Raw genomic sequence first — 52,773 nt, 5'->3', positions numbered from 1 at the left:
TCGGCGTGGAAGTCCTTGTAGAAGCCGCGCAGCTCGTGCACGTCGCCCGGGCTGGTCCAGGACTCTTCGGTCCAGCTCTCCTGGCCGGTGGTGGCGAAGACGAAGGTCTCCTTGCCCTGGTTGAGCGGGAAGGTGACGATCTGGCTCTGCGGATTGGGACCCCACCACTTGGTGAAGGCCTCGATCTCGGGCACGTGCTTCACGCGCTCGGTGGGCACCACCGAGCGGAACGACACCACGCCGGTGAAGCGCGGGCTCTCTTCGCCGAACAGGGCGGTGCGCACGCGCGAGTGGATGCCGTCGGCGCCCACCACCACGTCGAAGCTGGCTTCGCTGCCGTCGTCGAACTGCAGGGTCACGCCCGCGTCGTTCTGGCTCAGCGTCTTCAGTCGCTTGTCGAACGCGATCTGCTCGATGGGGAACTGCTCGGCCAGCGCGGCCAGGATGTCGGCGCGGTGGATCGTGACCTGCGGCGCGCCGTACTGCTCTTCGGCGACGTTGCCCATGCCCAGGCGCGAGGTTTCCTTGCCCGTGTCCCAGTCGCGGCTGATGCGGAAGGTGGGCTGGGCGCCGGTGCGGCGGATGAAAGCGCCCGCGCCCAGGCCGTCGATGGCGCGCACCACGTTGGGCGTGAGGTTGATGTCCGCGCCCACGCGCGAGAAGCCCTTGGCCTGCTCGAACACGGTCACCTCGTGGCCCTGCTTGCGCAAGGCGATCGCGGCGGCCAGACCGCCCACACCGCCGCCGGCGATACCGATTTTCAAACTGCTCATGGGGCTGCTCCTGCAATGTCGAAGCGTGCATTGTTGAGCGCGGGCCCCGCGCACTCAACCGCTTGGGCGCCTGAAATGGGTACGATTCGTCCATGGATGTCCTCAGCGAAGTGCTCGCCATCTGCCGCGCCGAACGCGCGGTCACGGCCCGGTTCCACCTGTCTGCACCCTGGGGCTTGCATTCCAATGGGGTGTCTGGCGCCGCCATGATCCGCATGGCGCGCGGCGCGCCCTGGTGGGTGGAGGCGGCCGGCGGCGGCGGGCCGCTGCGCGTGGAGCCCGGCGATCTGGTGATGATGCCGCTGGGCGCGGCCCACCGCATGGGCTCCGCGCCCGACGCGCCCACCGTGCCCTTCGCCCAGCTGCTCACCCAGCGCACGCCCGGCGCGCGCGACGAAGCGCCGCTGGACCTGCGGCACGGCGGCGGCGGCGAAGGCTGCGAGATGTTCAGCGCACTGCTCTGGTTCTCGGCCTACTGCCGGCACTCCGTGCTCAGCGTGCTGCCGCCGCTCATCCACGTGCGCGCGAGCGAACTGCCCACGGCCGTGATCCTGGCTGCGTCCATGGAAACACTCGTCACCGAAACGCTGGACCAGCGCCCGGGCTGGCGCCTCTCGGCCAGCCGCATGGGCGAGCTGCTGCTCATCAACATCCTGCGCGGCCACCTGCTGCGCGGCGCCGGCCCGGTGGAGGCCAACTGGTGGCGCGGCCTGTCCGACCCCGCGATCGCGCGCGCCATCGCCGCCATGCACCGCGAACCCGCGCGCAGCTGGACGGTGGAGACCCTGGCGCGCGAAGCCGCCATGTCGCGCTCGCGCTTCAGCGACCGCTTCAAGGCCCTGGTGGGCGACACGCCCATGGGTTACCTGGGCGGGCACCGCATGGCGCTGGCGGCCGAACAGCTGGAAGCCGGCCACCTGCCGCTGGCCCAGGTGGCGCAGGACGCGGGCTACGAGTCCGACAAGGTGTTCGCGCGCGCGTTCCGGCGCTGGTCAGGCCTGTCGCCCACGGCGTATGCCAAGCGCGAGGTGGCGCGGCGCACCGCCATGACCGATCCGCACACGGCGTCGGCGGGGGACTGACTCAGGGCGCGATGGGCGCCACGGCCAGCAGGTGGTTGGAAAAGCTGGTCTCGGTTTCGCAGCGCCAGGTGGCCCACAGCTTGCACCCTTCGGCCGACCCCATGTCCAGCTCCAGGGCCAGCCAGTTGCGGGCCGCCATCACATGCTTGTCGTGCCCCGGGAACGGCATCACCTCCGCGACGTACTGCACGTCGATGTTCTGCGGCTGCTTGGCATGGCTGTTCAGCCACGACAGGAACAGCCGCTCCATCACCCCCATGAGCGAGGGATGCACCACGGCCGACGAGGTGAACTGATGGATCTGGGACCAGGTCTCCGTGGCCGGCAGGTCCTTGCGGTAGGCCGTGCCCCAGGCCGCGACGTGCACATCGCCGGACACCAGGGACACGCGGATCTTCTTGTCGCGCGCGAGGTTGGACAGCACCTCCAGCAGGCGCTTTCGCTCGCCCTCGTGGTCGTCGTGGGACCAATGGTCCTTCAGGTCGTCGGCATTGCTGTCGGTGACGTGCTCTTGCCCGAACTTGTCCATCAGCAGCTCGGCCAGGGGCAGCTTCGGGTGCACCACGGGCACCGAGGACATGAACAGCAGGTGCTGGCACGCGCTCTTGGGTTGGGTGCCCGCGTTGCCGGATGCCAGGCTGGTCGTCCATTTCTTGATCTGGCCCCAGGTGTCCGAGCCCATCACCTGCGCCCGCGAGCGCTCGGTGCGCAGGTCGGCCGCCACGATGGCCACCGGCCCGATGGCGTGCGCCGAGGTGAAGCCCGGCTGGCCATCCAGCAGGGGCAGCGCCAGCGCATCCTTGGCGAGCACCTGGCTCCAGGCGATGGGTTTGAGCAGCGGGTCCTGGCGGGAAAAACCCGCCGGCGTCGTGTCTTCCAGTTCGGGCAGATCTTCCAGCGCATGCTGCATCTGGAACACCCAGAAGGCGCGCCGGGCTTGGCGGAACAGCGTCTGGAAAAGCGGGCTGTTCTGCATCTCGCAGCTGTACGAACCCCAGCCGTCGAAGATGTCGTGGTCGTCCCACATCATGATGGTGGGCATGGACGCCATCGCCGCGCTCGCATCCAGCGCGGGCGTGGGCGACGACCAGGGCTTGCGCTCAGCGGGCAGCCAGCGGTGCTTGTACAGCCCGAAGTAGTAGGCCTCGATCTCGCGCTCCAGGGCCTTGGTGACCTTGAAGTCCAGCTGCGCCTGCCGGGGCAAGGCCACCCACTGCCGCAGGGACTTGATGTCTTCCCAGATCGAGTCGAAGTAGATCTGGTCGCCCCCCATGAGCATCAGGTGAAAGCGCTGCAGGCCTTTGTCGTGGATGCGCGTCTCGTGCCACAGCTGCTCCTTGTCCAGCAGCTTGACTTCACCCGCACCCTTCTTCCTGCGCAACGCGCGGTCGTGGCTGTAGAGCAGGTCTTCCCACACCGCATCGGACGTGCGGATGAGCTTGCGCATCACGGCCGGGTCGGAAAACCCGTTGCACGACACATAGGCCATGCGCGGCGAGAAATCCTTGCCCGGCACCGTCATGCGCCACGTCGGTCCACCCGGCACGCCGTAGCTCACCGTGCGCTCGCTCTTCAGGACCTTGCAGGAAACGTCGTAGCGCAGATAGCGTTCGCCGGGGATGGCCAGCAGCTCCTTCGGTGCGGGGCAGGCCTTGCCGTCCACCTCCAGCACAGGCACGGCCGCGCCCGCCTTGAGGCCCACCAGCGCGCTCACCTTCCAGACATCACCCTTGCCGATGCCGCGGAACGACAACACCGGCCCCAGCAGAAGATCCTTTTCATTCATGGTCGTCTCCCCTTTCAAACATCCATTTCTTTGGCCACCACCTTGACGATGCGGGCGCGAGACACCGCCCTGCGCGCCACCAGCGCCGCCTCACCCGTCTGCTGCAGCCACTCGAAAAACCGTTGGCTCGCGTGGCGCGTCTGCGAGTCGTCGCGGCAGTTGGCCAGGAAGGCGAACTGCACCTTCTGCACGTCGTCCGCCACGAACACCCCGAAGGGGCCGCTCACCACCGTCGCGCCCGGAAACCCCAGCAGCGAGGTGGCCTGGGTCTCCGTCGCGCCCCGGTGGCAGGCGATCAGGTGCAGCGGCCCGTGCGCCGAAGCCAGCAAGTCGATGCGCTGGTGATCCTCCAGAAAGGGCCGCCCCACCAGCTCGCGCGCGGCGGCCACGCTGAACGAGGCCGGAATCGCATGAACCACCACCGCCACGTCCTTGCCATCCAGCTTGACCACCACACCGTCCAGGGCCGCGCCGACATCGAAGCGCGTCGAGGCACCCGCCTGCACGCCGCGTTGCGCCAGCGAGATCACGGCATCCGAGAGCGCTTCGAACACGCGCTTCTTCGCGTCGGCCACCGTCTTCACCTCGCCGCCCCGGAAGGCCGTCTGCCGCGAGAGATAGTCCTGGAAGCGCCGGTTGCGCTCACCCGCCGCGCCCTTGGCCTCGGCCACGGTCGGCAGCGCCACCAGGCGCACCTTGGCCTGCGCCGAGCGAAGGCCTTCCATGTACTCCGCGTGGCAGATGCCGATGTCCTGCTCGCCCGCGGCCCAGCCCGCGTTGCCGTTGCTCAGCACGATAAGCACATCGCAGTCGCGCACGGCCTGCAGGCAGGCATCCCAGCTGTCCTGCGTGCCTTCGGCGGGCGGCGCGTCTTCGTTGATCCAGACCTCGAACAGCTTTCGCCCCAGCACCTGCGCGGACTCGATCTCGGCTTTCAGCGCCTGGCGCAGGTCCGTCAAGGTGGTCTTGCTGTCGGCGGGGAAGGGGTCCAGGCAACGGCTGGAGAGCATCACGCGGATGAGAGACTTGGCCAAGAGGCGTTCCTTGTTGTTGTTGAACCTGGCGGATCGGCCCGCAGGTCTTGCGCCAGAGGACGCTGCTGGATTCTGGGCAAGATTTCCCTCGGCATCAACCGCTGGCGCCCGTTTCGCCGCTGCTCTTCCCCCATCTGTGCATGTCAGACGCGGCGGTAATTCACCTCGACGGCCAAGGCCTCTTCGCCGGTGGGCGAGATGTTGTACATGCGCAGGTCCAGCGTGTCGTCGTCCGGCTGATCGATCGCGGTGCGCCAACCCCAGCGCGGGCCGCCCTGGCCGTCGGCGTAGCTGCCCAGCATCGACAGGCGCGGGTCGCCAGGCGTGCTGGTGCTGAACATGAGGGACGTGCCCGTGCCGAAACTCTCGGCCCACGCCGACTCGTAGCGGCGCTCGTCGAGGTGATGCGCGATCAGCGCCACCCCTTCCATGGGCTCACCGCCGCAGTGGCCGCTGTACTCGTGCAACAGCACGCGGCCACCCAGCAGCACGCGGATGCTGCCGCGCTGCACCGAGTCTTCGGCCGGCTCGCCCGGCTCGAACCAGAGGCGAAAGCGCCCCTGCCACTGCCCGGCCATGCGCGCCAGCTGGGCGTGCACGCCGCCCGCCAGCGAGACTTCGAATTCCTTGCGACCCATGATGTCTCCTTCCGAACCGACCGGCTACGCGCGGGCGCGGCGCCGGGTGATCTCGATCGCGGCGATGCACACCGTCAACCACGCCACACCAAAGGCGAAGCCGGCGACCACATCGCTCGCCCAATGCACCTGCAGGATCACGCGGCTCCAGCCGATGCTGAAAGCCAAGGCCGAGGCCAGCAGCACGCTGGGCAGATGCCAGCGCGGCGGCAGCAAGCGCAGGCACAAGTAGGCCAGCATGCCGTACACCACCAGCGAACCCGAGGTGTGCCCGCTGGGAAAGCTGTAGCCATCGGCCTGCGCGAAGCCGTGGTCGTGCAAGGGGCGCACCCGCTCGAAGATGTGCTTGAGCACCCGGTTGAGCGCGCCCGCACCCGCGCACGCCACCACCCAGCCCAAGGCCAGCGAGGTGCGCCGGCGAACGAGCAACAGCACACCCACGCCGCTCACCAGCAGCGTCAGCGGCAGAGGGTCGCCCAGGTGCGTCAGGTTGCCGAAGAAGCGCAGGGCAGAAGGCGGCAGCTCGCGCGCCAGGGTCTCGGTCAGCCGCACATCGAACTGGCCGATCTCCTCGTCCGCGTCGAACACCTCCAGCATCTCGGCGAACAGCGAAGCTGTGGCGACCAGCACACCCGCGCCGAGCGCGAGGCACACGCCCAGCAGCAGCGGGCGCGGCCAGCGGTCCCAGGCGGCGTAGGGGCTGTAGCGCCTGAAGCCGATGACGAAGGCGGTGACGGCGATGAGCACCAGCACGAGGGCGGCGGCGAGCATGGGGACCGCGTGGCGGCCGAGCCATTCGGCGCTGGCGAGGGCTTGGGTCAGGTCGTTGTCCATGGGTGCTGGTGCTCTCCTGGCTGGATCGTCGCGGCTGCGGTCGATTTTTGCACGCGAGGCCCGCCCGCAAAAAGCGCGGCTGTCCTACAGCCTCGCGCTCCGGCATTGCTCACCATGTCCTTCGATACGTTCACGGCGGCTGTTGAGACCTGACGCTGGCAGGTCGTGTCGATTTGTCCTGCTGTCGTTCGTCGTGTAGCTACAAGGTGCCCACAGGGGGCCCCTTGCAGGTCAACCCCACAGGAGTCTGATATGTCTTACATCGATGGTTTCGTGATCGCCGTTCCCACCGCCAACAAGCAGAAGTTCATTGAACACGCACGCCAGTTCGACCCGATATTCATCGAGCTGGGCGCCCTTCGTGTGATCGAGGGCTGGGGCGACGACGTCCCCGACGGCAAAGTCACCGACTTTCGCCGTGCGGTCCAGGCGACGGCCGAGGAAACGGTGGCCTTTTCGTGGGTCGAATGGCCGGACAAAGCCACCCGCGATGTGGCCATGAAGAAGATGATGGAAGACCCGCGCATGGACCCGTCCAAACCCGGCAACCCGCCCATGCCCTTCGACGGCAAACGCATGATCTTCGGCGGCTTCGAACAGGTGGTCGAAGTGAAGGCTTGATGGGGCGCAGCGCTGCCACTGGATGTTGCGCAGCGCGCACGCTCCGCTTCGCGAGCAGGCAGTGGAACGTCCCGTCTCGAGTTCTGTTGACAGCTTGATAAATATTCACCAAAATGGGTGAATGAATAACGCGTTGACGGCCAACCGACTCGACAACATGTTCGTCGCCTTGGCCGACGAGACCCGTCGCGCCATCCTGGCGCGGTTGTCCCTGGGCGAAGCCCGAGTGACCGAGGTGGCCGTGCCGTTCGACATCTCGCTCAACTCCGTGTCCAAGCACATCCGCATCCTGGAGCGCGCCGGCCTTGTCACGCGCCGCCGCTCTGGCCGCGAACATATCCTGCGTCTCGAACCGCGACCGCTGGCAGAGGCGTCGGACTGGCTTCAGTCGCGCCAACGCGACTGGGCGGGCCGATTGCAGCGTCTGCAGGCGCTGCTGGACGAGGAGGATGCAATTTCATCCCGGCAAACCAAAGGAGTCCATCGATCATGAAGAGCGAAGACCATCTCGCAGTTGCTGTCCATCACAGATTCCGCCAATCGGCCGAGAGGGTGTTCGATGCCTGGCTCGATGCGCGCCTGGCGAGCCGCTTCCTGTTCTCGACTGAAACCGGCGAGATGGTCCGCTGCGACATCGACCCGCGTGTCGGCGGGCAGTTCGTGCTGACCGACAGGCGTCCCGACGGCGATGTGGAGCACACCGGGGAGTACCTCGTCATGGAGCGGCCACGGCGGCTCGTGTTCACATTCGGTATCCCGGCCGCATCGCCGACCTTCGACATCGTGACCATCGAGATCACGCCGGAAGCGGACGGCGGCTGCACGCTGCATCTCACGGCGGAGATGCAGCCTGAGTGGAAGGATTACGCCGACCGTGCACGCCAGGGTTGGGCCCAGATCCTTGCCAGCCTTGAGGCCGCGCTGCGTGAGACCGGCGCCTGAGCGAGCGCGGCAAGGCGCGCTTGGCGCCCGGCTGCACTCAGGCGTCTTGCGTCAATAGGCACCCATGTAGTCGCGCTTGCCGACCTCAACACCGTTGTGGCGCAAGATGGCATAGGCGGTGGTCACGTGGAAGAAAAACTGCGGCAGGCCGTAGTGCAGAAGATAGGCGCTGCCGATCAGCTTCTTTTCTTTGGGGGTGCCGGGGCGCAGCACGATTTCGCGGCTTTCACTGGCATCGAATTGCTCGGGCTTGAAGGAGCCGATGTGGGCCAAGGCCTTGGCGATCAAGGCTTGCAGGTCCGCGAAGCTGGCTTCCGTGTCGGGCCAGGAAGGCACCTCGGCACCCGCCAGGCGGGACGCAATGCCCTTGGAGAAGTCAGCGGCGATCTGGACCTGACGAACCAGCGGAAACATGTCGGGGAACAGCCGCGCTTGCAGCAGCGCGTTGGGATCAATATTCTTTTGCGTCGCGTGGTCTTCGGCTTTCTTGAGCACATCGGACAGGGCGCGCAGCATCTGCTGAAGGACGGGGACGGAGGCGTTGTACAGCGGGCTGGTCATGGTGAATTCACTTTTTATAAATTGGGGCACGTTCGCCGGGGCCGGCATGGCAGAGGCCTTGCCGACCCTGCAAGGCTAACAGCACAGGTCCAACCCGCACCGGTCACCGAGACCGGTGCCCGCGGCAGATTTTTCTTGCGCGCCACATGAATGCTTTCGTCGTATTGATGTACATTCTCCCCCGCTCACGAAAAAGGTGAGTCGGGCTTGAGAACCCGGAATCCCTTTGCGGCCAGAAGGCCGCTGTACACCGCTAGACAGCGGCCTTCATCATTCACGCTCGTTTTATGGCGGCCTGAATGGGAAGCCGCGAGGCTTGCCGGTTCTTCGCAAGGGGGTTCCCGGTTCTCAGCCCGTTCGGGCCGCCGCCACTCTGTGTTGTGTGGCGGCGGCTGTTCCTTAACGAACAGGGAAGGCAGGCACTTCATGCCCAGGCTGCAGCACAAGCAACAGAAGATTGCCGTGTTGATCGACGCGGAAAACGTCTCTCACACACTGATCCGTTCCATCCTGCTGCGCGCCGCCTGTTACGGCGCGCTCATCGTCAAGCGCGCGTACGCCGACTGGACGCGGCCCCACATGAGCCGCTTCAAGAACGTGCTGCTCTACAACGCGATCGAGGCGGTGCAGCTTTTCCCATACGCCAAGGGCAAGAACGCGGCCGACATCATGCTCAGCGTGGAGGCGATGTCGCTGGTGAACACGGGGCAGTTCGATGCGGTCTGCCTGGTGTCATCGGACAGCGATCTCACACCGCTGGCGTTCGGCGTGCGGCGCGAGGGGGTGCGTGTGTACGGCTTCGGCGCGCGGCAGACGCCACGGGCCTTCGTGGCGGCGTGCAGCAGCTTCATCTACACCGAGTCGATCGCGGCAACGGCCGAGTGAGGCACCGTCACCGTCCGCCGGCGTGTGTCCGGGGAATCCAGTACGCCAGCGAGCCCGCCGCCGCGAAGGCGATGAGCCCGGTGACGGCGATGCCAGTGGCCAGCGACAGGCTGCCGGCCAGGAACGAGAGCAGCACCGGCCCGCACGAGGCGCCGATGTCGGACATGAGGCGCCACACACCGAGGAAGTGCGCGCGGCCATGGCGTGGGGAATGGTCCGCGCCCAGGGTCATGATCATTCCGGAGCCGATGCCGTTGCCGAAGCCGATGGACAGCGAGGCCAGCAGCAGCGTGGTGAAGCCCGAGGTGAAGGGCATCAGCAGCAGCGCCGTGCCCATGATGACCATGGATGGCACGGCGACCCAGCGCCGGCCTTTGTGGTCCATCACCTTGCCGGCGGGGTAGAACACCAGCATGTCGATGCCGCCGGCCAGGCCGTAGATGAGCGAGGCCACGGCCGGCGCCAGCGCGAGGTGATCCGCCCACAGGGGTATGACCACCTGGCGCGAGGCGCGCACGGCACTGACCAGCACCACGCCGATGCCGAGCGTGAGGAACACCTGGCGGTGGTCCCTGAGCGTGGAGGCGATGGTGGTGGCCGCGGGCGGCGTCTGGCCGGCCGGCAGGTGAGGCATCTCCAGGTCCGGCACGCGCGCGCCGAGGGCGGCCGCCGCCACCACTCCGGCGATGCCGACACCGAAGGCGCCGGCCAAACCGAACACATGCACGGCGGCCGCACCGAGGAACGGGCCGATGAACATGCCGATGCGGCTCACTCCGCCCAGTGTCGAGAGCGCCCGCGCGCGGTACGCGATCGGCACGGCCTCGGCCATGTAGCTCTGGCGCGCCAGGTTGTAGACGGCCCGGGACATGCCCACCATGAGGCAGCCCGTGGCGAACAGCGCCAGGTGCGAGGTCCCCACGCACAGCGCCATGCCCAGGGCGCTCCAGAGGCCCGCGGCGACGATGGCCCAGCGCTCGCCCCAGCGCATGGTGATGAGCGACGCGGGAATGTTGTTGAGCAGCGAGCCCAGGCCCATCAGCGCGACGACCAGCGCGGCCATGGGCACGGAGGCGCCCAGCTCGCGCGCCACGAGCGGGATGATGGGGAGAATGGCGCCTTCGCCCAGCCCGAAGAGCAGGGACGGGCCAAAGACCGGCACCGCGATTCGCTTGAGGGAAAACTCGGCCGAAGAGGCGGTATCAGGCGGGGCAGGGGGAGGTGGCATGCGTGGCGTCGGGACTGGGATACGGCGGAAGAGACCTCATTGTCTTCTTCCGCTGTCCAGCTTGCCTCCAACGTGGGGCCAGGCGCAGGTTTCCACATTCCGTTTTCCCGCACAGAATACGCACATGGAATCGCGCCTTCTCGAATACATGCTCAGGGTGGGAGAACTGGGCAGCATCAACAAAGCGGCCCTGGACCTTCAACTCTCCCAACCGGCCTTGTCCCGCCATATCGCCGCGCTCGAAGAAGAGATGGGGACGAAACTTTTCACGCGCACACAGGGCGGCGTCGTTCCCACCGAGTCGGGAAAGCTGTTGATGGAAAGGGCCCGTCCGCTGCTGCAGCAGCTGTCGATGCTCAAGGAGGAACTGGGTGACGCGGCCGCAGGACAGCTGACCATCGGTGTGCCGCCTTACTGGCGCATCGTCATGACCCTGCCTTTCGTGCAGACCCTGCGGGCGACGCACCCCAAGATCAATCTTCGTGTGCACGAGCGGCTGGTCGACGTGCTGCGCCATCAGATGCTTGGCGGCCAGCTTGACCTGTGCATTCTTCCTTTCGATGCCGATCCCCCGACAGGCTTCATCCAGACCGCGCTGATCCGCGAACCGTTGATTCTTCTGGGCGGCGAGCAGGAGGACCTGGATCCCGACACTCCCGTGCCTCCGTCAAGGCTGGACGGTGCCGACCTGATCCTGCCGGCCCTGTCCGACATGGTGAGGTCCCAGCTGGATCACCTGCTGCGGCGCAGAGGCGGCAACTTCCATGTGGTCGTCGAAACGGATTCGCTGGGTCAATGCCTGCAGTTCGCCAGGCGAGGTATCGGTGTGACCGCCGTACCGGCGTGCACGCTTGCCGCCTTGAGCGAGTACGGGCTCTCGGAGAGCATGGTGCGGTGGAGCCCGATCAAAGGCGCCTACATCACGTGGTCCCTGTTCGAAAGCCAGGCACGCCTGCATTCGAGGGCTGTCAGGGAGGGCAAGAAGCTGCTGACGAAAACCCTGCAAAGCACCATCGACGCGGGCATCTGGAAAGGCGCGCAAGCCCTGGAGTCGCTCTTGAGTGCGCCTCCGGCGCCCTGAGGCCGGCGACCTTTCAGGACGCGTCCATCTCGAGGAAAAAGCGCTGGGCCTGCGCGGGTTGCACCCGCCAGTCGTGGATACCGCTGCGCGTGATCGCGGCCTGGATCGCGGGAAAGGCCGCGTGGAAATGCCTGGCCTCTTCCCAGAAGGTGAAGGCGATCACGTCGGTGCGCGAGGGGTTGTGACCGACGTAGCCGGCCGTCAGGCCGGCCGTGCCCTGCATGTCGTCAAGAATGGACTCCAGCGTGCCCATGGCCTCGTTGAAGTGATCGGGTGAAGGATGGTGAATGGCCAGAACGCCGTACATGTCTTTTTGCCTTTCGCGGTCTTGTGGTCTACACGCGCCACAACGCACTGTTCAGGTTGTCCAGCACGTCGATGTCGCCTTCAAAGAGCTTGCGCTGCAGGCCGGTGTACGCAGGTGCGCGGTGCCCGGATGGTTGTGTGGTCACCAGGTCTGACAGCCGCTGGACGCCGGCCTCGATGGGGTCGATGCACGGCACACCCAGCAGATCGGACAGGTGGTCCGCGTGAACGCCCAGGGGCGCGCCGCCCAGGATCACGGCGTCGGCACGAAGTCCTCGCATCCATTCGATGGCCGATGCCGCCAGGCGATCCCTGACCGCGCCGGGGTCCGACGCATCGATCACCGACACCGGAACGGCATGGATCCCCGCGCATTCGTTTTCGCAACCGTTGCGCTGCACCAGTTCCTCGACCAGCGGAATGGACGCCGGCTGGATGGTGAGAATGGCAAAGCGGCCCATGCCGCGCGCGCGGAGCAGGGACGATTCCCCGATGCCGACCACGGGCACGTCCATCAGCTCGCGTGCCGCCAGCAAGCCCGGGTCGCCGAACGCCGCCACGAGAACACCGTGGACCTGGCGCTCATGCGTGAGTGCGTCCAGCACGGCCAAGGTGGCGACGGCGGCATCGATTCGCGTTTCAACGGAAGGCGCACCCCAGTCGACCGCCCGGGTGCGGACCCGCGAACCTGGGGCGAGTGCGCGCCGCACCCGCTGGGCGATCAACTCGGTGACCGCGGCATTCGTGTTGGGATTGAGCACCAGCAGCTCGGGTTCGCCGCCCGCGCCCGCGGCGATCGCACCGCTCATTCGTGGCCGCCGCGGCTGGCCCCGGGCAGCCGGGCACCCGTGAACTCCAGGCCGTTGCCGGCCGCCACCCGTTTCACGTACTCCATGGGAACGAGCTTGAGGTCGGGCGGGGGCATGGTCGCCGCGGTGGCGGGGAAGCCGATGGCGCGAACGTAGTCCACCCACGGTTGGCCCGGTGTGCCCATCACGAGGACCCGGGCACCGGACTGCGAGGTCACGCAATAGGTGTGGCGCGTACCGCGCGGCACGAACACCATGGTGCCCTGCCGCAGGGGTAATACCTCACCCGCCAGGCTGAAATCCATCTGCCCTTCGATGAGGTAGTACGTCAGGTCGATGTAGCGGTGCCGGCATTCTTCCGGGCCCTGGCCCGCGTTGAGCCAGGACTCGGTCACGCAGGGTTCGGTGGCGCCCGCTTCGGGCGCGTGGTGGATGACGATCAGGCGGCCGCCCATCCAGAGCGCTTCACGCCCGGCGAGGTCAGGGATCGGGGGTGCGGTAGAGGTCATGTCTTTTTTCCTGTGGACAGATTTTCGTGAAGCCACCAGCGAGCGATATCGATCCTGCGCGCGAACCAGACCTGCTCGTGCGAGAGCACGTGTTCGATGAATTCGCGCAACGCCTCCGCCCTGGCCGGCTGGCCCATGATGCGGCCATGCAATCCGATGCTCATCATCTTGGGCGAGGTCTGGCCTTCGCGCCACAGGCAGTCGAAGGCTCGCTTGCATTCGTCGAGGAAGGAGCTGGACGAGGAAAAGCTCTGGCCCGGCGCGAACTTCGAATCGTTCGTGACGAAGGAATAGGGGACGATCAGCCAGGGCTTGCCCAGCACCTCGACGGAGTAGGGCACGTCGTCCGCGAAGGAGTCGGCGTCGTAGATGAAGCCGCCTTCTTCCACCAGGAGTTCCCGTGTGTGCATCGAACGCGGCGCGCGGCAGTACCAGCCGTACGGGCGTTCACCACAGGTCTTCTCGATCGATTGCACGGCGCGCGCGATGTGCTCGCGTTCGACGTCGCGGGACAACTGTCCGACCTTCTCCCACCGCCATCCATGGGCGCAGACATCGTGTCCCGCTTCCCGGATGTAGGCCCCTACCTCGGGGTTCAGTTCGAACGCGCGCGCGCAGCCGAAGAAGGTGGCCGGGAGCTTGTATTCGTCGAGCATGCGCTGCAGCCGCCAGATGCCGGCCCGGGCGCCATAGTCGAAGATGGACTCCGTCGCCAGGTCCACGGTGCTGGAGGTTGGATAGCCGAGCTCGGGCGGGGGCTCGAACTCGGTGTCGCCGGGCTCGGCGCCGTACTCCGAACCCTCCTCGTAGTTGACGACGATGTTCACCGCGATGCGGGCATCGTTGGGCCACCTGGCGTGGGCGCCGGCGCGGCCGTAGCCGATGAGATCGCGGGTGGGCGGATGCGCGAAGTCAAGCGTCATGCCACTCCACCTCAGTTGCGCACATAACCGGACAGCGCCGCACCCTTGGCGTAGAACTCGTTCTCGCGTTTGAGGTTGGCCAGTTGAACGGCCGGCGTCGAATGGTAGGGATACTGGAGCGCGTTGCGCATGCCTTCCACCACCTTCGGTGCCGCGAGCGCCTTTTTCGTGGCCTCGTTGATGAAGGAGACGATCGATGCCGGCGTGCCCGGGGGCCCCCACAAGCCGTTGGCGATGACCAGCGAGACCGGCAGGCCCAGCTCGGTTGTCGTGGGGACGTCGGGTGCGAAGGGCGAACGGGTGGGCGAGAACGTGAGTGGCACGTGCATCTTGCCGGCCGCGACGAACCCCATGAACGAACCCGCCGCCCGGATGGTCACCTGCACATCGTTGACGGCCAGGGCTTGCGCAATCTGGTCACCCGTGCGGTACGGAATGTTCTCGTATCTGATCTGCAGCGCGTGCGCCAGCATCGCCATGATCAGCGCGGACGACGCATTGAACGTGGCATGGCGAACGGGGGAGACCTTGGCCATCTCGACCAGGGCTTTCAGCGTCGGTACAGCGGTCGATGTGTAGGCGAAGACATCGCCCTGCGAGAACTCGCCCATGGGCGTGAGTTCCTTGGCGACGTCCATGGTGTTCTCCATGATGACGGGTCCGAAGGACGACGGGTTGCCGGCGAACAGCGTGTAGCCATCCGGTGGCGCGCTCTTCACGGCGCGCGCCGCAAGCAGGTTGCCCGCGCCGGGCTTGGCTTCGACGATGACGGATTGGCCGATCTCCTTGCCCAGCTGTTCCGCGAGCACGCGGACCGCCAGGTCGCCACCCGAGCCGACGCTGTAGCCGGTCACGATCTTCACCGTGCGGGCCGGGTAGCCCTGCGCGAAGGAAGGTACCGCGACGCTCGCCGCTGCGGCCCCGGCCAACATCGAGAGCACGGTCCGGCGGTCGAAATGCCTGTTTTTGTGGTTCATGTTCGTGGGCTCCTCAAGAGGCGATGGCCGATGGCTGGCCGGTCGCGCCGGCGCTGGATGGGGTGTGCGGGGCCTTTCCCTGCCAGGCAAGGACGACGTCCCGATAGGCCTGCAGGGCGGGCTTGGACACCATTTCCCCGCTGGGTAGGACCTTGCGCAGTCCGGTGAAGAGCCAGGGGTCGGGGTTGCGCGGGGCAGGGGGCTCCACGTCCACGCCGGACCAGCCGTGGTAGTAGGCACCGAAGAGGTTCAGTTCTTCGCGGTGCTGGGCCAAAGCCGTCAGCGTGTGGTGCACCTGTTCGGCCTGCCCGGCTTCGTCGTACATGTTGGGGTTGGGCGTGGCGATCCGGCTGGTGCCCAGCGCCGACGAGTAGCTGATCTGGCTCATCACGATCGGCAGGTCGCCATCTCCGTGTTCATCCATCACCTTGCGATTGACACGGATGGCGTCGAGCATGCCCTCAGCGTCGCGTGGGAAGACATGCAAGGCGATGACGTCTGCCGCGCCCTTGTACCCTGCTTGATAGATGGAATCGAGCAGCTCTCGCGAAGCCGCGGCGGGCCCCAGGCCGGTGCCCAGCACCAGGGCATCCGGGTCGGCGCTCTTGATGGCCCGGTAGCAGGCGTGCGCCATCTCGACAAAGTAGGGCACGTCGAAGGGTTGCGGCATGAAGGCGGGGCGGTCCGGCTCCTGCCAGGGTTGCCAGATGCGGATCGGGCGCTTGGGCACCGCGGGGTTCTGCTGCCAGAACGTGCCTGCCGGCCCGTAGCGCTCGACGAGGTCGAGCATGAAGTTGGCGATGTCTTCAGAATGTTCGGGCACGCCACCGAACGCCGTGAAGCCGAAGCGCGCCTTCTCGCCTGGCCGCAAACCACCAGTGGCCCAGGAAGGCGCTCCCCAGATCGTGCCGACGATCTCGAGCCCTGCCCGCGCCGCGGCAGCCACGATGGCATCCGGGCGCAGGAAGTCAGAAACCTTGTCCATGGCACCCGGGAAACGCGGGGCGTAGAACACCTGGATCTGGTTCCAGAAGAACGTCACCCGCAGCCGCTCCACGCCGCACTCGCGCATCAGCGCGAACTCGCGGTCCATCGTCTCGACGGATGAGACGCTGTAGCGGTCCGTGTGCGCGCCGAAGAAGCCGACCGGAACCTTGCGTTTGTTCATTTCGTTGTCCTTTTGTCTGAAATCAGAATGTGTGGCGGATGCCCGCCTCAATGCCGCGCGAGGTCCCGCCGGTCGCGATCGCGGCTGGGCCGGTGGCAATGACCTGGCGGCCTGTGCCTTTGTTGCTCAGTCGCGCGTAGTTGCCATACAGCGCGGTACGGCGCGACAGGTTGTATTGGTAGCCCACCGCGATCTGGCTCGAGTCGTTGGCGTCCATCGCGGGTGTGCCGCTCTGGTCCGTGCGTCCATACAAGACCTTGAACTGACCCGATCCCAGGGGAATCGTGCCGGCGACGAACCAGCGCTTGTCGCGCTGCCGGACCATGGCGGGCGTGTCGAAGTCGTCCATGTTGTATTCGGCCAGCAGCTTGGCGAAGCCGAAGTCGTAAGAGGCCGCAATGTTGCGTGTGATGCCGCGCCGCGCACCGCCCACGACGAGATCTGTGCGGCCGTAGCCGGCGACCAGCCGCGCCGGACCGGACGCCCAACCGAGCGAGGCGCCGAGGTGCTTTCCGGGTGCGCCTTCGCCGAGGGCGTACATCGCATGGCCGTAGAAGCCGCCCAGGTCGGGGGGGAGAAAGTAGCTGATGGAGTTGTCGGCTCGCGTGTAGGTCGGGATCAAGTCCTTCAGATTCGAGGTGTTCTTGGAGCTGCCGACACCGGTTCCATTGAAGGGGTCGAAGGCGGTGTGGATGTAGGCGGTCGGTGTGTATTCGCGGCCGAGCCGCAGTTCACCCAGGCGGGCCGACTCCAGGCTGACCCAGGACGAGCGGTTGAAGAACTTGGTGGCGTTGCTCGTGCCCACGTCCGGGTTGAACGCGCCTTCGAGCCAGAAGGACGTTTTCAGGCCGCCGCCCATGTCCTCGGTGCCCCGGAAGCCAAAGCGGCTGCTGCTGATGCCATCTGTGCCCAGCGTGCGCAGCGAAGGCGCTCCCGAATTGCTGACGTTGCGCAGGTTGAGATCGATCACCCCAAACGTCGTGACCGTGGATTGCGCCCATGCCGCGCCGCCGAGGCCGCAGAGTGCGGCGCACGCGAACAAGACCCTCTTCTTCATTTTTCCGTCTCCATCGCCCGTTAGGGCTGGTTGAGTGAGTGATGGTTCGAAGCGCACGGGTGCGACTTCGGGACGGATCGTAGAAGGGGGGGCCGCGCCTGCATAACGCGCAGCGGCTATGGTCGTTATCCAGAAATCGGTTAGGGCCGGGATCGCCGCCGGGGCGATCCCGGTGCGGTCAGGCCACGTAGGCCACGATCTCGATCTTCATTCCCGGCACCACCAGCGCCACCCCGGCGCTGGAGCGGTTGGGCCAGGGCGCGCGGAAGAACTCGCGGTACACGGCGTCGATGGCGGCCATGTCGGCCACGTCGGTCATGTAGATCAGCACCTGCGCCACGTCGTCCATGGTCTTGCCCGCGCGTTCCACCGCGCGCTGCAGGTTGCTGAAGGTCAGGCGGGCCTGCTGTTCGATGCCGCCGGTGGTGTCCACGCTGCCGTCTTCGCGCACCGGGCCGTGGGCGGTGTAGAGCACGCCGCCGGCGCGCACCATCCACGAGAACGGTTGCTTGAACGGCGGCAGGCCGACGTCGATGACTTCCTTCATCGCTGCGCGCGCTTCGCTCAGTCGGCCATGATGCCGGTCTCCCGGATCACCTTGCCGTAGCGTTCGTTGTGGTACTGGTTGATCTTGGCCAGCGCCGCCGGGTCGCCACCGGCCGGAATCAGCGCCATGGTGTTCATGCGCGCGATCACGTCGGGCATCTTGAGGATTTCGTTGAGGTGGCCGTTGAGCGTGCGCACCACGTCGGCGGGCATGCCTTTGGGGCCCATGAAGCCTTGCCAGGCGCCGACTTCGGCGTCTTTCACGCCGGCCTCGGCCAGGGTGGGCACGTTGGGCGCGAGCGGCGAGCGCTGCGGGTCGGCCACCGCCACGTTGACCAGCTTGCCCTGGGCGATGTACTGCGCCACCGGGCCGAGCGTGGTGTACATCATGGGGATGTGGCCGGCCACGAGGTCGACGATGGCCGGGCCGCTGCCCCGGTAGGGCACCTGGGTGAGCTTCACGCCGGCCGAGCGGTTGAACATCTCGCCCAGGATGTGCATGGGCGAGCCGCTGCCGGGGCTGGCGTAGTTGGTGACCTTGCCGCTCTTGGCCGCGGCCACCACGTCTTTCACGGTGTTCAGGCCCGAGCCGGCGTGGGTGACGAGGAACAGCTGTTGCGTGCCGGCCAGCAGGATGGGCGTGAAGTCCTTGAGCGGGTCGTACACGGCGCCGGTGCCGGGCTTGAGCACCAGCGGGGCGGTGGCGAAGGTGTTGGGAGTGAACAGCAGCGTGTAGCCATCGGGTGCGGCCTTGGCCACGAAGGCGTTGCCGATGGTGCCGCTGGCGCCGGTCTTGTTCTCCACCACCACGGTCTGGCCGACGCGGGCCTGCAGCTTCTCGGCGAAGGTGCGCGCGAGCGCGTCGGTGTCGCCACCGGGCGGGAAGGACACGACGAGGGTGATGAGCTTGCTGGGGTAGGTCTGCGCCAGCGCGCTGCCGGTGGGCAGGGCGAGGGCGGCGGCTGCTGCGAGCGCGGTGAGCAGCAGGGGGCGGCGGGCGGTCATGTTCGATGTCTCCTAGTGGGGTGGGCTGGCAGGGAAAACTGAAACCGAAACAGAGAAAGCGGGGCCGTCGGGTGCCTGTTCAGAACACGCCGGTGAACGATCCGCCGTCGAGCAGGATGTTCTGGCCGTTGATGTAGCCCGCGTGCACGCTGCACAGGTAGGCACAGGTGTGGCCGAGTTCGCTGGGCTGGCCGATGCGGTGGGCCGGGTGTTTGGCCAGGCGCGCGGTGCGCACCTCGTCCACGGTCTTGCCTTCGCGCTTGGCTTGCGCGGCGAAGTTGCTTTCCAGGCGCGCGGTGTCGAAGGTGCCGGGCAGCAGGTTGTTGATGGTCACGCCGCGCGCCACGGTGGTGCGCGCCAGGCCCGAGACGAAGCCGGTGAGGCCGCTGCGCGCGCCGGTGGACAGGCCCAGGCCGTCCAGCGGCGATTTCACGGCGCTGGAGGTGAGGTTGATGATGCGGCCGAAGCCGCGCGCCATCATGCCGTCCACGGTGGCCTTGATGAGTTCGATCGGCGCGAGCATGTTGGCGTCGATCGCGCGGTGCCAGGTCTCGCGGTCCCAGGTGCGGAAGTCGCCGGGCGGCGGGCCGCCCGCGTTGGTGACGAGGATGTCGAAATCGGGGTGCGCGGCGAAGATGCGCGCGCGGCCTTCGTCGGTGGTCACGTCGGCGGCGACCCAGTCCACCTGGCCCGCGCCATGCGCGGCCAGGCGTTGCGCGGCCTCGCGCAGCGGGCCCTCGGTGCGCGCGGCGATCACCACGTGCACGCCGTCTTTCACCAGCGCCTCGGCGCAGGCGTAGCCCAGCCCCGAACTCGCGCCGCACACGAGCGCCTTCTTGCCGGCAATGCCCAGGTCCATGGTGGTTCAGCTTTCAGTAGAGAGAAGGGGTTGGGCTTCGCGAAGGTCCACGTCGAGCCGGGCCCAGGCGTCGATCTCCACGCGCAGCTCCGGGAACACGAGGGCCTTCACGGCCACCAGGGTGGAGCACGGCGTGTGCTCGCCAAAAAAATCGCGCCGCGCGCGGCCGACCTCGTCCTTGTCGGCGATGTCGGTCAGGTAGACCACGGTCTTGATGAGGTTGTGCCGGTGGCCGCCCGCGGCCGTCACCAGGGCTTCGAGCTTCTTGAGCACGACCATGGCCTGCTCGTAGGCGCCCAGCGCTTCACCGCGCTCGGCGGCCTGGCGCGTGGCGGGGTGGCCGGTCATGCCCGAGACCACCACCTCCTGGCCGATGCGGTAGCCGTTGGTCCAGCTCGCGGTGGGCAGGTCGGGCACCTGCGGGCTCTGGATCTTGTGCGCGACGGTCGTCATCACTGGCCTCCGGCGCGCACGCGTTCCTTGATGCGTTCGCGCACCGGCACGAAGTCGTAGGTGGGGTAACACTCGGTCTGGAAGACGCCCCAGGCGGAGCGCTCCAGTTCGAGGTTGACGCGGCCCAGCAGGTGCGGTGGCACTTCGAGCGTGACGATCTGGCCCAGGCCCATGGCCACGGTCCACGACACCACGCGCGTGCCTTCCACCGGGAAACGCTCCCACCATTCGCTGGCCTTGAGCTTCGCCTGCACGTCGTCCAGCGTGAGGCCGGCGTGGTGTTTCAACACGATGGTGATCAACACATTGGCGCAGGCGTGCACTGGCGTACCTTCGCCCTGCGGGCTGCGGTGCGAGCTTGCTTGGGAGCGGCCCTGCGCTGCGCTCATGACCTTCACTCCATCGTGATGTTGCGTGCCTTGATGACCTTGGCCCAGCGCGCGGTCTCGTCACGGATGTGGGCGTCGAACGCGGAGGTCTGGATGTCCCAGGCGCTCAGGCCCTGGCCTTGCAGGCGCTCGCGCACGGCAGGCTCGGCCAGGATGGTGGTCGCATCGCGCGCGAGTTGCGCCACCACGTCGGCCGGCGTGCCGGCGGGCGCCAGCAGGCCGTACCAGGACGGCACCACCACGCCCGGCACACCCAGTTCGGTCAGCGTCGGAATCTCGGGCGCCGTGGGCGTGCGCGCGCTGTCGGTCACGGCCAGGGCGACCAGCTTGCCGCTGCGGATGTGCGGCAGCACGGTGGGCAGGTTGCTGAACATCAGGGGCACGGTGCCGCCGATCACGTCGTTGATGGCGGGCGGCGTGCCTTTGTAGGCGATGTGCAGGATGTCCACGTTGGCCTGCGACTTGAACAGCTCGCCGGCGAGGTGCAGGCCGCTGCCCACGCCGGGCGAAGCGTAGGCGAGCGAGTCGGGCTTGGCCTTGGCGCGCGCGATGAGATCGGCCACGCTCTTGATGCCCGTGGCCGGGTTCGTCACCAGCACGTTGGGCGTCTTGGCCAGCATGGCCACGGGCACGAAGTCCTTCTGGATGTCGAAGGGGAACTTCGGCATCAGCGTGGGGTTGACCGTGAGGTTGCCGGCCGGGATCACCAGCAGCGTGTGGCCATCGGCCTTGGCACGCTTGACGCGCTCCATGCCGATGTTGCCGGCCGCGCCCGGGGCGTTGTCGACCACGGCCACCTGGCCGTAGCGCTTGGCCAGGCCATCGGCCAGCACGCGGGCCAGCGTGTCGATCGGGCCGCCGGCGGGGAAGGGTGCGACGAGCGTGAATTTGTCGGCGGCCAGTTGTTTCTCGGCGGCCGTCTGTGCGTGGGCGGTGGTGGTGCCCAGCAAGGCGAGCAGCGAGGTGACGGCAAGAAGGGTGCGGCGGTTGGTCATGGTGTCATTCCATCGTGATGTTGCGTTGCTTGATGACTTTGGCCCAGTTGGCCGTCTCGGTGCGGATGTGCGCATCGAAGGCGGCGGGCTTCATCGTCCATTCGGTCATGCCCTGGGCCTTGAGCGTGTCGCGCACGTGCGGTTGCGCCAGGATCTCGACCATGTCTTTGGCGAGTTGATCGACCACGTTGGCCGGCGTGCCCGCGGGCGCGAGCAGGCCGTACCACGAGGGCACCACCACGCCGGGCACGCCTTGTTCGGCCAGGGTGGGGATGTCGGGCGCGTTGGGTGTGCGCGCGCGGTCGGTCAGGCCCAGCGCCACGAGGCGGCCGCTTTCCAGGTGCGGCAGCATGGTGGGCAGGTTGCCGAACATCAGCGGCACCGTGCCCGCCATCAGGTCGTTGATGGCCGGCGTGGAGCCCTTGTAGGCCACGTGCTGGATGTCGATGTCGGCCTGGTCCTTGAACAGTTCACCCGCGATGTGCAGGCCGCTGCCGATGCCGGTCGAGGCGTAGAACAGCGTGCCGGGCTTGGCCTTGGCCGCCTTGATCACGTCGGCCACGTTCTTGAAGCCGCTCTTGGGGTGGGTCACCAGCACGTTGGGCGTGGTGGCCAGCATGGTGACGGCCACGAAATCCTTCTGCACGTCGAAGGGGAATTTCGGCATCAGCGTGGGGTTGATGGTGAGGTTGCCGGCCGGGATCACCAGCAGGTTGTGGCCGTCGGCCTTGGCGCGCTTGATCTTGCCCATGCCGATGGTGCCGGCGCCACCGGGGGCGTTTTCCACGATGGCCGTCTGGTCGTAGCGCTTGGCCAGGCCGTCGGCCAGCAGGCGCGCCAGCGCATCGATGGCGCCACCGGCGGGGAAGGGCGCGACCAGGGTGAACTTGTCGGAGGCCAGCTGTTTCTCGGCGGCGGTCTGGGCTTGCGCGGTTCCCATGAGGGCGAACAGCGAGGCGAGGGCGAGAAGGGTGCGGCGGCTTGTCATGTCGAGAGAAGGTTGCAAGGTTGGAAAAAGAAAATCAGCTGGTCGCCCAGGGCATGGGCGATTCGTTCAAGCCCCAGTAGAAGCTTTTCTGGCTGGTGTATTCGAGGATGCCCAGGCGGCCCTTCTCCTGGCCGTAGCCGCTCATCTTCACGCCGGTGAACGGCGTGCTGATGGAGAAGACCTTGTAGGTGTTGATCCACACGGTGCCGGTCTGCAGCGCGCGCCCGATGCGCCAGGCGCTCTTGAAGTCGCGCGTCCAGATGCCCGAGGCCAGGCCGAACATGTTGTCGTTGCACTGCGCGATCAGGTCGTCCTCGTCCTTCCACGGCAGCAAGGCCAGCACCGGGCCGAAGATCTCTTCCTGGCACATGCGCGCGCTGTTGGGCAGGCCTTCGAAGATGGTGGGCAGGTAGTAGCTGCCGCCGTCGTAGAAGCTGCCCGTGGGCCGCTCACCGCCGCACAGCACCGTGCCGCCTTCGTCGCGGCCCAGCTGCACGTACTTCTCCACCGAGGCGCGGTGGCCCAGGTTCACCAGCGGGCCCATCTGCGTCTCTTCCCTGGACGGGTCGCCCACGCGCAGCTTCTTCACGCCTTCGAGCAGGCGGGCCTTGAACTCGTCGTAGACGCTTTCGTGCACGAAGGCGCGCGAGCCGGCGATGCAGGACTCGCCCGAGGAACTGAAGATGCCGTAGAGCACGCCGGCCACGGCGTGGTCCAGGTCCGCGTCGGGCATGACGATGGTGGGGGACTTGCCGCCCAGCTCCAGCGAGGTCGGCATGAGCTTCTCGGCCGCCAGGCGCTGGATGCCCATGCCCACGGTGGTGCCGCCGGTGAAGGCGATGCGCTTGATCAGCGGGTGCTTGACCAGGGCGTCGCCCACGATGCTGCCCTTGCCCGGCAGCACGCTGATGATGCCGGCGGGCACACCGGCCTGCTCGGCGATCTTGGCCAGTTCCAGGGCCATGCGCGGGGTGATCTCGGCCGGTTTGAAGACCATGGCGCAGCCGGCGGCGAGAGCCGGGGCGAGCTTCTGGGCCTCGCTGGCGATGGGGGAGTTCCAGGGCGTGATGGCGCCGACCACACCGAGCGGTTCGTTGACGCTCATGCTGAGGTAGTCGCCGCGCGAGGGGGTGATGGTGTCTTCCCAGGTTTCGGCGGCGGCGCCGAAGAACTGGAAGGTGCCGGCGGCGCTGGCGACCAGGGCGCGGCATTCCTTGATGGGCTTGCCGTTGTCCAGGCGCTGGAGCTGGGCGAGCTCTTCGCCGCGCTCGCGGATGCCGTTGGCGATGCGGTAGAGGATGCCGGCGCGTTCGTGGTGCTTGAGCCTGGCCCAGGAAGGCTGCAGGCGGGCGCGTTCGGCCGTCTGCACGGCCTCGTCCACGTCGGCGGCGGTGGCCGCGTGCAGGCGGGCGACGGTGCTGCCGTCGTGCGGGTATTCGGTGGTGTATTCCGGGCCCGAGGCGTCGCGCCATTGGCCTGCGAAGTAGCTTTGAAGTTTGTCGGTCATGGAATGTCTCATTTGTCGGCGCGAAAGGCTGTTGATCCAGAGGCGTCGCGGATCCGGCTACGCCGGTCCCAGACGCCGCCCCCTTGAGGGGGTGACGCGCTGCAAGCGCGGCGCGGGGGTGGGCTTCATATCGTCACGGAGGAAGTGCGGTTGTGCAGGAAACGCAGGGCGGACAACACGGTCAGCGCCGAGGTCTTGGGGTTGTCGGGCAGGGGCTTGCCGCGCATGGTGATGCGCATCTCGCCGAAGGCGCCGCGCACGTCGACCTCGTGGATGTTCTCGGTCACGGTCGGGTCGGCGATCAGGCGCACGCGGGTCGCGTCCAGCCCCAGGCCGGCGAGCGAGACGGTGGCGGCCACGTTGGCGTTCTTCGGGTACAGGTGGGCGGCTTCGCGCGCCGTGGCTTCGAGGATGACGGTGGGCTCGGTGATCGTGCCCAGGTCCGCCACCTGTTCGGCGGGGGTGCCGCGCCAGCCTTCGGGCGGCTTGCGGCCGGTGTAGGTGACGCTGTCCAGGCCGGCCAGGCGGGCCGAGGCGATGGCGTCGATGCCACCGATGGCGCCGGCCAGCAGGTGCACCCGCGTGCCGCCGCGCTGCGCGGCCTCGGCCAGCTTCTCGGGCAGGCCGTCTTCGGACAGCGCGCCGATGGACAGCACGGCGCATTCGATGCCGCGCTCCAGCGCGGGCAGCACGTGGCTGCCGATGGCGGCGTGGCCCGCGCATTCCAGCAGCAGAGAGGTCTCGGGCGGCACCTCGGTGCACACGGTCGCGGCCGTGCCGAGCGCGGCTTGCGCGTCGGCGACGTGGCTCTCGGACAGCACCACGTGCGTGATGCGCACCGTGGGGTGGCCGGCCATGCGCGCGAAGAGCGTGCGGCCGATGGCGCCGTAACCGATCAGCGTGACCTGCTGAAAATGAATGCCAGAACCTTCGTGCTGCGCACTGCGGTGCGAGCTTGCTTGGGAACGGCCCTGCGCGTCGCTCATGTTTCTTCCTTCTTCTTCGGGGGGCCGGCGAACTTCACGGCAAACGGGCCCCAGGCGTTCATGTCCACTTCCACCACCACCGGGCCGCTGGCGTGGGCCAGGGCTTTCTGCAGCGTGTCCTTGGCGGCGGCCGGGTCGGCCAGCTTGTGGTAAGGCACCTGCAGGCTGGCGCAGAGCTGAGCGAAGTCGGGCGTGTGCAGTTCCACGTAGGCGTGGCGGCTGCCGTAGATGTCGTCCTGGATGTTCTTGATGACGCCGTAGCGCTGGTCGTTCATGACGATGAAGACCACGTTGGCCTTCTCCTGCGCGGCGCAGGCGAGTTCGCCCACGTTGAGCATGAAGCCGCCGTCGCCGCAGAGCGAGATGGTGCGGCGGCCCAGCGCGTGTTCGGCATCGGCCACGGCCGCGCCCACGCCCATGGCCAGGCCCTGGCCGATGCCGCCGCCCAGGGCGTGCACGCCGGCGCGCGGGTGGTCCAGCACCGGGGCGCGGTTGCCCCACATGCTGTTGGAGAGCGTGATGTCGCGCACCCACCAGAGTTTCTTGCCGACCACCTCGGCCAGCGTGTTCTTGAGCTTGGCGTACTGGCCCAGCGTGCCGTCCACCAGCGAGGCTGCTTCGGCGCGCGCGCGCTTCACATCGGTCGCCAGCTTCGGGTCGATCCGCATGCGGCCTTCGAGCCGGTCGGCCAGCGCGTTGAGCGTGATCTCGGCGTCGCCGTGCACGAACAGTTCGCTGCTGTAGCCGCGGCCGTCGGTGAGGGGGTTGGCGTCGATGCGGTAGCGCGTGGCCGGCAGCTTGAGCTTGTAGTTCAGCGTCTCGTTGCTGCGCAGGCGCGTGCCCACGGAGAGGAAGGCGTCCACGGTTTCGTAGAACTCTTCGGCCGGCTTCTGCAGGTTGTAGGAGCCCAGCGTGGCGGGGTGGTCTTCGGGCACGATGCCGCGGCCCTGCACGGAGGACACCACGGCCCAGCCCATGTTCACGAGCCGCATCGCGGCGGCGCTGGCGCCGCGCGCGCCGCCACCCAGCCACAGCAGGGGGCGCTTGGCGCTGAGCAGGCGCTCGGCGAGCAGGTCCACGGCGGCCAGGTTGGGCTGCACGGGTGGCACGGCCAGCGGCGAGAGATCGGCCGGCAGGTCCAGCTTCATCTTCTGCACGTCGATCGGGATCTCGATGCTCACCGGGCCGCAGGGCGGCGTCTGCGCCAGGCGCACGGCCTCGCGCAGCGTGGCCAGGGCGGTCTCGGGGTTGCGGATGCGGAAGGCGTCCTTGCCCACCGCCTTGAGCATGGCCAGCTGGGCCGGGTGCTCGTGGATGTAGCCCAGGTCGCGGTCCAGGAAGGGGGACTCGATCTGGCCGGTGAGGTGCAGCAGCGGCGTGCCGGCGGTGATGGCCTCGACCATCGCGCCCGCCGCGTTGCCGCAGCCGGTGCCGGTGCTGGTGACGCACACGCCCAGCGTGCCGCTCACGCGGGCATAGGCGTCGGCCATGTTGCACGCACCTGCCTCGCCGCGCGCCGAGACGAAACGGATCTTCTGGCGCGTGTGGAACGCGTCGAGGATGGGCATGTTGTGGATGGAGATCACGCCGAAGGCGGCGCGCACGCCGCACTGCTCCAGGAAGCGGGCGGCGAGTTCCCCCACGGTGATGCGTTGGTGAGATGGGCTCATGCGACTTTCTTTTCGGTCGGTTTGGTTTGCCAGCCACCGCGGTTGGGCAGGTGGCTGATGCGTTCGGTGAGCTGGGCCGCGGCCTCGCGCACCTGGTTGACGAGAACTTCGAGTTCGCCGGGCTGCACCTGCTGCGCCGGCACGGTGATGCTGATGGCTGCCGAGACCTCGCCCCGGTCGTTGAAGACCGGTGCGGCGATGGTCGAGATGCCGGATTCGAATCCGCCCTGGCTCACGCCGTAGCCGTTGGCGCGGTCCTGGTCGATCAGCTGCTTGAGCTGCTCGACCGTGGCCGGCGTGCGGGGGGTGTACTTCGGCAGCTCGGGTTCGGGGTAGAGCTGGCGCAGGGCGTGCAGGTCGAGGTCGCTGAGCAGCAGGCGGCCCAGCACGGTGGCGTGGGCCGGCAGGCGCGCGCCGACCTGGATGGAATGGAACAGGGCGCTGCGCCCGGCGACCTTGGCGATGAAGACCACGTCGCGCGCGTCGCGCACCACCACATGGGCCGAGTAGCCGCACTGGTCGCGCAGCGCCTCGATGATGGGGCGGCCGTGCTCGGTGAGTTCCATGGAGGCCAGGAACTCGAAGCCCAGGCGCAGCACGGACAGGCCGAGCTTGTAGTAGGCGCCATCGCCCACGCGCTCGACGAAGCCGCCTTGCTCCAGCGTCTGCAGCATGCGGAACACCGAGGCGCGCGGCAGTTCGAGCCGGCGCGAGATTTCGGCACCGGTGAGTTCGCGCTCGTCGCGGTTGAACAGCATCAGCAGCTGCAGGCCGCGCATGAGCGCGGGCACGGTGTAGCGGTCGTCGTTTTTCTCGGTGGCCATGGTCTTCTCCTTGTTCAGTTGAGACCCAGCAGGGCGTTCACCGCGCCGGGGGCTTCCAGCGGGCACGCGTGGCCCGCAGAACCCAGATCATTCCATGCCACGCCGGCGGCCTGGGCCACGGCCTGGCAGGAGGCGGGGGTGGTGATGCCGTCGGCGGCGCCGCTGGCCACCACCACCGGCAGGCGCAGCTGCTTCAGGTCGGCCGCCAGGGTGCCGTGGGCGAGCAGGCGCGCGGCCTGCGTGTAGCCGGCGGGAATCACCTGCGACATGCTTTCGCGCACGGCCTCGACCAGCTCGGGCGCCGCGCCGGGCGAGAGCATGGCCGCGCCGCGCGCCTGCGCCATGCCTTGCGGGCCCAGGCGCTCCAGCGTGGCCAGGCGGTCGCGCAGTTTCTGCTCGCGCACGGCCGGCTCGGCGTTGCCATACCCGCCGGCGGGCGAGAGCAGCACCAGGCGCTGCACGCGCGCAGGCGCCAGCAGGGCGGCCCGGCCGGCCATGAGCGCGCCCAGGGAGTGGCCCACCAGCGTGATGGGCGTTGCAACGCCCAGCGCGTCGAGCCAGGCCCAGAAGCGCTCGGCGTAGTCGTCGGCGCGTGGCCAGTCGGCCTTCACCGGGTCGCTGGTGCCGTAGCCCGGCGCGTCCCAGGCCAGCACGCGCACGGGCTTGCCCGCCGCGGCGTCGAGCTGGCGCACCCAGCTGCCCGAGGCCGAGCCGATGCCGTGCAGCAGCACGTGCGTCACCGACGCGGCCGTGCCCGCTTCGCGGTACGACACGCGCGCGCCATCCGCCAGTGCGATGTTGCGCAGCGGGTGGGAGGCGAGGGCTTGAAGAGGCGTCATGAGGATTGAAGGGAAGTTGAACCAGAAACACCGCGGAACCGGCTTTGCCGGGCCGCTGGTGTTGCCCCCCTTGGGGGGTGACGCGCAGCGGCGCGGGGGGGATTCACCTCTTGATCTTGGCCAGGGGGCTGTCGGGCGGGTAGGTGGGGGTGATGGGCTTGGGCGAACCCAGCATCACGCACATCAGCGCGTCTTCGTCGCCCACGTTGTGCTCTTCGCGGTACACGCCGGGCGGCACCGAGATCAGGTCGCGCTCGCCGACGATGGTTTCCCAGCGCTCGCCGTCCTTCTCGCAGACCACCTTCATCGCGCCGCGCATGACGAAGAAGATCTCTTCCACGTCGTAGTGGATGTGCGAAGGGCCGATGTTGCCGGCCGGGATCACCATGGTGGAGAAGGTGAAGTGCGCGGCGGGCACGGTGTTGGTGTCCTTGTTCACGCCGGTGCCGCCGGTGCCCACGTAGCGCATCTGCGCGCGGCGGTACTTGGGGTCGTAGTCGGCCTGGAACTTCAGCGCGTCCCAGTCGTAGCTGCGCGTGCTCCTGCGCGCCACGCGGCTCTCCATCCACTGCGCGAAGCTCTGGCCTTCCTGGCGCATCATCACGCGCTGCGTCTCGGCCTCGGACGGAATGTTCGCGTCCATCAGGCCGCGTTCGTTGAACACGGGCGCGTTGGCCGCTGCGGGTTTGGTGATGGTGGCTGTGCTCATGCGTTTTCTCCTTTTCAGTTCATCGTGAAGCCGCCGTTGACGGGCAGCAGCTGACCGGTAATGAAGCCGCTGGCCTGTGTCAGCAGGAACAGGGCGGCGGCGTTGACGTCTTCGGGGATCTGCGGCCGCTGGATCGCGCGGCCCTTGAGGTAGTGCTCGTGCCGCTCCTGCGGCACGTAGGCGGTGGCTTCGACCAGCGTGAGGCCGGGGGCGATGGCGTTGACGGTGGTGCCGTCCTCGCCCATCTCGCGCGCCAGCGAACGGGTCATGGCGATCACCGCGCCCTTGCTCGCCACGTAGGCCAGCAGGCGGGGCGCGCCCCAGAGCGCGGTGTCGGAGGCGATGTTGACCACGCGGCCACCACCGGCGGCGGCCAGGTGCGGGCGCGCGGCGGCGGTGACGAGCCAGGTGCCGCGCACATTCACGTCCATCACCAGGTCCCAGGTCTCGGGGCTGAGTTCGCCCATGCCCTTGCCGCCGGAGTTGGTGATGGCCGCGTTGTTGATCAGGCCGTCGAGGCCGCCCAGCCATTGCGCGGCGGCGTCCACGCCGGCGCGCACGCTGGCCGCGTCGAGCAGGTCCAGCGGCACGTAGTGCGCGTTCGGGCCGAGGTCCTTGGCGAGTTGTTGGCCGGCCTCGTGCAGCACGTCGCTGATGACGACGCGCGCACCGGCCTGCACCAGCGACTGGGCGAAGCTCGCGCCCAGGCCGCGCGCGGCGCCGGTGACGAGCACGCGGCGGTTGTCGAGTTGGATTTCCTGTGCCATGGTGTTCCTCAGGCCACGCGCCGTTCGGCGCTGGGCAGGTAGTGAAGCACGCGCTTCTCGGCGATCACCACGGCGTAGTAGGCGACGATGCCGATCACGGTGAGCGCGCCGATGACCACGAACACCCCGGCGGTGTTGCCCTGGCCTTCGAAGAACACCAGCATGTAGCCCAGGCCCATGTTGCCGCCCACGAGTTCGCCGACGACCACGCCGATGACGGCCAGCGTGCTGGCGATGCGCAGGCCCGAGAACAGGGGCGGCAGCGTGGTCGGGAACTCGACCATGCGGAACACCTGCAGCCGGGTGGCGGAGAAGGAGCGCGCGAGGTTGATCAGGTCGTGGTCCATGGTGCGCATGGCCGAGAGCACGTTGATGAGCACCGGGAAGAACACGATCAGGATCGCGACCAGGATCTTGGGGTACATGGTGTAGCCCAGCCACATCACGAACAGCGGCGCGAACGCGACCTTGGGCGCGATCTGCAGGGCGAGCAGGTAGGGCGAGAGCACGGCCTCCACCTTGGGCGAGAGGCCCAGGGCGTAACCGATCAGCGCGCCCAGCAGCGAGCCCAGGATGAAGCCGATGACGACCTCCGCGCCGGTGATGCCGGCGTGCCAGAGCAGGCGCTCGGTGCCCCAGATGCGGACCGCTTCTTCCCACACGCGCGAGAAGGGCGGCAGCACGAATTCCGGCACGCCCAGCAGGCCGGGAACGTATTCCCAGACCGCCATGAACACCACCAGGACCAGCAGGCTCCAGAGCGCTGTGCTGTAGCGCTGCAGTACGTCTTTCATGTCGCGACTCTCGGATGCGGGAAGGGAAGGGCGGCGCGACTCACTTGGCCGTCACGAACTGGTTGGTGTAGAGCTCCTTGACCGGGGTCTCCTTGGGCACCACACCGTTGGTGACGTAGAACTTCTGCAGCTCGGCCAGGCGGGCCTCGTCCATCGTGCCGGGCACCTTCTGCGCGGCGTAGACGTACTTGTTGAAGAGTTCGAAGGCCTTCTGGATGCTGGCTTCCTTGCCCTTGTGCACCGGCACGTGCGCCACGTAGGCGGCGGTGGCGGCCTTGGGGTCGGCCATGATGTCCTTCATGCCCTTGAGCGTGGCGCGCACCAGCTTCTGGATCAGCTGCGGGTTCTTGGCGATGGTCTCGTCGGAGGCGAGGATGGCCTGGGCCATGCTCTTGAAGTAGATGTCGGCCGGCAGGATGTCGACCTGCGCGCCGGCTTCCATCGCGCTCACCGTCCAGTCGGGCACGCCGGCCATGGCCGAGGCCTTCTTGGCGGCGAACTGCTGCCACACGCCCGCGGGGCCGGCGGCCTGGATGTTGACGTCGTTCTTGGTCAGGCCGACCTTGCTGAGCATGCCCAGCAGGGCGTAGTAGGTGGTGTCGGTGTAGGCCAGGACGGTGACGGTCTTGCCCTTGAGTTCGCGTGGGCTCTCGATCTTCTCGTCCTTGTGGCTCACGAGCTGGGTGAGCGAACCGGCGCCGAGCACGGCCACGGCCTTGACGGGGATGCCCTGGGCGCGGGCGATGATGGGGGTGTCGCCGATGGCGCCACCGATGACGGCGTTGCCGGCACCGATCTGCTTGGCCACGTCCACGCCGCCGCGCGCGGTGACGAAGTTGACCTTGAGGCCTTCCTGCTCGTAGTAGCCCTTGGCCTGGGCCAGCATCCAGGGGCCGAAGGCGGGCAGCGTGCCGGGCGCGGGCAGCAGGTAGGTGATCTCCTGCAGCTGGGCATGGGCCGCCAGGGGCGAGACCAGCGCCGCGGTGGCGAGCAGGCTCAGGCAGGCACGGCGGGTACCGTTGAAAGCGCGGGTCATCTTCATGGCAACTCCAGGAGGTGGGTGAATGGGAATGCGGGGGTCAGTGCACGTCGGTCTGCGCGTCGAGCTTGAGCAGGTCCATCAGGCGCGAGACGTAGTCGCCCACGGCGGGGTGCTTGCGGCGCGCCATCGGGTTGTCGCGGCCGGGGATGTCGACCACGATCTCTTCGACGATGGTGCCGGGGCGCTCGCTCATGACCAGGATGCGGTCGGACAGCGCGACCGCCTCCGCCAGGTCGTGGGTGATGAAGAGCACGGTCTTCTTGTGCTCGGCCACGGTGCGCGCCAGGTCCTGCTGCAGGATCATCTTGGTCTGCGCGTCCAGCGCGGAGAAGGGCTCGTCCATCAGCAGCACGATCGGGTCCACCGCGAGCGTGCGCGCCATGGCGGCGCGCTGGCGCATGCCGCCGGAGAGCTGGTGCGGGTAGCTGTTGCCGAAGCCCTTGAGGTGGCACTGGGCCAGCAGCTTCTCGGAGATGGCGGCGCGGTCGGCGGCGCGCACGCCGCGCAGCTCCAGGCCGAACTCGACGTTCTGCGAAATCGTGCGCCAGGGCATGAGCAGGTCTTTCTGCAGCATGAAGGCGACGTGCTTGTTGGGGCCGGTGACCACTTCACCGTTGACCTTGACCGTGCCGGCCGAGGCCTTGGCCAGGCCCGAGCCCATGTTAAGCAGCGTGCTCTTGCCGCAGCCCGACGGGCCGATCAGGGACACCACCTCGCCCGGCTGGATGGACAGCGTCACGTTGCGCGCGGCGATCACTTCCGGGTTCTTGCCCCGCGCGGGAAAGCGCTTGTCCACCCCGATGAATTCGATCGCGGGATGCAAACCGCCGCTGGTCGGGGCGGTTGCGCGGGAGCCGTGAAGTGCGTCGTTCATGGGGACCTGCGGGTGGATTAGGGTGTTTTGTATATGAAACGTTGATTCATTACAGAATCAATGCTAGGGCCGTTGCCCCACTTTGTCTGCAAAAACCTACTAAGGCCGCGGGGTATTGGCGTGGCGTGCCCGGGGCCCGCCTGCGTGCGGGGAAAAGGGGTGGTGGGAGAGGGCGCGGCGTCTATGGCCTAATAGCGGCTTTTGCAATCTCTCTCAGGAACCAGCCATGGGCAACAAAATCGTCACCGAAGCCGACCGCAAAGCCACTCCCCGTCCGAAGCCCGTCGCTGGCGTCACCCTGACCACGCCCGGCCGTGGCCAGCGCGTGAGCCTGGAGCGCGGCGTGGCCACGCGCAGCAAGAAGAACCCGGGCAAGCGCTCGAAGAAGGGCGGCTGATCGCCTCCTGGCCCACGCGGCCAGGCCCTCATGCAAAAGGCCCGCATCGCGGGCCTTTTTGTTTTCTATTGCGCTGCAGACGGCAAACCCCTGAATTCGTATCCGTATCGGGTCTTCCGATAAGTGATCACATTGGCGTTGACCTCTTCACGAAGGATGGACAGGACGTCCTCCCGCGGCATGCCCGGTACCACCAGATAGCGGCGCGTGGGAAGGCGGGCCTCTCGCTCCACCGCAACGCCATGAACGACCAACTGGCCGATGGATGTGTATAGCGCCTGAAGCCTTGTCGATGTCTTGACCTCGAACAAGTCGATGGCGCTGCCCGAAGTAAACGCGAGATCCACAAATCCTGAATTTTTGACCGCACAGCCTTCTCCCACCTTCCGGGAAAGTTCGTCCACGATCGCCCCGTGAGTCACATCCCTCGTCCCTTTGGCAACGGCCTTTCGCTTTCCTCGCCCGCTGTGCTCCTTGGCGTACTTGTGCAGCTTTCCCAGGGCCGCTTGCGCGCGCTTTGATGGTTTGCCGATGGCGTTTGCCGATGGGGCAAGGCGGTTCTCGTGCACTGCATCCGCGACATTTCGCGCTTTCTTGGCAAAGGCCCATAGGTCGCGAATGAGAGAGGCACCATCCAGGCGGGTGAGAAGGATGATCTCTTGTTCACGGCGATAGCCTGCCGCCATGACGGTTTGACCTTCGAACCCCTTGAGCACAGGCGCAATCTTCAGCGCGGTTACGCGGGTCATCTTCCCGGTGTGGCCAATCCAGACGCGGCCGCGTTCGTCTTCCAGGAAGACGCCGCCGTTGCTCATGTGAAACGTGCCGAGAGGAAAGTTCACCTGCACAGCGATGTTCATGGAGTCGCTGCTGCCAGGTTCGCCAAACAACAGGAAGTTGCGGTACTTGGTCCCACTTTCCCTGCGAGGTGACCATGCGCGGGCGGGGATTCCGCTCCTGGGTTGGAACATGACGTCGCCCGTTGGCGGTGCCGGATGGCGCTTCTTGCTGCTTCCCTTGGGCCAATTCACTTTACGGGATTCCCGCTCGGTAAAGGCCGCCTTCAGCTTTTTCTCGAGTTTTAGCCCCAGCGTCTCTACTTGCGCGATGTCTGAAATGATTCTGTACACGCGTGCCCTTTCAATGTGGATACCGCCGACGCCTGGATCCTACGGACGGTAAAACAGGTCTTTGGATCTCCAGCGCACTGAGCTGCCGAGTACGTGATGTTTTCCCTTTTTTTCAATGTGGCTATTTAAGATGCCAAAACAAATATTGCCTAGGCATGTATATTCGCGGCATGCCTCGCACCACCCCGACCCCCGCCTTCTACGACGGACACAACTTCACGCCCGACCAGAGCGTGGGTTACCTCATGAAGCGCGTGATGATGTCCATCGTCTACCAGGCCGACAAGCGCCTGTGCCTGCACGACCTCACCACCGCGCAGTGGGGGCCGCTGATGAAGCTGCGCATGCAGGGCACGGCCACCGTGGCCGAGCTCGCGCGCTGGTCGCAGATCGACGCCGGAGCCATGACGCGCCTGCTCGACCGCCTGGAGAAGAAAGGCCTGTGCACGCGCGTGCGCTCCACCGAAGACCGCCGCGTGGTGGTGGTGGAGCTCACGCCCGAGGGCAAGGCCGCCATGGAACACGTGCCCGAGGTGCTGGCCGATGTGATGAACCAGCACCTCGCCGGTTTCAGCAAGACCGAGTGGCAGGCGCTGCTGGGTTACCTGCGCCGCATGGTCGAGACGGGCGAGGCACTGAAGGACTCCGGTTGACGGACCGTTCGTGAAAATTCCCGCCTCATCGACTTGTTGACCCCATTACTTGCCTAAGCAAATGAAGCCCCATCAAATATTCCCCGCACGCCGCACGGTGGCCGCCCTGAGCACCCTGGCCCTGGCCGCCGTGCTCGCGGCCTGCGCCAGCAGCGCGGGCATTCAATCGCAATCCACGGTGCTGGAACCGCAGGCCGTGGGCCTGGCGCAGCCCGCCGGCAGCGGCGCGGCCACCGCCGAACTGGTGCCCGCCGACTGGTGGCGCGGCTGGGGCGATGTGTCCCTGACCCAGGTGATCGACCAGGCCCTGCAGGCCCAGCCTTCGCTGAAGGTGGCGCAGGCCCGCCTGCGGCGCGCCCAGGCCGCCACGGCCGGCGAAGAGGCCAACGACGGCCTGAAGATCAACGGCAGTGCCGACGCCACGCGCCAGCACTTCAGCGCCAACAGCATCTACCCGGCGCCGCTGGGCGGCTCCACGCGCACGCTGGCGAACGCGCAGATCGCCGGCAGCTGGGAGTTCGACTTCTTCGGCCTGCACCGCTCCGCGATCGAAGCCGCCGTGGGCAGCGAGCGCGCCGCCGCCGCCGACCTGCAGGCCGCGCGCAACGTGCTGGCCAGCAACGTGGCGCAGACCTATGTGCAGCTCGGCCGCCTGCTCGCGCAGCGCGAGGTGGCGCAGCAGGCCCTGACCCAGCGCGAGCAGATGCTGGGCCTGATCCGCCAGCGCGTGGACGCCGGGCTGGACACGCGCGTGGAGCTCAAGCAGGGCGAGGGTGCGCTGCCCGACGCGCGCGTGCAGATCGAGCAGCTGGACGAACAGATCGTGGCCACGCGCCACGCCCTGGCCGCGCTCGCGGCCCTGCCGCCGGCCAGCTACGACCAGTTGAAACCCGACCTGCAGGCCCTGCGCACCCTGGTGCTGCCCGAGGTGCTGCCGGCCGACCTGCTGGGCCGCCGCCCCGACATCACCGCCGCGCGCTGGCGCATGGAGGCGGCCACCAAGGGCGTGGACGTGTCCAAGGCGCAGTTCTATCCCAACGTGAGCCTCACCGCCTTCGTGGGCCTGTCCAGCATCGGGCTGGACCGCCTGGTGGACTCGGGCAGCCAGCACTACGGCATCGGCCCCGCGATCCACCTGCCGATCTTCGACGCCGGCCGCCTGCGCGCGCAGCTGCGCACCCGCACGGCCGACCTCGACGCCGCGGTGGAGAGCTACAACGGCGCGGTGCTCGAAGCCGTGCGCGAGACCGCCGACCAGCTCAACGCCCGCCAGTCGCTGGAGCGCCAGCGCGAGCAGCAGGCGCAGGCGCGCAGCGCCGCCGAGGCCGCTTACGACATCGCCACCCAGCGCTACCGCGCGGGCCTGAGCGGTTACCTCACCGTGCTCAGCGCCGAGACCTCGCTGTTCAGCCAGCGGCGCCAGACCGTGGACCTGCAGGCGCGGGCCCTGTCCACCCAGGTGGCGCTGGTGCGCGCCCTGGGCGGCGGCTTCGCGCCCGACACCCCGGCCTCGCACTGACTTCCTTTTTCATCTTGCTCACCGACCAACGGAGCCCCTCATGACCACCCCTTCCGACACCACCGCACCGCAAGGCAACCCCGCCCGCAAGAAAGCCCTGACCGCCGTGAGCGCGGTCGTGCTCGCCGCCGGCCTGGGTTACGCCGCCTACTGGGCCCTGGTGCTCAACCACTACGAGACCACCGACAACGCCTATGTGCAGGGCAACGTGGTGCAGATCACGCCGCAGGTGGCGGGCACCGTGGTGGCGATCAGCGCCAACGACAACGACCACGTGCAGGCCGGCCAGTGGCTGGTGCGCCTGGACCCGACGGACGCGAAGATCGCGCTCGAACAGGCCGAGGCCCAGCTCGCGCAGACGGTGCGCGAGGTGCGCACGCTGTACGCCAACAACCGCACCCAGGGCGCGCAGATCGCCCTGCGCGAAGCCGACCTGGCGCGCGCGCAGGCCGACCTGCAGCGCCTGCAGGACGACGTGGCGCGGCGCCAGCCGCTGGTGGCCTCGGGTGCCGTCGGCCAGGAAGAATTCAAGCACGCCACGGCGCAGCTCGCCGCCGCGCGCAGCGCCACCGAGGCGGCCCGCGCGGCCGTGCTCGCCGCGAAGGAACAGCTGGCCTCGAACCAGACGCTGACCGAAGGCATCGCGGTCGACCAGCACCCCAGCGTGCTGCGCGCGTCGGCCCGCGTGCGCGAGGCCTATGTGGCGCTCAAGCGCGTCGAATTGCAGGCGCCGGTGGCCGGCTACGTGGCCCGCCGCAACGTGCAGCTGGGCCAGCGCGTGCCGGCCGGTTCGCCGCTGCTGTCGGTGATCGCGCTCGACCAGGTCTGGGTGGACGCCAACTTCAAGGAAAGCCAGCTCAAGAACCTGCGGCTGGGCCAGCCGGTGGAACTCAGCGCCGACGTGTACGGCAAGAACGTGACCTACCACGGCACCATCGAGGGCCTGGGCGCGGGCACCGGCGCGGCCTTCGCGCTGCTGCCGGCGCAGAACGCCACCGGCAACTGGATCAAGGTGGTGCAGCGCGTGCCGGTGCGCGTGCGCCTGGACGCCAAGGAACTGGTGGACCACCCGCTGCGCCTGGGCCTGTCGATGGAAGCGCGCGTGGACGTGAGCAAGACCGACGGCCGCATGCTGGCCGATGCGGCCGCCGCGCCGCAGGAGGTGCAGACCGCCGTGTTCGAACAGGACAACCGCGAAGCCGACACGCGCGTGCAGCAGATCATCGGCCAGCATGGTGGTGGTGGGTCGCGCACGGCGGCCGCCACGCGGGCGCCCGCCGCCCCCGCCGCGCCGGCCCTGCCGGCCGCCCCGGTGAGCACGGGCTCGGTGGCCCTGGCCCGTTGAACCGGCGCTGACCGCCATGGCCGACAGCCACGCCCTTCCCGCCTCGGGGGCCTTGCCCGCCGAGGCCCCACCGCCGGCGCCCGCGCCGAGCGCCTCGCCACCGGTGTTCGAGCCCCTCAAGGGCGCGCAGCTGGTGCTGGGCACGCTCGCGCTGTCGCTGGCCACGTTCATGAACGTGCTCGACACCTCGATCGCCAACGTGTCCATTCCCGCGATCGCGGGCGACATGGGCGTGAGCCCGGCGCAGGGCACCTGGGTCATCACCTCGTTCGCGGTGGCCAACGCCATCTCGGTGCCGCTCACCGGCTGGCTCACGCAGCGCTTCGGGCAGGTGCGCCTGTTCACCATGAGCGTGCTGCTGTTCGTGATCGCCTCCTGGCTGTGTGGCCTGGCACCCAACATCGGCCTGCTGATCGCGTTCCGCGTGCTGCAGGGCCTGGTCGCCGGCCCGATGATTCCGTTGTCGCAGACCCTGCTGCTGGCGAGCTACCCGCGCGCCAAGGCGGGCACCGCCATGGCCATGTGGGCCATGACCGTGCTGGTCGCGCCCGTGGCCGGGCCGCTGCTGGGCGGCTGGATCACCGACAACATCTCCTGGCCCTGGATCTTCTACATCAACATCCCGGTGGGCCTGGTGGCCGCCGCGCTCACCTGGTCCATCTACCGCAGCCGCGACCCCGGCCCGCGCCGCGTGCCGCTGGACGTGATCGGTCTGGTGCTGCTGGTGCTGTTCGTCGGCGCGATGCAGATCATGATCGACATGGGCAAGGAGCTGGACTGGTTCGAGTCGGGCGAGATCATCGCGCTGGCCGTCGTCGCGGTGGTGAGCTTCCTGTTCTTCCTGGCCTGGGAGCTGACCGACAAGCACCCCATCGTGGAGATCCGCCTGTTCGCGCGGCGCAACTTCGTCACCGGCACGCTCGCGCTGTCCATCGCCTACGGCCTGTTCTTCGGCAACGTGGTGCTGCTACCCTTGTGGCTGCAGCAGCACATGGGCTACACGGCCACCTGGGCCGGCCTGGCGACGGCGCCGGTGGGCCTGCTGGCCATCGTGCTCTCGCCCTGGGTGGGCAAGAACGTGAGCCGCATCGACCCGCGCAAGCTCGCCACCGTGGCCTTCCTCGGCTTTGGCGCGGTGCTGTGGATGCGCTCGAACTTCAACACCCAGGCCGACTTCATGACCATCCTGATCCCCACGCTGTTGCAGGGGGCGGCCATGGCGTTCTTCTTCATTCCGCTGCAGGCCATCGTGTTCTCGGGCCTGCAGCCGCAGCAGACGCCGTCGGCCGCGGGTCTGTCCAACTTCGTGCGCATCACGGCGGGCGCGGTGGGCACCTCGCTGTTCACCACGCTGTGGGAAAGCCGGGCCTCGCTGCACCACGCGCAGCTAGTGGAGTCGATCCACACCGGCAACGCCACCGCCATGGCCACGCTGGACCAGCTCATGGGCAGCGGCATGAGCCGCGAACAGGCGCTGACCACGATCGACCGCCTGATCAACCAGCAGGCCTTCACGCTGGCCGTGACCGACCTGTTCTACCTTTCGGCGGCGCTGTTCTTCGTGCTGGTGGCGGTGATCTGGTTCTCCAAGCCGGTGCTCGGCGGCTCCGTGGACGCGGGCGGCGCGCACTGAGCGCCGCAGCAACTTAGCGCGTGAAGCTCAGGAAGCGGCCCTTGTAGGCCTCGCCGTCTTCCAGCAGCCGGTCGGCCGCCTGCATGCTCAGCGTGAAGCCCAGCGCGGCCATGTCGCGGCCGAAGGCCGCGCGGTTGCCACGGTCGGGGTCCACGATGATCACCACCGCCTGGGGCGCGGCGTGGCGGAAGATGAAGGCCGCGAGCTGCGCCGGCTGCTGGCGCTCGTAGAGCAGGTCGCTGCCCACGATGAGGTCGAAGCGGCCCAGGGCCGGGTTGTCGGTGGCGGCGGTGCTTTCCCAGTTGCCGGCCTGGTAGGGCATGGGGCCCAGGCCGTTGAGGGCCAGGTTGTGCCGCAGGAATTCTTCGGTCAGCGGGTGCCAGTCGCTCACCGTCACGTCGCCGCCGCGCCGGTGCATCACCAGGCTGGCCAGCGCCAGGCCCGCGCCGATTTCCAGCACGCGCAATCCCGCGATGGGGTGCGTGAGCATGGCCAGCGCGAGCACGCGCGAGGAGGGCCACACCTGCCCGAAATGCGACCAGCCCGCCGGCGGCAGGCCGATGTCGGCCGCGTGGTGCTGGGTGTCGGTGTACTGCTGGTCGTCGAGCAGCCGACGGATGTGCCAGTCTTCGCCGCCGAGGCTGAGGGTCTCGGTCCGGACTTGGTAGCCTGGCATGGGAGCTTTCGTGGAGGGTGTGGCCCACGGTACCATGCCCGGGCACCCGGCGGGTGGTGCGTTTGCGGGAGTGTTCACATGGGCTGGTTTTCCAAGAGCAAGGACGGCTTCTTCCTCAGCACCACCACGCCGGAAGGCGTGGAGCGGTCGCAGTACCTGGGCATCGTGCACGGCGAGGCCATCATCGGCGCCAACATCTTCCGCGACCTGTTCTCTTCGGTGCGCGATGTGGTGGGCGGGCGGGCCGGTGGCTACGAGCGCGCCCTCTCGGGCGCGCGCGACGCCGCCATGGAAGACCTCATGGAATCGGCGCGCGAGATGGGCGCCACCGGCGTGATCGGCATCGACTTCGATTACGAGGTGCTCGGCGAGACCAACGGAATGATGATGGTCGCCGTGAGCGGCACGGCGGTGAAGCTCTAGGCGTCGATCTGCATCGCCGGCCGGGCCTGCACCTTGCCCAGCCAGGCCGCGACGTGCGGGTGCGAGCCCACCGGCGCGCCGATGTAGGCGCTGTAGCCGATCACCGAGCCCACGATCAGGTCCACCAGCGAATAGGCGGCGCCGAGCATCCAGGGCTGGGCCGCCAGGCGCGCGTCCAGCAGCGCGAGCAACTGGTCCAGCCCCTTGTGCGCCGACGTGCCGTGGGCGTCGTCGGGCGTGCCCATGTCGCGCGCGGCCTGCAGGCGCACCAGCTGCGCGCCGTAGGTCACGTAGGACCAGGTGCTCCACGCCATCGCCTGCAGGCGCTCGGGCGTGCCCTCGGCCGGCCACAGGCCCTTCTTCACGCCATAGGTCTCGCCCAGCCACATCTCGATCGCCAGCGCCTCGAACAGGGGCGCGCCGTCCACCGTCATGGTGGGCACCTTGCCGTTGGGGTTGAGGGCCAGGTAGTCGGGGCGGCGCTGCTCGCCTTTCGTGATGTCGATCTTCACGCGGTCGTGTTTCACGCCCAGTTCGGCGAGGGCGCAGGCGACCGGGGTGGCGCTGGACATGGGGTGCCAGTAGAGAACGATCTGGGACATGGTGGACTCCTGAAAGGGGGTTGAAGCATCGGCCCGACACCGCGTCGGGCACGTGCCTGCAATGTCGCGCCTATTGAGGACAGATTCGGCCCTCGATTCGAGGTAGAGTGGCGCCATGCTTTCGTCGTCCTCACGGCTGCTGCGCGTGTTGTCCCTGCTGCAGACCCGCAGCCACTGGGCGGGCACCGAGCTGGCCGAGCGGCTGGAGGTGCATCCGCGCACGCTGCGGCGCGACATCGACCGCCTGCGCCAGCTCGGCTACCCCATCCACGCCAGCAGCGGCGTGGCGGGCGGGTACGCGTTTCGCGCGGGCCAGTCGCTGCCGCCGCTGCTGCTGGACGACGAAGAGGCGCTGGCCGTGGCCATCGCGCTGCAGGTCGCCGCCTCGGGCACCGTGAGCGGGGTGGAAGAGAGCTCGCTGCGCGCCCTGGTGAAGCTGGAGCAGGTGATGCCCACCCGGCTGCGCCGCCGCACCGGCGCGCTGCGCTCGGCCATCGTGCCCTTGCAGCGCGGCGGCCCGACCATCGATGCGGGCGTGCTGGCGCTGCTGGCCGTCGCCTGCCGCGACCAGCTGCAGGTGGGCTTCCACTACCGCGACATGCGGGGCCAGAGCAGCGTGCGCACGGTGGAGCCGCAAGGCCTGGTGCACACCGGCAGCCGCTGGTACCTGGTGGCCTGGGACCCCGCGCGCGACGACTGGCGCACCTTCCGCATCGACCGCGTGGAAGGCGCGCCGAGCACCGGCGCGCACTTCACGCCACGGGCCGCGCCGGCGGGCGACCTGCGCGCCTATGTCTCGGGCACGCTGGCGGGGGTGCAGCACGGCGACGAGGCGCGCGTGGTGCTGCACCGGCCCCGCGAGGCGATGGCGCGCATCATCCCGGCCTCGGCCGCCACGCTGGAGGCCATCGACGACACGCGCTGTCTCATGCGGTGTGGCGCCGGCCAACTGGATTCACTGGACTCGCTGGCCTACTGGCTCATGGCGATGGACGTGGACTTCGACGTGCTGGAGCCGCCCGCGCTCAAGGAGCGGCTGCGCGCGGCCGGCGAGCGCCTGGCGCGCAACCTGGCCCGCGCGGGCCGCTGATTTCAGCCGCCGCGCAGCGCCTTCAGCAGCTTCTGGCCGGCGCGCCCGCTGGTTTCCTGGCCCAGGCGCTCCTGCTCGACGCGGATCGCCACGCGGCTCTTCTCGCCCAGCATGCCGTCCACCTCGCCGATGTCGTGGCCGCGCGCGATCAGCAGGGTCTGCACCTCGCGGCGCTCGGCGCGCGAGAGGCCCGGGTCGTCGGTGGGCCAGGGCGTGACGAAGGGGCCGCCGCCGCGCAGCCGGTCCGACAGGTGCGCGATCGCCAGGCCATAGCTCTCGGCCGCGTTGTAGCTGTAGATCGCATCGAAGTTGCGCAGCACCAGGAAGGCCGGCCCCTGCGGCCCGGCGGGGGTGAGCAGGCCGGCGCTGCCGCTGGCCGGCAGGGGCGAACCATCCACCCGCTTCACGCCGCGCGACACCCAGTCTTCCATGGTGCGCTTGGTGCGGCGGCCTTCGTTGCCGGCGTTGAAGCCCGAGGGCAGCTTCACCTCGAAGCCCCAGGGCTGGCCGCTCTGCCAGCCGGCCTTGGCGAGGAAGTTCGCGGTCGAGGCCAGGGCATCGGGCGTGCTGTCCATCAGGTCGGCGCGGCCGTCGCCATCGAAGTCCACCGCCAGCCGCTCGAAGGTGCTGGGCATGAATTGCGTGTGGCCGAACGCGCCGGCCCACGAACCCACCAGCCGGTTGGGTGTGATGTGCCCGGCCTGCAGGATGCGCAGCGTGGCGTAGAACTCGGTGCGGAAATAGGCCTGCCGCCGGCCGAAGCAGGACAGCGTGCCCAGCGACTGCACCAGCGGCGACTTGCCGAAGGTTTGGCCGAAGTTGCTCTCCACCCCCCACACCGCCACCACCGTGGCGGGGTCCACGCCGAAGCGCTCCTGCACCCGCTTGAGCGTCTCCGCGTGCAGCGCCAGCATGGCCTGGCCCTCGGCCACGCGCTGCTCGTCCACCAGGCCGGCGAGGTAGTCCCAGATCGCCGTGCGGAACTCGGGCTGGAAATTCAGCTTGTCGATCACGCTCATGTCGGGCACCAGGCCCAGCGTGTGCTGCGTGAAGGTCGCTTCGCTCACGCCCACCGCGCGGGCAGGGGCGCGCAGCGTGTTCAGGCAGTTCTCGAATTCCTGGGGTGCGGGCGCCGGGGTGGGGCTGGGGGCCTGTGCCAGGCCGGCGGTGGCGAACAGGGCGGTGCAGAGGGCGGCGAGCAGGGGCGGGGCGGGGCGTCGGGCTTTCATGCGCCCGATCTTAGCCACGCACCCCGCCGGGGGCCTCAGTTCAAGGCGGCATCGAGTAACAGCATGAACACGAATCCCGCCAGCAGCGTGCCCGTGGCCAGGGTTTCGAAGCCGTTGCGGTGCGTCTCGGGAATGATCTCGTGGCTCACCACGAACAGCATCGCGCCGGCCGCCAGGGCCAGGCCCAGCGGGTAGAACGCCGGCAGGCTGCCCAGCACCGCGAGGCCGAGGATGGCCCCCAGCGGCTCGGCCAGGCCGGTGAGCGCGGCCACGCCCCAGGCCTGCGCCGCGCTGCGGCCCAACGTGCGCAGCGCCATGGCCACGATCAGGCCTTCGGGCATGTTCTGCAGGCCGATGGCCAGCGCCACCGAGGCGCCGGTCTGCGCGCCCGCCGCGTCCTGCGGGCCGGCATAGGCGGCGCCCACGGCCAGGCCTTCGGGCACGTTGTGGATCAGGATGGCCAGCACCATGAGCTTGGCACTCTGCACAGCGCCGGGCGTGTGCGCGCTGGCGGCATGGCCCGGCGCGGCCGGTGGCAGCACCGCGTGTTCGTGCGGCGTGAAGCGGTCCACCGCCAGCATCAGGCCCATGCCCAGCGCCAGGCCCGCGCCACTGAGCGCGGCCGCGCCGATGCGGCCACCGAACAGCGCCTGGCCCGCATCGAGCGAGGGCAGCAACAAGGCGAAGATCGCCGCCGCCAGCATCACGCCGGCCGAGAACGACAGCAGGGCGGCTTCCTGCAGCTTGCTCACGCGCTGCACCAGGAACACCGGCAGCGCGCCCACGGCGGTGGCCACCGCGGCCAGCAGCGAGGCCTGCACGCCGGCCGCCATGGCGCTGCCGTGTTCGGCCGCGTCCCACCAGGCGCGCGTGGGCGCCCAGAAGGTGCTGAGCGAGGCCAGGCCTGCCATCACCAGCAGGCCGGTGCCCAGGGCCAGCAAGGCGTTGCGCAGGGCGTGGGGCGGCAGCGGCGGCAGTTGCTGCAGCTGGACCCAGGCGGGTCGGACTTGTCGGATCAGTTCGGCCATGGAAGCTCCCGCGTCGAATGGAATTTGACGTTTAGTTTGACAAAAACTATCGTCGCAGGCCAATCGATGTTGCCAATGAAGGGGATAGGGAGCGCCGGTACAGTCGGGCAGGATGAACTCGTCGATCACCCCCCTCGCCGAACCGCACTTCAACGAGCTTCACGCGGTGCTCGATGCGGTGGCGCGCGAAAAGCGCTTTCTCGCGCTGACGCAGGCGCCGCCCTTGGCCGAGACCATCGCCTTCTTTCGGCAGAACCTGGACCACGATCGCCCGCATTTCGTCGCGCTGATCGACGGTGCCGTGGTCGGCTGGTGCGATGTGCTGCCGGTGTTGGCCAGTCGCGGGCGCACATCGGCGTCCTGGGCATTGGCCTGTTGCCTTCGGCGAGGCACCGGGGCCTGGGCCGGCAGCTCATGGTCGCGGCCATCGACAAGGCGTGGCGCCAGGGCCTGACGCGCATCGAACTCACCGTGCGCGCGGACAACCCCAACGCGCGCACGCTCTACGAGCGCCTGGGCTTTCAGCACGAAGGCGTGCAACGGCAGGCGTTCCGGGTGGACGGCCAATTCATCGACAGCCATGCCATGGCTTTGCTGCGCCGTGCGGCCTGACCGGCTCGCTCCACCCCGGCGCGCATGGGCGCGTTGGCCGGTGCTGGTCTTGGTGCTGGCGGGCGTGTGGGGCGCCGCGTTCGCCGACCCCACGCCTGCGCCCGTGCGCGCGGAGATCGACGCCATGCTGAACCGCCTCGAAACCTCGGGCTGCCAGTTCCTGCGCAATGGCAGCTGGCACGACGGCGCGCGGGCCAAGGCGCACCTGCTGGACAAGCTCGCCTACATCGAGAAGCGGGGCACGGTGCAGAGCGCGGAGCAGTTCATCGAGCTGGCCGCGTCGCGCAGCAGCCTCTCGGGCCGGCCGTACCAGGTCCGCTGTGGCGGCCAGGCGCCAGTGGAAAGCCGCCGCTGGCTGGGCGATCAGCTCACGGCCCTTCGCGGGGCTGCGGGTGGCACCAAGCCCTGAGGCGGTGAGTGCCTCCCGCACAATGCCGGCCATGTCACCCATGCCTCCCCCCATCGCCGAGTTCTGGCAAGCCTATGTCGCGTCGACCGCCGGCGTGGACGAATCGCGTTTCTACGAGGCGTTCTACTTCGCCGACAGCGAGGCCCTGGCGGATTCACTGGCCGCCCTCGTGCTGTCCGGCACGAAGCGCGCGACGGCCTCGGCCTTCTGGACTTTCGAGGCGCAGGGCAGGCGCGCGCCGGTGCCGGGCGACCTCAGCGTCGTGACCAACTGGGCCGGTGTGCCGCAATGCGTCATCGAAACCGTGGCCGTCGACCGGGTTCCCTTCAACCAGGTCAGCGCCGAGTTCGCGGCCACGGAGGGCGAGGGCGATGGCTCGCTGACGTACTGGCGCGAAGCACATGAGCAGTTCTTCCAGCGCGAGTGCGCCTTGCATGGCCGCGCCTTCACCGAAGACCAACTGCTGGCCTGCGAGCGCTTCAAGGTGGTGTATCGGTCCTCGCCATTGAAGGACCCGTCATGACCAAGGACTTGCCTCAGGCCGTACCCGAAATCCCCGTGACCGACATGGCCGCCGCGCTCAGCTATTACGAAGAGAAGTTGGGCTTCACGGTGGATTGGGGTCGCGAGGGGGGCGGGATCGCGGGCATCTCGCAGGGACGGAGCCGCATCTTCCTCACCGACACCTCGTTTCGCGATTACTTCGGCAACCCAGCACCGGTGGTGATCTGGCTGAACCTCGACAGCAAAGAGGAAGTGGATGCCTTGCACGCGGCCTGGGTCCGCAACGGTGCCGACATCCAGCACCCGCCCGAGTCCAAGCCCTGGTCCCCGCTGCACGAATTCGTGGTGCGCGATCCGGACGGCAATGTGATCCGGGCGTTCTACAACTACTGAGCGGTTTGCTGGGTCCGCCGGTGAGGGCATGCAGCGTTACATTTGCATGAAACCTCTTTCCGGTGAGGAGATTGACGATCTTGAACGCCTTTCTCCCATCGCTTCAGTCTTTGCTTCATTTTCGATGAGTTGCACGACATGCCTGTTCCCACGTACGACAAGTTCATTGAGCCACTGCTGAGGTATCTGGCCCAGCACCCTCTGGGTGTTGATGCGAAAGTCGCTCACGAGGCCGCCGCCAACCAACTCGGATTGACCGCGGAAGATCGAGAGCAGCTTCTTCCCAGCGGCAGTCAACCGATGTACAAGAACCGCGCGGGTTGGGGCCACGACCGTTTGAAGCGTGCGGGTCTCTCCAGCAGCCCAAAGAGGGGCTTCTGGAAAGTAACCCCCGAAGGAATGGCTTTCGCGAAAGAACATGGTGACCCTTTCACACCGGAGTTGGTCGAGCAGCTGGCGATGGGGTTTGTCGGCGTGAAACTGAAGCCGCAAAGCCTTCCGGGCGCGACATCCAGTGCGTCGCTTCCTGCTTTCGCCCCGACCTCTTTTTCCGCGACCGTCAGTCCAGACGATCGTCTTGGCCAGGCGCTGACGGAGCTTCATGAAGCTGCAACCACCGAGTTGCTGGACGCTTTGGCGCAGGTCAGCCCGGCCTTTTTTGAGACGATTGTTCTGGATCTTCTGCATCGAATGGGCTATGGGGCCAGCCGTGCAGATCTCCAGCAGGTTGGCGGCAGCGGCGATGCCGGTATCGACGGCATTATTTCGCTCGACAAGCTGGGACTTGAGAAGGTGTATGTCCAGGCCAAGAGGTGGCAATCGACCGTCGGCCGACCCGACTTGCAGGCGTTCTATGGTGCCCTGGCAGGTCAGAAGGCCAAGAAGGGTGTCTTCATCACCACGTCCGGCTACACGGTGCAAGCCCGGGAGTTTGCGGGATCGGTCGATGGCATGGTGCTGATCGATGGAAACCGACTCGCGGAGCTGATGATCCAACATGAGGTGGGCATCACCGCGCGGGCGGTGAAGATACCGAAGCTGGACAGCGATTACTTTGAAGAAGAAGGCACCTGACAAGCCGCTGGCCAATCTGTCCCCTGTGTCTTGCTTCAGACCGCTGCAACGATTCTGAAAGCAAAAAAAAGCGGCGCCTCGGCGCCGCTTTTTCATTCAGGTCTGAGCCTGTCAGGTCTGAGCCGGCCGATCAGCTGAAGAACGACTTGGCCTTCTCGAACCAGCCCTTGTCGTTCGGGCTGTGCTTGTGGCCGCCCTTCTTGAACGACTCGTCGAGCTCCTTGAGCAGCTTGCGCTGGTGCTCGGTGAGCTTGATCGGCGTTTCCACCGCCACGTGGCAGTACAGGTCGCCGGGGTAGCTGCTGCGCACGCCCTTGACGCCCTTGCCGCGCAGGCGGAAGGTCTTGCCGCTTTGCGTGCCTTCGGGCAGGTCGATGGTGGCCTTGCCCGCCAGCGTGGGCACGTCGATCTCGCCACCCAGGGCGGCCACCGTCATGCTCACCGGCACCTGGCAGTGCAGGTCGTCGCCCTCGCGCTCGAAGATGTCGTGCTTGCGCAGGCGCACTTCGATGTAGAGGTCGCCCGAGGGACCGCCGTTCTGGCCAGGTTCGCCGTTGCCGGTGCTGCGGATGCGCTGGCCGTCGTCGATGCCGGCGGGGATCTTGATCTCCAGCGTCTTCTGCTTCTTGATCTTCCCCTGGCCGTGGCAGGTGGTGCAGGGCTCGGGAATGATCTTGCCCTGGCCATGGCAGGTGGGGCAGGTCTGCTGCACGCTGAAGAAGCCCTGGCGCATCTGCACCGAGCCTTGGCCGTGGCAGGTGGTGCAGGTCTTCACGCTGGTGCCGGGCTTGGCGCCGGTGCCGCTGCAGGTCTCGCAGTTGTCCCACGAGGGAATGCGGATCTGCGTTTCCTTGCCGGCGGCGGCCTCTTCGAGCGAGATTTCCATCGCGTAGGAGAGGTCGGCACCGCGGTACACCTGGCGCCCGCCGCGCTGGCCGCCGCGCGCGCCACCGAAGATGTCGCCAAAGATGTCGCCGAACGCGTCGCCAAAACCGCCGAAGCCTTCGGCGCCACCGGCACCGCCGCGCATGTTGGGGTCCACGCCCGCGTGGCCGTACTGGTCGTAGGCCGCCTTCTTCTGCGGGTCCGACAGCATCTCGTAGGCCTCCTTGGCCTCCTTGAACTTCTCTTCGGCCGCCTTGGCCGCATCACCCTGGTTGCGGTCGGGGTGGTGCTTCATCGCCAGCTTGCGATACGCCTTCTTGATCTCGTCGTCGCCGGCGTTCTTGGGCACGCCCAGCACTTCGTAAAAATCGCGTTTAGCCATGGTTTCTTGCGGTTCGTTTGGAGCACAAACGCCGCGTCAGGTTGCCCGGACGCGGCGAATGGGGTGGGAAGCGGGCCCCGATCAGCCCTTCTTCACTTCCTTGACTTCGGCATCGACCACGTCGTCGTCGTCCGGCTTGCTGCTGCCTTGCGGTGCGGCATCGGCGCCAGCACCACCCGCGGCGGCGGCGGCTTCGGCCTGCGACGCGGCGTACACCTTCTCGCCCAGCTTCTGGCTCGCGGCCATCAGGGCTTCGGTCTTGGCCTCGATGGCTTCCTTGTCCTCGCCCTTGGCGGCTTCTTCCACGTCCTTCAACGCGGCTTCGATGGCTTCCTTCTCGGCGCCTTCGAGCTTGTCGCCGTGTTCGCCCAGCGATTTCTTCACGCTGTGCACCATGGCTTCGGCCTGGTTGCGGGCCTGCACCAGCTCGACCTTCTTCTTGTCGTCGGCGGCGTTGAGCTCGGCGTCCTTCACCATCTGCTGGATCTCGTCTTCCGACAGGCCCGAGTTCGCCTTGATGGTGATCTTGTTTTCCTTGCCGGTGCCTTTGTCCTTGGCGCCCACGTGCAGGATGCCGTTGGCGTCGATGTCGAACGAGACCTCGATCTGCGGCATGCCGCGCGGCGCGCTCGGGATGCCTTCGAGGTTGAACTCACCCAGCAGCTTGTTGCCCGAGGCGATCTCGCGTTCGCCCTGGAACACCTTGATGGTCACGGCCGGCTGGTTGTCCTCGGCGGTCGAGAAGGTCTGCGCGAACTTGGTCGGGATCGTGGTGTTCTTCGTGATCATCTTGGTCATCACGCCACCCATGGTCTCGATGCCCAGGCTCAGCGGGGTCACGTCGAGCAGCAGCACGTCCTTGCGGTCACCGGAGAGCACCTGGCCCTGGATGGCGGCACCCACGGCCACGGCTTCGTCGGGGTTCACGTCCTTGCGCGGTTCCTTGCCGAAGAATTCCTTCACCTTTTCCTGCACCTTGGGCATGCGGGTCATGCCGCCGACCAGGATCACGTCGTGGATGTCGGAGACGCTGATGCCGGCGTCCTTGATGGCGGTGCGGCAGGGCGCGATGGTGCGCTCGATCAGCTCTTCCACCAGGGCTTCGAGCTTGGCGCGCGTGAGCTTGATGTTCAGGTGCTTGGGACCCGAGGCATCGGCCGTGATGTAGGGCAGGTTCAGGTCGGTCGCGGCCGAGCTGGAGAGCTCGATCTTGGCCTTCTCGGCGGCTTCCTTCAGGCGCTGCAGCGCGAGCACGTCCTTGGACAGGTCGACGCCTTGCTCTTTCTTGAACTCGCCAATGATGTAGTCGATGATGCGCTGGTCGAAGTCTTCACCGCCCAGGAAGGTGTCGCCGTTGGTGGAGAGCACCTCGAACTGCTTCTCGCCATCGACGTCGGCGATCTCGATGATGGACACGTCGAACGTGCCGCCACCCAGGTCGTACACGGCGATCTTGCGGTCGCCCTTTTCCTGCTTGTCCAGGCCGAAGGCCAGGGCCGCGGCGGTGGGCTCGTTGATGATGCGCTTGACGTCCAGGCCGGCGATGCGGCCGGCGTCCTTGGTGGCCTGGCGCTGGGCGTCGTTGAAGTACGCGGGCACCGTGATCACGGCTTCCGTGACCGGCTCGCCCAGGTAGTCCTCGGCGGTCTTCTTCATCTTGCGCAGGATGTCGGCGCTGACCTGCTGGGCCGAGATCTGCTTGCCGCGCACTTCCACCCAGGCGTCGCCGTTGTCGGCGGCCACGATGGAGTAGGGCATGAGGTTGATGTCCTTCTGGACTTCCTTCTCGGTGAACTTGCGGCCGATCAGGCGCTTGATCGCGTACAGCGTGTTCTTGGGGTTGGTGACGGCCTGGCGCTTGGCCGAGGCGCCAACCAGCACTTCGCCGTCTTCCTGGTAGGCCACGATCGACGGCGTGGTGCGCGCACCCTCGGCGTTCTCGATCACCTTGGTGTTGTTGCCTTCCATGATGGACACGCACGAGTTGGTGGTGCCCAGGTCAATGCCGATGATTCGTCCCATGTTGTTGCTCCGATGCGAAAAGTGAGGATGTTGTGAAAAACGATGTGGGGAAGGTGTGGATAACCGGTGGGTATTTCAAGCCCGCCGGGTGATCATTTGGGGGCTGCCACCGTCACCAGGGCCGGGCGCAGCACGCGGTCGGCGATGAGGTAACCCTTCTGCAGCACGCTGACCACGGTGTTGGCTTCCTGGTCGGCAGGCACCATGCTGATGGCCTGGTGCTGGTGGGGGTCGAACTTCGCGGCCCCGGTCGGGTTGATTTCCAGCACCTTGTGGCGCTCCAGCGCGCTTTTGAGCTGCTTGAGCGTGGCCTCGGTGCCTTCGCGCAGCTGTTCGCGCGTGGCTTCCTGGATGGCCAGGCCGGCTTCGAGGCTGTCGGCCACGGCCAGCAGGCTCTCGGCAAAGCTCTCCACGGCGAACTTGCGGGCCTTGCTGACCTCTTCCTCAGCGCGGCGGCGGGCGTTTTCGGCCTCGGCCTTGGCGCGCAGGAACTGGTCGGCCAGGTCGGCGTTCTGGGCCTTGAGCGTGGAGAGATCCTGGGTCAGGGCGGCGACGGCATCGGCCTGGTTGGCGGCCTCGGCGGCCAGGGCCTCTTCGGGGCTGACAGGCGCGTTCGGGTCGGGCTGGGCGGTATGGGGTGTCGTCTGGCTCATGGGTCTTTGAAGTGCGTGAAGTCAATGGCCAGGACGGCCATGCAGGGCAATTGGGGCCGACGGGCCCGGATTCAAGGGTGGGAGGTGGCACTTTGGCCACCGGTGGACGCTGCCGGCGCGAAGGCGGGCTGTCCAGGGGCGTGATTCTATGTCCCGGCGGGCAGGGGATGGGCGGCGCGCGCCTGCTGGTGTGACCATTTGCCCGCGAATTGCTGCACTTCCACCAGCCGGCGCGCCAGATCGGCGCCCTGGGTGGTGAGCCGGTAGCCGTGGCCGCTGTGGTCCACGAGGCGGGCGGCGCGCAGCTCTTTCAGGCGGGTGTTGAGCGTGTTCGGGGTGACGCCGCCCACGCTGTCCTGCAGGAGCCGGAAGGTCTGGGGGTGGCCGTCGCTCAGGGCCCAGATCACGCGCATGGCGTAGCGCGATTCCAGCAAGTCGAAGAGTTGCATCACGGCAGCGTTGTCCTTGGCACTCATGCGAGGTCTCCTGCGACGGGCCCGTCTGGTTCTCGCAATATACGGCCCGCGCTACCGGTTTGCTAGCTGCGGGAACCCCCGTTCTGTGGCGCAAAGGCCAAGGCTACGGACTTACCCGGATTGCGCGGGCGTGGCCGGGCGGCGGTAGACCTTGCGCAGCAGGCCGATGAGGGTCTGCAGCTCCTCGGCCGAGAGGCGGTCGGCCACGTCGCGCTCCAGCGCGGTGGCCGTGGCCTGGGCCTCGCGGTACAGGCGCTCGCCGGGCGCCGAGAGGTGCAGGCCCTGGGCGCGCCGGTCGGTGGGGTGGGGTTTGCGCAGGATCAGGCCGCGTTTCTGCAGGCTCTTGACCATGCCCACCAGGTTGGGCGGCAGGATGTCCAGGGCGGCGCAGATCTGGCGCGAGGTCACGCCCGGGTTGTGCGCGACCACCGAGAGCACGGAAAAGTCCACCGGCCGCATGCCGAAGGGCTCCATGCGGCGCAGGAACACGGTGATCACGGCCAGCGCGGTGCGCCGCGCGTTGTAGCCCAGCAGGGTTTCGAGGTAGCTGGTGTCGATCTCTGGCCCGGCGCTCTCCGGCGCGCTGTCCAGCGGCGCCGGGGCGGCGGGCTTGCGCGGGCCGCGCGGGCGCCGCAGGGCGTTGGCGGTGGAGAGGGCGGTTTCGGACATGGTCGCGGAGCTTAGCTGACCAGGGTGGCGTCCATCATGGCCAGGCGCATCTCGAACTCGGGCCAGACCCAGCGCCAGAAGGCGGCGCGGGCCTGGGCGCCGTGGCCGGCGGTGGCGGCCAGGCGCTCCCAGGCCCAGGCCATGAGCAGCAGGGCGGTGGCGCGCAGGAAGTCGTCGGCCAGCCAGAACGGGCGCTCGGCCGAGGCGCCGGCCATGGGCACGACGCGCTCGCGCACGAAGTCGCCGAAACGCGCCAGGGCGCCGCGGGTGGCGGCCGCCTCGGGCAGGGCGGCCAGGTCGCTGTTGAGGTCGGCCAGCAGGGCCTGCAGCGCGGTGGCGCCGTCGGGCAGGGTCTTGCGCACCAGCAGGTCGATCGCCTGGATCTCGTTCGTGCCCTCGTAGATCATGGCCACGCGCGCGTCGCGCACGTGCTGCTCGATGCCCCATTCGCGCACGTAGCCGTGGCCGCCGAACACCTGCAGGCAGGCGCTGGCGCCGCTGAAGGCCT

60 protein-coding genes and 1 pseudogene (2 of these 61 running past the window's edge) are annotated in these 52,773 nt (G+C 67.9%); 19 read left to right on the top strand and 42 right to left on the bottom strand.

Annotated elements, in window-relative coordinates:
- On the bottom strand, positions 1 to 773 hold the 5' portion of the coding sequence (locus tag AC1Q9M_RS11160) for an FAD-dependent monooxygenase (RefSeq protein ID WP_444686942.1). The gene continues 367 nt to the left of window position 1, outside the view; only the first 773 of its 1,140 coding nucleotides appear in the window; the start codon lies at positions 771 to 773; its stop codon lies beyond the left edge, outside the window.
- Between the two features lie 92 nt (positions 774 to 865).
- Between AC1Q9M_RS11160 and AC1Q9M_RS11155 the strand changes: the two genes are divergently transcribed.
- Positions 866 to 1,855 carry an AraC family transcriptional regulator gene (locus tag AC1Q9M_RS11155; RefSeq protein WP_382320715.1) on the top strand — a complete coding sequence of 330 codons (990 nt, stop codon included), beginning with the start codon at positions 866 to 868 and terminating at the stop codon, positions 1,853 to 1,855.
- A 1-nt stretch (position 1,856) separates the two neighbouring features.
- On the opposite strand, the gene AC1Q9M_RS11150 is transcribed toward AC1Q9M_RS11155, so the two are convergent.
- The 4 genes from AC1Q9M_RS11150 to AC1Q9M_RS11135 all read right to left on the bottom strand — a co-directional run bounded on the left by AC1Q9M_RS11150 (position 1,857) and on the right by AC1Q9M_RS11135 (position 6,147).
- Positions 1,857 to 3,641, bottom strand: a complete 1,785-nt coding sequence (locus tag AC1Q9M_RS11150; protein ID WP_492433780.1) for an alkaline phosphatase D family protein — start codon at positions 3,639 to 3,641, stop codon at positions 1,857 to 1,859.
- A gap of 14 nt (positions 3,642 to 3,655) precedes the next feature.
- Positions 3,656 to 4,675 carry a DUF4062 domain-containing protein gene (locus AC1Q9M_RS11145; protein ID WP_492433778.1) on the bottom strand — a complete coding sequence of 340 codons (1,020 nt, stop codon included), beginning with the start codon at positions 4,673 to 4,675 and terminating at the stop codon, positions 3,656 to 3,658.
- 143 nt (positions 4,676 to 4,818) lie between these two features.
- Entirely contained in the window at positions 4,819 to 5,313 is a 495-nt protein-coding gene (locus AC1Q9M_RS11140) for a DUF1579 domain-containing protein (RefSeq protein ID WP_492433776.1), read from the bottom strand.
- Positions 5,314 to 5,337: 24 nt separating this feature from the next.
- Entirely contained in the window at positions 5,338 to 6,147 is an 810-nt protein-coding gene (locus AC1Q9M_RS11135; protein ID WP_492433774.1) for a phosphatase PAP2 family protein, read from the bottom strand.
- A 252-nt stretch (positions 6,148 to 6,399) separates the two neighbouring features.
- Between AC1Q9M_RS11135 and AC1Q9M_RS11130 the strand changes: the two genes are divergently transcribed.
- The 3 genes from AC1Q9M_RS11130 to AC1Q9M_RS11120 all read left to right on the top strand — a co-directional run bounded on the left by AC1Q9M_RS11130 (position 6,400) and on the right by AC1Q9M_RS11120 (position 7,710).
- The gene (locus AC1Q9M_RS11130; protein ID WP_492433773.1) at positions 6,400 to 6,768 is read left to right on the top strand and encodes a DUF1428 domain-containing protein; all 369 of its coding nucleotides are present in this window, start codon (positions 6,400 to 6,402) and stop codon (positions 6,766 to 6,768) included.
- 157 nt (positions 6,769 to 6,925) lie between these two features.
- Positions 6,926 to 7,261, top strand: coding sequence for an ArsR/SmtB family transcription factor (locus AC1Q9M_RS11125; RefSeq protein WP_382320705.1), 336 nt, complete (start codon positions 6,926 to 6,928; stop codon positions 7,259 to 7,261).
- The gene (locus tag AC1Q9M_RS11120; RefSeq protein ID WP_382320702.1) at positions 7,258 to 7,710 is read left to right on the top strand and encodes an SRPBCC family protein; all 453 of its coding nucleotides are present in this window, start codon (positions 7,258 to 7,260) and stop codon (positions 7,708 to 7,710) included. The genes AC1Q9M_RS11125 and AC1Q9M_RS11120 overlap by 4 nt, the downstream gene beginning before the upstream one ends.
- 51 nt (positions 7,711 to 7,761) lie before the next feature.
- On the opposite strand, the gene AC1Q9M_RS11115 is transcribed toward AC1Q9M_RS11120, so the two are convergent.
- Positions 7,762 to 8,271, bottom strand: coding sequence for a DUF1993 domain-containing protein (locus AC1Q9M_RS11115; RefSeq protein WP_382320700.1), 510 nt, complete (start codon positions 8,269 to 8,271; stop codon positions 7,762 to 7,764).
- Between the two features lie 426 nt (positions 8,272 to 8,697).
- Here AC1Q9M_RS11115 and AC1Q9M_RS11110 point away from each other — a divergent pair, with 426 nt between their 5' ends.
- A complete protein-coding gene (locus AC1Q9M_RS11110) occupies positions 8,698 to 9,156 on the top strand; it encodes an NYN domain-containing protein (protein WP_382156609.1) in 459 nt (152 codons plus the stop codon).
- A 7-nt stretch (positions 9,157 to 9,163) separates the two neighbouring features.
- On the opposite strand, the gene AC1Q9M_RS11105 is transcribed toward AC1Q9M_RS11110, so the two are convergent.
- Positions 9,164 to 10,384: an MFS transporter gene (locus tag AC1Q9M_RS11105; RefSeq protein ID WP_492433770.1), complete on the bottom strand. Its 1,221-nt coding sequence runs from the start codon at positions 10,382 to 10,384 to the stop codon at positions 9,164 to 9,166.
- Between the two features lie 124 nt (positions 10,385 to 10,508).
- Here AC1Q9M_RS11105 and AC1Q9M_RS11100 point away from each other — a divergent pair, with 124 nt between their 5' ends.
- Positions 10,509 to 11,465, top strand: a complete 957-nt coding sequence (locus AC1Q9M_RS11100; RefSeq protein WP_492433768.1) for a LysR family transcriptional regulator — start codon at positions 10,509 to 10,511, stop codon at positions 11,463 to 11,465.
- Positions 11,466 to 11,478: 13 nt separating this feature from the next.
- Here AC1Q9M_RS11100 and AC1Q9M_RS11095 read toward each other — a convergent pair whose 3' ends face one another.
- The 24 genes from AC1Q9M_RS11095 to AC1Q9M_RS10980 all read right to left on the bottom strand — a co-directional run bounded on the left by AC1Q9M_RS11095 (position 11,479) and on the right by AC1Q9M_RS10980 (position 32,461).
- The gene (locus tag AC1Q9M_RS11095) at positions 11,479 to 11,772 is read right to left on the bottom strand and encodes a hypothetical protein (RefSeq protein ID WP_492433766.1); all 294 of its coding nucleotides are present in this window, start codon (positions 11,770 to 11,772) and stop codon (positions 11,479 to 11,481) included.
- A gap of 28 nt (positions 11,773 to 11,800) precedes the next feature.
- Positions 11,801 to 12,580: an aspartate/glutamate racemase family protein gene (locus AC1Q9M_RS11090; RefSeq protein ID WP_492433764.1), complete on the bottom strand. Its 780-nt coding sequence runs from the start codon at positions 12,578 to 12,580 to the stop codon at positions 11,801 to 11,803.
- A complete protein-coding gene (locus tag AC1Q9M_RS11085; protein ID WP_492433762.1) occupies positions 12,577 to 13,089 on the bottom strand; it encodes a cupin domain-containing protein in 513 nt (170 codons plus the stop codon). The genes AC1Q9M_RS11090 and AC1Q9M_RS11085 overlap by 4 nt, the downstream gene beginning before the upstream one ends.
- On the bottom strand, positions 13,086 to 14,012 hold the full coding sequence (locus AC1Q9M_RS11080) for a polysaccharide deacetylase family protein (RefSeq protein WP_492433760.1): 927 nt from the start codon (positions 14,010 to 14,012) through the stop codon (positions 13,086 to 13,088). The genes AC1Q9M_RS11085 and AC1Q9M_RS11080 overlap by 4 nt, the downstream gene beginning before the upstream one ends.
- Before the next feature lie 11 nt (positions 14,013 to 14,023).
- On the bottom strand, positions 14,024 to 14,989 hold the full coding sequence (locus AC1Q9M_RS11075; protein WP_492433758.1) for a tripartite tricarboxylate transporter substrate binding protein: 966 nt from the start codon (positions 14,987 to 14,989) through the stop codon (positions 14,024 to 14,026).
- 13 nt (positions 14,990 to 15,002) lie between these two features.
- Positions 15,003 to 16,157, bottom strand: a complete 1,155-nt coding sequence (locus tag AC1Q9M_RS11070) for a hypothetical protein (protein ID WP_492433756.1) — start codon at positions 16,155 to 16,157, stop codon at positions 15,003 to 15,005.
- 22 nt (positions 16,158 to 16,179) lie between these two features.
- Positions 16,180 to 17,214, bottom strand: a complete 1,035-nt coding sequence (locus tag AC1Q9M_RS11065; protein ID WP_492433754.1) for a porin — start codon at positions 17,212 to 17,214, stop codon at positions 16,180 to 16,182.
- Between the two features lie 178 nt (positions 17,215 to 17,392).
- A complete protein-coding gene (locus tag AC1Q9M_RS11060; RefSeq protein ID WP_492433752.1) occupies positions 17,393 to 17,761 on the bottom strand; it encodes a RidA family protein in 369 nt (122 codons plus the stop codon).
- A 17-nt stretch (positions 17,762 to 17,778) separates the two neighbouring features.
- Positions 17,779 to 18,765: a Bug family tripartite tricarboxylate transporter substrate binding protein gene (locus AC1Q9M_RS11055; protein WP_444686934.1), complete on the bottom strand. Its 987-nt coding sequence runs from the start codon at positions 18,763 to 18,765 to the stop codon at positions 17,779 to 17,781.
- A 79-nt stretch (positions 18,766 to 18,844) separates the two neighbouring features.
- The gene (locus AC1Q9M_RS11050) at positions 18,845 to 19,624 is read right to left on the bottom strand and encodes an SDR family oxidoreductase (RefSeq protein ID WP_382156617.1); all 780 of its coding nucleotides are present in this window, start codon (positions 19,622 to 19,624) and stop codon (positions 18,845 to 18,847) included.
- A gap of 6 nt (positions 19,625 to 19,630) precedes the next feature.
- Complete coding sequence (locus AC1Q9M_RS11045; RefSeq protein ID WP_444686933.1) at positions 19,631 to 20,077, bottom strand: RidA family protein; 447 nt, start codon at positions 20,075 to 20,077, stop codon at positions 19,631 to 19,633.
- Complete coding sequence (locus tag AC1Q9M_RS11040; RefSeq protein ID WP_382320691.1) at positions 20,077 to 20,466, bottom strand: hypothetical protein; 390 nt, start codon at positions 20,464 to 20,466, stop codon at positions 20,077 to 20,079. Before AC1Q9M_RS11040 ends, AC1Q9M_RS11045 begins: the two co-directional genes overlap by 1 nt.
- Before the next feature lie 5 nt (positions 20,467 to 20,471).
- The gene (locus AC1Q9M_RS11035) at positions 20,472 to 21,461 is read right to left on the bottom strand and encodes a Bug family tripartite tricarboxylate transporter substrate binding protein (protein ID WP_382156623.1); all 990 of its coding nucleotides are present in this window, start codon (positions 21,459 to 21,461) and stop codon (positions 20,472 to 20,474) included.
- Positions 21,462 to 21,465: 4 nt separating this feature from the next.
- Positions 21,466 to 22,449: a Bug family tripartite tricarboxylate transporter substrate binding protein gene (locus tag AC1Q9M_RS11030; protein ID WP_444686932.1), complete on the bottom strand. Its 984-nt coding sequence runs from the start codon at positions 22,447 to 22,449 to the stop codon at positions 21,466 to 21,468.
- Between the two features lie 34 nt (positions 22,450 to 22,483).
- Entirely contained in the window at positions 22,484 to 23,956 is a 1,473-nt protein-coding gene (locus AC1Q9M_RS11025; RefSeq protein ID WP_382320689.1) for an aldehyde dehydrogenase, read from the bottom strand.
- A 125-nt stretch (positions 23,957 to 24,081) separates the two neighbouring features.
- Positions 24,082 to 24,942, bottom strand: coding sequence for an aspartate dehydrogenase (locus tag AC1Q9M_RS11020; RefSeq protein ID WP_444686931.1), 861 nt, complete (start codon positions 24,940 to 24,942; stop codon positions 24,082 to 24,084).
- Positions 24,939 to 26,612: a thiamine pyrophosphate-binding protein gene (locus AC1Q9M_RS11015; RefSeq protein ID WP_492433747.1), complete on the bottom strand. Its 1,674-nt coding sequence runs from the start codon at positions 26,610 to 26,612 to the stop codon at positions 24,939 to 24,941. The genes AC1Q9M_RS11020 and AC1Q9M_RS11015 overlap by 4 nt, the downstream gene beginning before the upstream one ends.
- Complete coding sequence (locus tag AC1Q9M_RS11010; RefSeq protein WP_382156631.1) at positions 26,609 to 27,436, bottom strand: IclR family transcriptional regulator; 828 nt, start codon at positions 27,434 to 27,436, stop codon at positions 26,609 to 26,611. The genes AC1Q9M_RS11015 and AC1Q9M_RS11010 overlap by 4 nt, the downstream gene beginning before the upstream one ends.
- 14 nt (positions 27,437 to 27,450) lie before the next feature.
- Complete coding sequence (locus AC1Q9M_RS11005) at positions 27,451 to 28,275, bottom strand: alpha/beta fold hydrolase (RefSeq protein ID WP_444686930.1); 825 nt, start codon at positions 28,273 to 28,275, stop codon at positions 27,451 to 27,453.
- A gap of 103 nt (positions 28,276 to 28,378) precedes the next feature.
- Positions 28,379 to 28,876 carry a cupin domain-containing protein gene (locus AC1Q9M_RS11000; protein WP_382163926.1) on the bottom strand — a complete coding sequence of 166 codons (498 nt, stop codon included), beginning with the start codon at positions 28,874 to 28,876 and terminating at the stop codon, positions 28,379 to 28,381.
- Positions 28,877 to 28,998: 122 nt separating this feature from the next.
- Positions 28,999 to 29,751 carry an SDR family oxidoreductase gene (locus AC1Q9M_RS10995; protein WP_382320681.1) on the bottom strand — a complete coding sequence of 251 codons (753 nt, stop codon included), beginning with the start codon at positions 29,749 to 29,751 and terminating at the stop codon, positions 28,999 to 29,001.
- An 8-nt stretch (positions 29,752 to 29,759) separates the two neighbouring features.
- On the bottom strand, positions 29,760 to 30,545 hold the full coding sequence (locus tag AC1Q9M_RS10990) for an ABC transporter permease (protein WP_382156637.1): 786 nt from the start codon (positions 30,543 to 30,545) through the stop codon (positions 29,760 to 29,762).
- 40 nt (positions 30,546 to 30,585) lie between these two features.
- Entirely contained in the window at positions 30,586 to 31,581 is a 996-nt protein-coding gene (locus AC1Q9M_RS10985) for an ABC transporter substrate-binding protein (protein ID WP_382163928.1), read from the bottom strand.
- Positions 31,582 to 31,624: 43 nt separating this feature from the next.
- A complete protein-coding gene (locus tag AC1Q9M_RS10980) occupies positions 31,625 to 32,461 on the bottom strand; it encodes an ABC transporter ATP-binding protein (protein ID WP_382320679.1) in 837 nt (278 codons plus the stop codon).
- A 226-nt stretch (positions 32,462 to 32,687) separates the two neighbouring features.
- On the opposite strand from AC1Q9M_RS10980, the gene AC1Q9M_RS10975 reads away from it, so the two are divergent.
- The gene (locus AC1Q9M_RS10975; protein ID WP_171020127.1) at positions 32,688 to 32,858 is read left to right on the top strand and encodes a hypothetical protein; all 171 of its coding nucleotides are present in this window, start codon (positions 32,688 to 32,690) and stop codon (positions 32,856 to 32,858) included.
- A gap of 65 nt (positions 32,859 to 32,923) precedes the next feature.
- On the opposite strand, the gene AC1Q9M_RS10970 is transcribed toward AC1Q9M_RS10975, so the two are convergent.
- Complete coding sequence (locus AC1Q9M_RS10970) at positions 32,924 to 33,988, bottom strand: hypothetical protein (RefSeq protein ID WP_492433743.1); 1,065 nt, start codon at positions 33,986 to 33,988, stop codon at positions 32,924 to 32,926.
- A gap of 170 nt (positions 33,989 to 34,158) precedes the next feature.
- On the opposite strand from AC1Q9M_RS10970, the gene AC1Q9M_RS10965 reads away from it, so the two are divergent.
- From AC1Q9M_RS10965 to AC1Q9M_RS10950, 4 genes are all read left to right on the top strand, one after another.
- Positions 34,159 to 34,641 (top strand): MarR family winged helix-turn-helix transcriptional regulator, encoded by a 483-nt coding sequence (locus AC1Q9M_RS10965; RefSeq protein WP_382156641.1) that lies wholly within the window; start codon positions 34,159 to 34,161, stop codon positions 34,639 to 34,641.
- A 61-nt stretch (positions 34,642 to 34,702) separates the two neighbouring features.
- Positions 34,703 to 36,160, top strand: a complete 1,458-nt coding sequence (locus AC1Q9M_RS10960) for an efflux transporter outer membrane subunit (protein ID WP_444686928.1) — start codon at positions 34,703 to 34,705, stop codon at positions 36,158 to 36,160.
- A 40-nt stretch (positions 36,161 to 36,200) separates the two neighbouring features.
- Positions 36,201 to 37,505: an HlyD family secretion protein gene (locus AC1Q9M_RS10955; RefSeq protein ID WP_382320676.1), complete on the top strand. Its 1,305-nt coding sequence runs from the start codon at positions 36,201 to 36,203 to the stop codon at positions 37,503 to 37,505.
- A 16-nt stretch (positions 37,506 to 37,521) separates the two neighbouring features.
- A complete protein-coding gene (locus AC1Q9M_RS10950; RefSeq protein WP_492433740.1) occupies positions 37,522 to 39,138 on the top strand; it encodes a DHA2 family efflux MFS transporter permease subunit in 1,617 nt (538 codons plus the stop codon).
- Positions 39,139 to 39,151: 13 nt separating this feature from the next.
- Here the strand turns inward: AC1Q9M_RS10950 and AC1Q9M_RS10945 are convergent, their stop codons facing one another.
- A complete protein-coding gene (locus AC1Q9M_RS10945) occupies positions 39,152 to 39,814 on the bottom strand; it encodes a class I SAM-dependent methyltransferase (protein ID WP_382320674.1) in 663 nt (220 codons plus the stop codon).
- A gap of 78 nt (positions 39,815 to 39,892) precedes the next feature.
- On the opposite strand from AC1Q9M_RS10945, the gene AC1Q9M_RS10940 reads away from it, so the two are divergent.
- Positions 39,893 to 40,237 carry a heavy metal-binding domain-containing protein gene (locus AC1Q9M_RS10940; RefSeq protein ID WP_382156650.1) on the top strand — a complete coding sequence of 115 codons (345 nt, stop codon included), beginning with the start codon at positions 39,893 to 39,895 and terminating at the stop codon, positions 40,235 to 40,237.
- Here the strand turns inward: AC1Q9M_RS10940 and AC1Q9M_RS10935 are convergent.
- Positions 40,234 to 40,839, bottom strand: coding sequence for a glutathione S-transferase family protein (locus AC1Q9M_RS10935; protein ID WP_382156655.1), 606 nt, complete (start codon positions 40,837 to 40,839; stop codon positions 40,234 to 40,236). The two genes, AC1Q9M_RS10940 and AC1Q9M_RS10935, sit on opposite strands and share 4 nt — an antisense overlap.
- Positions 40,840 to 40,954: 115 nt before the next feature.
- On the opposite strand from AC1Q9M_RS10935, the gene AC1Q9M_RS10930 reads away from it, so the two are divergent.
- The gene (locus tag AC1Q9M_RS10930) at positions 40,955 to 41,929 is read left to right on the top strand and encodes a helix-turn-helix transcriptional regulator (protein ID WP_492433738.1); all 975 of its coding nucleotides are present in this window, start codon (positions 40,955 to 40,957) and stop codon (positions 41,927 to 41,929) included.
- 2 nt (positions 41,930 to 41,931) lie between these two features.
- On the opposite strand, the gene AC1Q9M_RS10925 is transcribed toward AC1Q9M_RS10930, so the two are convergent.
- Positions 41,932 to 43,158 (bottom strand): lytic murein transglycosylase, encoded by a 1,227-nt coding sequence (locus AC1Q9M_RS10925; protein ID WP_492433736.1) that lies wholly within the window; start codon positions 43,156 to 43,158, stop codon positions 41,932 to 41,934.
- Positions 43,159 to 43,193: 35 nt separating this feature from the next.
- Entirely contained in the window at positions 43,194 to 44,186 is a 993-nt protein-coding gene (locus AC1Q9M_RS10920; protein ID WP_492433734.1) for a ZIP family metal transporter, read from the bottom strand.
- Positions 44,187 to 44,298: 112 nt separating this feature from the next.
- On the opposite strand from AC1Q9M_RS10920, the gene AC1Q9M_RS10915 reads away from it, so the two are divergent.
- The 6 genes from AC1Q9M_RS10915 (at position 44,299) to AC1Q9M_RS10890 (ending at position 47,178) form a co-directional block, all read left to right on the top strand.
- Positions 44,299 to 44,640: a GNAT family N-acetyltransferase gene (locus AC1Q9M_RS10915; RefSeq protein ID WP_492434025.1), complete on the top strand. Its 342-nt coding sequence runs from the start codon at positions 44,299 to 44,301 to the stop codon at positions 44,638 to 44,640.
- Positions 44,538 to 44,798, top strand: coding sequence for a GNAT family N-acetyltransferase (locus tag AC1Q9M_RS10910; RefSeq protein WP_492434016.1), 261 nt, complete (start codon positions 44,538 to 44,540; stop codon positions 44,796 to 44,798). The genes AC1Q9M_RS10915 and AC1Q9M_RS10910 overlap by 103 nt, the downstream gene beginning before the upstream one ends.
- Complete coding sequence (locus AC1Q9M_RS10905) at positions 44,767 to 45,207, top strand: YfeK family protein (protein ID WP_492433732.1); 441 nt, start codon at positions 44,767 to 44,769, stop codon at positions 45,205 to 45,207. The genes AC1Q9M_RS10910 and AC1Q9M_RS10905 overlap by 32 nt, the downstream gene beginning before the upstream one ends.
- A gap of 31 nt (positions 45,208 to 45,238) precedes the next feature.
- Positions 45,239 to 45,730 carry an ASCH domain-containing protein gene (locus tag AC1Q9M_RS10900; protein ID WP_382328579.1) on the top strand — a complete coding sequence of 164 codons (492 nt, stop codon included), beginning with the start codon at positions 45,239 to 45,241 and terminating at the stop codon, positions 45,728 to 45,730.
- Positions 45,727 to 46,104, top strand: a complete 378-nt coding sequence (locus tag AC1Q9M_RS10895; protein ID WP_492433730.1) for a VOC family protein — start codon at positions 45,727 to 45,729, stop codon at positions 46,102 to 46,104. The genes AC1Q9M_RS10900 and AC1Q9M_RS10895 overlap by 4 nt, the downstream gene beginning before the upstream one ends.
- 138 nt (positions 46,105 to 46,242) lie before the next feature.
- Positions 46,243 to 47,178 carry a restriction endonuclease gene (locus tag AC1Q9M_RS10890; RefSeq protein ID WP_382320663.1) on the top strand — a complete coding sequence of 312 codons (936 nt, stop codon included), beginning with the start codon at positions 46,243 to 46,245 and terminating at the stop codon, positions 47,176 to 47,178.
- 130 nt (positions 47,179 to 47,308) lie between these two features.
- On the opposite strand, the gene dnaJ is transcribed toward AC1Q9M_RS10890, so the two are convergent.
- From dnaJ to AC1Q9M_RS10860, 6 genes and pseudogenes are all read right to left on the bottom strand, one after another.
- Positions 47,309 to 48,445 (bottom strand): molecular chaperone DnaJ, encoded by a 1,137-nt coding sequence (dnaJ, locus tag AC1Q9M_RS10885; RefSeq protein WP_382156669.1) that lies wholly within the window; start codon positions 48,443 to 48,445, stop codon positions 47,309 to 47,311.
- Between the two features lie 81 nt (positions 48,446 to 48,526).
- Positions 48,527 to 50,482: pseudogene (gene dnaK, locus AC1Q9M_RS10880) on the bottom strand (molecular chaperone DnaK); the annotation flags it as partial.
- A gap of 77 nt (positions 50,483 to 50,559) precedes the next feature.
- Positions 50,560 to 51,120, bottom strand: a complete 561-nt coding sequence (gene grpE, locus AC1Q9M_RS10875) for a nucleotide exchange factor GrpE (RefSeq protein WP_382320659.1) — start codon at positions 51,118 to 51,120, stop codon at positions 50,560 to 50,562.
- Between the two features lie 146 nt (positions 51,121 to 51,266).
- Positions 51,267 to 51,596 (bottom strand): winged helix-turn-helix transcriptional regulator, encoded by a 330-nt coding sequence (locus AC1Q9M_RS10870; RefSeq protein WP_382156675.1) that lies wholly within the window; start codon positions 51,594 to 51,596, stop codon positions 51,267 to 51,269.
- A 111-nt stretch (positions 51,597 to 51,707) separates the two neighbouring features.
- The gene (locus AC1Q9M_RS10865; protein WP_444686918.1) at positions 51,708 to 52,265 is read right to left on the bottom strand and encodes a MarR family winged helix-turn-helix transcriptional regulator; all 558 of its coding nucleotides are present in this window, start codon (positions 52,263 to 52,265) and stop codon (positions 51,708 to 51,710) included.
- A gap of 11 nt (positions 52,266 to 52,276) precedes the next feature.
- On the bottom strand, positions 52,277 to 52,773 hold the end of the coding sequence (locus AC1Q9M_RS10860) for an acyl-CoA dehydrogenase family protein (RefSeq protein WP_492433726.1). The gene runs 1,195 nt beyond the window's last position; 497 of the gene's 1,692 nt are visible here — the last part of the coding sequence; its start codon lies off the right edge, out of view; the stop codon is at positions 52,277 to 52,279.

The sequence above is a fragment of the Hydrogenophaga sp. GW823-FHT04C09 genome, from assembly GCF_058796355.1.
The sequence above is the reverse complement of the archived record's forward strand: the minus strand, read 5'-3'. Positions and strand labels throughout refer to the sequence as shown.

Coding starts and splice junctions, on each gene's coding strand:
- AC1Q9M_RS11155 (WP_382320715.1), top strand. CDS start 866: ATGGATGTCCTCAGCGAAGTGCTCGCCATCTGCCGCGCCGAACGCGCG.
- AC1Q9M_RS11150 (WP_492433780.1), bottom strand. CDS start 3,641: ATGAATGAAAAGGATCTTCTGCTGGGGCCGGTGTTGTCGTTCCGCGGC.
- AC1Q9M_RS11140 (WP_492433776.1), bottom strand. CDS start 5,313: ATGGGTCGCAAGGAATTCGAAGTCTCGCTGGCGGGCGGCGTGCACGCC.
- AC1Q9M_RS11135 (WP_492433774.1), bottom strand. CDS start 6,147: ATGGACAACGACCTGACCCAAGCCCTCGCCAGCGCCGAATGGCTCGGC.
- AC1Q9M_RS11130 (WP_492433773.1), top strand. CDS start 6,400: ATGTCTTACATCGATGGTTTCGTGATCGCCGTTCCCACCGCCAACAAG.
- AC1Q9M_RS11125 (WP_382320705.1), top strand. CDS start 6,926: ATGTTCGTCGCCTTGGCCGACGAGACCCGTCGCGCCATCCTGGCGCGG.
- AC1Q9M_RS11120 (WP_382320702.1), top strand. CDS start 7,258: ATGAAGAGCGAAGACCATCTCGCAGTTGCTGTCCATCACAGATTCCGC.
- AC1Q9M_RS11115 (WP_382320700.1), bottom strand. CDS start 8,271: ATGACCAGCCCGCTGTACAACGCCTCCGTCCCCGTCCTTCAGCAGATG.
- AC1Q9M_RS11110 (WP_382156609.1), top strand. CDS start 8,698: ATGCCCAGGCTGCAGCACAAGCAACAGAAGATTGCCGTGTTGATCGAC.
- AC1Q9M_RS11105 (WP_492433770.1), bottom strand. CDS start 10,384: ATGCCACCTCCCCCTGCCCCGCCTGATACCGCCTCTTCGGCCGAGTTT.
- AC1Q9M_RS11100 (WP_492433768.1), top strand. CDS start 10,509: ATGGAATCGCGCCTTCTCGAATACATGCTCAGGGTGGGAGAACTGGGC.
- AC1Q9M_RS11095 (WP_492433766.1), bottom strand. CDS start 11,772: ATGTACGGCGTTCTGGCCATTCACCATCCTTCACCCGATCACTTCAAC.
- AC1Q9M_RS11090 (WP_492433764.1), bottom strand. CDS start 12,580: ATGAGCGGTGCGATCGCCGCGGGCGCGGGCGGCGAACCCGAGCTGCTG.
- AC1Q9M_RS11085 (WP_492433762.1), bottom strand. CDS start 13,089: ATGACCTCTACCGCACCCCCGATCCCTGACCTCGCCGGGCGTGAAGCG.
- AC1Q9M_RS11080 (WP_492433760.1), bottom strand. CDS start 14,012: ATGACGCTTGACTTCGCGCATCCGCCCACCCGCGATCTCATCGGCTAC.
- AC1Q9M_RS11075 (WP_492433758.1), bottom strand. CDS start 14,989: ATGAACCACAAAAACAGGCATTTCGACCGCCGGACCGTGCTCTCGATG.
- AC1Q9M_RS11070 (WP_492433756.1), bottom strand. CDS start 16,157: ATGAACAAACGCAAGGTTCCGGTCGGCTTCTTCGGCGCGCACACGGAC.
- AC1Q9M_RS11065 (WP_492433754.1), bottom strand. CDS start 17,214: ATGAAGAAGAGGGTCTTGTTCGCGTGCGCCGCACTCTGCGGCCTCGGC.
- AC1Q9M_RS11060 (WP_492433752.1), bottom strand. CDS start 17,761: ATGAAGGAAGTCATCGACGTCGGCCTGCCGCCGTTCAAGCAACCGTTC.
- AC1Q9M_RS11055 (WP_444686934.1), bottom strand. CDS start 18,765: ATGACCGCCCGCCGCCCCCTGCTGCTCACCGCGCTCGCAGCAGCCGCC.
- AC1Q9M_RS11050 (WP_382156617.1), bottom strand. CDS start 19,624: ATGGACCTGGGCATTGCCGGCAAGAAGGCGCTCGTGTGCGGCGCGAGT.
- AC1Q9M_RS11045 (WP_444686933.1), bottom strand. CDS start 20,077: ATGACGACCGTCGCGCACAAGATCCAGAGCCCGCAGGTGCCCGACCTG.
- AC1Q9M_RS11040 (WP_382320691.1), bottom strand. CDS start 20,466: ATGAGCGCAGCGCAGGGCCGCTCCCAAGCAAGCTCGCACCGCAGCCCG.
- AC1Q9M_RS11035 (WP_382156623.1), bottom strand. CDS start 21,461: ATGACCAACCGCCGCACCCTTCTTGCCGTCACCTCGCTGCTCGCCTTG.
- AC1Q9M_RS11030 (WP_444686932.1), bottom strand. CDS start 22,449: ATGACAAGCCGCCGCACCCTTCTCGCCCTCGCCTCGCTGTTCGCCCTC.
- AC1Q9M_RS11025 (WP_382320689.1), bottom strand. CDS start 23,956: ATGACCGACAAACTTCAAAGCTACTTCGCAGGCCAATGGCGCGACGCC.
- AC1Q9M_RS11020 (WP_444686931.1), bottom strand. CDS start 24,942: ATGAGCGACGCGCAGGGCCGTTCCCAAGCAAGCTCGCACCGCAGTGCG.
- AC1Q9M_RS11015 (WP_492433747.1), bottom strand. CDS start 26,612: ATGAGCCCATCTCACCAACGCATCACCGTGGGGGAACTCGCCGCCCGC.
- AC1Q9M_RS11010 (WP_382156631.1), bottom strand. CDS start 27,436: ATGGCCACCGAGAAAAACGACGACCGCTACACCGTGCCCGCGCTCATG.
- AC1Q9M_RS11005 (WP_444686930.1), bottom strand. CDS start 28,275: ATGACGCCTCTTCAAGCCCTCGCCTCCCACCCGCTGCGCAACATCGCA.
- AC1Q9M_RS11000 (WP_382163926.1), bottom strand. CDS start 28,876: ATGATGCGCCAGGAAGGCCAGAGCTTCGCGCAGTGGATGGAGAGCCGC.
- AC1Q9M_RS10995 (WP_382320681.1), bottom strand. CDS start 29,751: ATGGCACAGGAAATCCAACTCGACAACCGCCGCGTGCTCGTCACCGGC.
- AC1Q9M_RS10990 (WP_382156637.1), bottom strand. CDS start 30,545: ATGAAAGACGTACTGCAGCGCTACAGCACAGCGCTCTGGAGCCTGCTG.
- AC1Q9M_RS10985 (WP_382163928.1), bottom strand. CDS start 31,581: ATGACCCGCGCTTTCAACGGTACCCGCCGTGCCTGCCTGAGCCTGCTC.
- AC1Q9M_RS10980 (WP_382320679.1), bottom strand. CDS start 32,461: ATGAACGACGCACTTCACGGCTCCCGCGCAACCGCCCCGACCAGCGGC.
- AC1Q9M_RS10975 (WP_171020127.1), top strand. CDS start 32,688: ATGGGCAACAAAATCGTCACCGAAGCCGACCGCAAAGCCACTCCCCGT.
- AC1Q9M_RS10965 (WP_382156641.1), top strand. CDS start 34,159: ATGCCTCGCACCACCCCGACCCCCGCCTTCTACGACGGACACAACTTC.
- AC1Q9M_RS10960 (WP_444686928.1), top strand. CDS start 34,703: ATGAAGCCCCATCAAATATTCCCCGCACGCCGCACGGTGGCCGCCCTG.
- AC1Q9M_RS10955 (WP_382320676.1), top strand. CDS start 36,201: ATGACCACCCCTTCCGACACCACCGCACCGCAAGGCAACCCCGCCCGC.
- AC1Q9M_RS10950 (WP_492433740.1), top strand. CDS start 37,522: ATGGCCGACAGCCACGCCCTTCCCGCCTCGGGGGCCTTGCCCGCCGAG.
- AC1Q9M_RS10945 (WP_382320674.1), bottom strand. CDS start 39,814: ATGCCAGGCTACCAAGTCCGGACCGAGACCCTCAGCCTCGGCGGCGAA.
- AC1Q9M_RS10940 (WP_382156650.1), top strand. CDS start 39,893: ATGGGCTGGTTTTCCAAGAGCAAGGACGGCTTCTTCCTCAGCACCACC.
- AC1Q9M_RS10935 (WP_382156655.1), bottom strand. CDS start 40,839: ATGTCCCAGATCGTTCTCTACTGGCACCCCATGTCCAGCGCCACCCCG.
- AC1Q9M_RS10930 (WP_492433738.1), top strand. CDS start 40,955: ATGCTTTCGTCGTCCTCACGGCTGCTGCGCGTGTTGTCCCTGCTGCAG.
- AC1Q9M_RS10925 (WP_492433736.1), bottom strand. CDS start 43,158: ATGAAAGCCCGACGCCCCGCCCCGCCCCTGCTCGCCGCCCTCTGCACC.
- AC1Q9M_RS10920 (WP_492433734.1), bottom strand. CDS start 44,186: ATGGCCGAACTGATCCGACAAGTCCGACCCGCCTGGGTCCAGCTGCAG.
- AC1Q9M_RS10915 (WP_492434025.1), top strand. CDS start 44,299: ATGAACTCGTCGATCACCCCCCTCGCCGAACCGCACTTCAACGAGCTT.
- AC1Q9M_RS10905 (WP_492433732.1), top strand. CDS start 44,767: ATGCCATGGCTTTGCTGCGCCGTGCGGCCTGACCGGCTCGCTCCACCC.
- AC1Q9M_RS10900 (WP_382328579.1), top strand. CDS start 45,239: ATGTCACCCATGCCTCCCCCCATCGCCGAGTTCTGGCAAGCCTATGTC.
- AC1Q9M_RS10895 (WP_492433730.1), top strand. CDS start 45,727: ATGACCAAGGACTTGCCTCAGGCCGTACCCGAAATCCCCGTGACCGAC.
- AC1Q9M_RS10890 (WP_382320663.1), top strand. CDS start 46,243: ATGCCTGTTCCCACGTACGACAAGTTCATTGAGCCACTGCTGAGGTAT.
- dnaJ (WP_382156669.1), bottom strand. CDS start 48,445: ATGGCTAAACGCGATTTTTACGAAGTGCTGGGCGTGCCCAAGAACGCC.
- grpE (WP_382320659.1), bottom strand. CDS start 51,120: ATGAGCCAGACGACACCCCATACCGCCCAGCCCGACCCGAACGCGCCT.
- AC1Q9M_RS10870 (WP_382156675.1), bottom strand. CDS start 51,596: ATGAGTGCCAAGGACAACGCTGCCGTGATGCAACTCTTCGACTTGCTG.
- AC1Q9M_RS10865 (WP_444686918.1), bottom strand. CDS start 52,265: ATGTCCGAAACCGCCCTCTCCACCGCCAACGCCCTGCGGCGCCCGCGC.